The sequence below is a fragment of the Paenibacillus sp. IHB B 3415 genome (genome assembly GCF_000802655.2).
In the GTDB taxonomy this organism is placed as follows: Bacteria; Bacillota; Bacilli; order Paenibacillales; family Paenibacillaceae; genus Paenibacillus_AQ; species Paenibacillus_AQ phytohabitans.
In genome coordinates, this window is the sequence record NZ_JUEI01000054.1 from 1 (window position 1) to 57671 (window position 57671).

The window sequence follows — 57671 nt, forward strand, 5'->3', positions numbered from 1 at the left end:
GGGCCTTAGAGGCACGGATTGTTGTATTCTGTGCAAGATTTCCGCCAGATAGGCGCCTTAGCTGAGTGGATTGTTGTACGTTGTTCGTTGTACAGGTTTCGCATAAACTAAAATCGGCTCAGGGCGCGAGAGGACCCTGCGGCGGCGGCAATGCAATCGGGATAACACCGTGCAGCCCTGGGCAGATGATCAGACCAAAAACAGCGGCACTTCCCATTCACAACTGGGTGCGCCGCTGTTCTTACGCAGAAACGTACTGCTGTTATTCACAGCAGATTCTTCTTCAGCGCCTGATGAACCAGCCCGGCGAACAGGCTATTCGACCAAGCGAACCATGGCCGGGTATAGACCGAGGGATCATCGGCCAGAAACCCTTCATGCATATAGCCGGTTCCGGCATCCGTAGCTTCCAGCAGCGCGATCATCTCAAGCATCTCTGCATCTGTCGAGGCAGTCAAGCCCTGCATGGACAAGGACATGGGCCAGATGTAGCCCTCCGGCGTATGCGGACTGCCGATTCCCCGGGCAGCCGTTCCCTCATAATAGAAGGGATTATGCTTGCTGAGAATAAACCGCCGGGTATTGCGGTAAATTTCATCATCGCTGCTGGCATAGCCCAGGTACGGAATGGACAGCAGCCCCGGTGTTCCTGCGTCGTCCATCAGACTGTAATTGCCGTAGCCATCCGTCTCGTAGGCATAAATAACGCCAAACTCAGGATGACGGTATTTGCCGTACAGCTCAATTCCGTGCCTGATCTCTCCTTCAAGCTCAGCCATTTCAGCAGCCATCCTGCAGTCACGGAAGACTAAGCTTGCAATCTCCTGCATCTGGCCGAGCGAGACGGCAGCGAACATGTTGGACGGGATATGGTAGTGGAAATCACAGGCGTCATCACTGGGCCGGAAGCCCGACCAGATCATGCCGGTATAATTGACCGGCATGCCGCGTTCGCCGCTGCGCAGCGTATCATGGAAGGGACAATTGCTGCGGCTGAAGCTGTAGGCGGATTGCTCCTGATGATGCTGCTCGGTCTTCCACAGCTTCAAGATCCCCAGCAGCATTTCTTTGAAGCCCTCGTCAAATAGTTCTGCCTTCCCCGTCTCTTTCCAATAGGCATACGCCAGGCGGATCGTGAAGCATAAGGAGTCCAGCTCGAATTTGCGCTCCCAGACCCATGGAGACATCTCCGTCTCGTCTCCCGCATTCCAGTGCCAGTCATTGACCGCTTCATTGAAAGCATTCGCATACAGATCAATGCCGGCACAATGAACATGACGGCGGATCAGCCCGCTCACCATCCGCTGCAAATCCTGATCGTCTGCAAGGAGCGGAGTGTAATGCATCATCTGCTCCACCGAATCGCGCAGCCACATCGCCGGGATATCCCTGGTGATGACAAAGGTCGTTCCATCCTCCATTAGCTTCGTGGTCGTTTCCAGCGTGTTCGGGAAACAATTAAGAAATTGCTTCAAGAGTCTTGGACGGTGACTGAGCTTCTGTTCCGCTTCCTTCAGAACCGCCTGCACAGATTGCGGCAGCTTCAAAGCAGGCATTGTTATAGACGGCAATTTAAAAGAGTCCAAATTTACTGCACCCCGCTTTCACGGACGGTCAGGCTGCAGCTGACCGTAGAAGCCGAGTGTGAGCCTACCCGCACCATGAATTCGCCAGGCTCAACAATCCGCCGGAGATCCATGCCGACCAGCTCCAGATGCTCCCGGTTCAGCGGAAAAGTAACCGTCCTGCGCTCCCCGGGCTGAAGCCGGATTTTGCTGAAGCCTTTGAGCGCCAGCTCGGGGCGGGTGACCGAAGCCGCAAGATCTGACACATAGAGCTGGACAACTTCTGCCCCGGCAAGACTCCCCGCGTTGCTCACGTCAACATGCACCAGCGCTTCTTCATCCGGGCCGATAACTCCGGGTTCAATCCGCAGGCCGCTGTACTGAAACTCCGTATAGCTAAGCCCGAAGCCGAACGGATACTGCGGCGACAGATCGGACTCCAGATACCGCTTGCCCCGTGTCCTGCGCGAATTATAATTCAGCGGCAGCTGGCCGACATGCTTCGGCAGGGTCAGCGGCAGACGTCCGGACGGGTTCACTTCTCCGAACAGGATATCAGCAATGGCGTTTCCGCCCTCCTGTCCGGGATACCAGGCTTCCAGAATGGCATCGGCCTGCTCATCAATCCACGGCTCCGTGACCGGCCTGCCATTGATGTAGACGACAATCAGCGGCTTATCCAGCTTGCGGAGTTCCCGGGCAAGCTCCAGCTGGACACCGAGCAGATGGAGTGTAGAACGGTCTATGCCTTCCCCGCAGTCCATGTCACTCCAGACATGATCCGTTACGAGGGAGGCCCCGGTGCGCAAATCGATGGTTCCGCCGCCGAAATCGCGGGCGCTTGAACCGCCGATGACCAGCACGGTGGCATCCGCCTGCGCGGCAGCCTCCAGCGCACGCGGAAATCCCTCCCGCGAGCCGTCTTTAATCCGGCAGCCCGGTGCGTAGTGCACCCGCTCATAGCCGAGCTGATTGCGGATTCCTTCCAGCACAGTCACGATCTGCCCCTCCGGCTGGGGTGAGGTATAATCGCCCAGCTGGTTATAGGGCGAATGGGCGTTGGGCCCGATGACGGCAAGGCTGCCGATGTCCTTGCTGAGCGGCAGGGTCCGGCTGTTATTTTTCAGCAGAATGATTCCTTCCTCCGCTATCCGCCGGGCCAGCTGCTTATGTGCCTTACTGCCAATAACCTCCTTGGCCCGTGCGGGATCAGCGAATGGACGCTCGAACAAACCGAGCCGGAACTTCAGCGTAAGCACCCGGCTGACCGCCAGATCCAGCTCCGCTGCCGCTACAGCGTTCTGCTCAAGCGCCGGTGCCAGATGCCCCCGGAACATCCCGCCTGACATTTCCATATCCACTCCGGCCTTGACCGCCGCCGCTACCGCCTCTTCCCCGGTCGCAGCCGTATTGTGACCGCTTTGCAGCATTTCAATTGCGCCGCAGTCGGTGATCACAAGTCCGTCAAATCCCCACTCCTGCCGCAGCACTTCCTCCAGTAGGTAGCGGTTTGAGGTGCAGGGCACACCGTCGATTTCATTATAGGCAGGCATTATGGAAGAAGCTCCGGCCTCCACTGCTTTGCGGAACGGGTAGAGATCGGTCTCATGCAGCTCCCGCAGGCCCAGATGTGCCGGAGCTCCGTTGCGTCCGCCCTCCGGGCTGCCGTATCCGGTAAAATGCTTCAGTGTAGCCGCAATGCTGTCCGCTGAATCCAGCGACTGGCCCTGCAGTCCCTTCACTGCAGCAACGGCCAGTACACCAGCCAGGTACGGATCTTCACCGTAGGTCTCCTCGGTCCGTCCCCAGCGCGGATCGCGGACGACATCCAGCACCGGGGAATAGGTAACAGCTCCCCCCTGGCTGCGCGTTTCAACAGCAACCGCCCGGCACATCTCCTCATACAGCTCCGGGTTCCAGGCGCTGCCTACCACAAGAGGAACCGGGAACACCGTGGCCCCGACCGCCATGTGCCCATGCGAGCATTCCTCGCCGAACAGGATGGGAATACCCAGCCGGGTGTGCTCCAGCGCATACCGCTGGAGCACATTCAATGCCTCCGCCCCTTCTGCAGGAGACAGGCCATTCTCCAGCGTCACCCCAGTCCACGGATCGGCGCGGAGTGTCCCGTACAGCGAGCCGATCCCGCCCGCCTCCATCATCGACATGAATTCTTCCGTTATATCAACGGTGCCGTCCTCCCGCCTGAGATAGCTTTTCCACCCGAAGGGCTGGATCAGCTGCCCGATCTTCTCCTCAATTGTCATGCGGCTAAGGAGATCGGCTACACGCTTGTCAACCGGTAATGAAGCATTTTTGTAATCCATAGTGCAGACCTCTCCTTCCTCACAAATCACGCTATTCTCGTCGCCTAGCTTACCGGAACTGCCCGATGAATTTCACAGCTGCGGCGATATCGTCTTCAGGACGGTCGCCGACTTCTCTTTCCACGGTCAGATACCCCTTATAGCCGATATCCTGAAGGGCAGAGAAATAAGCAGGGAAATCAACGCTCCCTTCGCCCGGAGGAACCTCCCGGAAGCCTGCTCCGCTCTCGCCCATTACCGCAATCCGCTCATGATCCAGCACGCCATACACATCATACGGATCGACCTCGCGCAGTCTCACGCCGTCTTTGACATGAGTGTGCACAATATAGTCACGCAAAGTATACACTCCCTGGACGGGATCATCTCCGGTCACCATGACCATATTCGCCGGGTCAAAGTTTACAGACATTCCTTGGGTATCCAGCGAATCCAGGAAGGATTTCAATCTGGCCGCAGGCTCCGGCCCCGTCTCGATGGCGAAGTAGCCGCCGCGCGCGGAAGCATATACAGCCAGCTCATTGCAGGCCTCCTGCAGAATGGCATATTCCGGGTCACCGGGATCTTCCGGCACAATCCCTATATGCGTCGTAACGATGTGGCAGTCCAGATCAAGCGCAAGGTCGAGCGCTAGCTTCGACTTGCTGATTTTCCAGCCATTCTCCGCCGGATTCTTGAAACCCTGCCCGCCGTAATCCGCACACAGCGCTGACAGCTCAAGATTAAGCTCCGCCAGATAAGCCTTAATAGCCTTCCGGTCCTGTGCCGGCAGCTTGGCCGGGTCCATTTCGCCCTGGATCGCCCAGAGCTGTACACCTTCTGCGCCGATGTCTCTGGCGGTCCGCAGATTGCTGCGCAGATCCCGGCCGAAGCTATCGGCGATCACACCGATTTTATTGGACAAACCCATTATTGTTCACCCTTCCTCTATACCTGCATATATGTTATTGAAGATTCACTTCGATTTGCACCTGCTGCGGACGGTAGACTGCCAACAGGCGCCCCTCAAGATCAGCGGCGAACATCACCGTACGCTCCTGCTCCAATGTGAAGGTATACTCCGCACCGTGCTGCGGATCGCGCACAGTAATCCCGGCATCAGCACCGTATTCGGATACGAAGATGTACAGGCTGCCGCCCGCAAAAGCGAGCTTGCGCCCGTAAACGCCCGGCAGCTCTCCGCCTTGAAGCCAGTGCAGCTCCGGCTGTACTCCAGCCGTCTTGACCGCTGATGCGTATAGCGCCTGGATCGGCTCCCAGCGTTCATTCAGCTCCACGGGCAGCGGACAATACATGAACCTGCCTGCTCCAATGGCTACCTCCAGCACTCCCTGTTCCCCTCTGCATCCGGCAGGCCGTTCCACTGCCAGATTGCCGATTTTCTTCTGGCCAAAAGCTACAGGGAAACGCTCCTCTCCCAGCTTCAGCATTTCCTCGCGCAGGATATTGCCGTGCTCAAGCCTGCCAAGCTCTTCACGAAGACGATCCCCGGCCGGTCCCCAATGCTCATCCAGCCGCAGCGGCCCGCTCCATAGCACCGTACTTCCCTGCCGGGCTAGCTCCAGCAGTTGTCCGAAGGCTTCATCCGCGAAGTTATGCGCACTTGGCACAATAATCAGCTTGGCCGGATGGCGCTCCAGCGCCTCCAGATGATATTCGCCAATCCCGCGCGGGTGTACGTTCATTCCGAACGCCAATACCCGCACGGCCTGGGTCGTAGCCTCAAAGGCCAGCTTGCGGTTCGAGAAATCATTCGAGAACGGATAGACCACCGCAATCTCCTCCAGCTCCCGCGACTCGAACAGCCCGCCGATCTCCGCCATAAAGCTGCCGAAATCATAGGAGACATCCGCTTCCGGCTTCTGGGTTCCATCGGCACGCAGGGCACCGATATTAGACTCATTGGCGTTATTCATGAAGTAATTGGTGTTCCAGATCCACTGCACCGCACCTGCACCGCCTGTCGAGAAGGAATAGGCATATTTGCGTTCCAGGATGTTGCGCAGCTCCTCTTCCATGCGTTTGGCGATCCCGTCCGGACGCTGGACATGCATAATGCCGGTCTCCTGAATGAGATTCGGCTTATCGGGCGTCTTGGTGAAGATCCCGTCCCAGCCGAGGTGATCCATCTGCCACCAGGTATGAACTGTTGTATAATCCACAGTCTCTGCATAAAAGAACGGAGAAGGCCGCTGCGAGCAGATGCCCTCATCCTGGCCCACCGTCGCCAGATGCGACGGATCGGAGCGGCGGATGGCTCCAATCAGCTCTGAGGCCCAGCGGTTATGCATATCCATGCTGAACAGGGAAAAATCCGTCCAGCGCAGCCATTTCTTCGGCTGCACCACACTCTGGAAGTACGTGTCATTCGGGTCCGGCGCAACGGCAGCTTCGAACGAAGGCAACTGGCCGGGCGTCATATTCCAGCGCTCCTGGAGTGCAGCAATATCGTTGCCATATTTAACGCGCAGCCATTCGCTCCATGCCGCCTGCTCGAAACGGTCGCCAGCTGTGTACGGCCCTTCAAAAACGCGGCGCGGATGAAACAGCGAGGGCTCGTTGATCAGATCCCAGTGCACGTTGGTAGTCCCTTTCTGGCGGGAAACGATGGAGGCAATGAAGCGTTTCTGCGCCTCTACAGAGCGCGGGTCCAGATAAGGATTCTCTCCTTCCCACGCTTCCGGCGCGAAGGAGAAGAAGGTAAACGTTACTTCCAGCTCATGCCGCTTGGCGGTCAGCACAAAGGCATCCACCGCACGCATGATATCTTCGGCGGCATGTCCGTCCGCGAACATGACCATCCGGTAGCCGGTCCAGATCCCGGTGCGGATCAGATTAATTCCGGCACGCTTCATCTCGGCCATATCTGTCTCCCAGCGGTCCACATTCGGCAGCTGCAGAAATTTCCGTGAGACATCCGAGGTCATATAGGTCATGCCCACGATCGGGACCGGTTTGCCGCCCCGGCGGAAATAATCGCGGCCCGCGCTCAGCGGCTCCCCGCTCTGCAGAAGCGCCCGGTCCATCCCCCAGAAGGCCTGCGTAAGTACACGCCTCTCCCCGCGCGTGGATTCCGCAGTGCAGCTTACACGGTACAGACCCGGCTCAAGCCGCAGGGGAACCGGCAAACGCACAAACTGCAAATCCGGTGCGGCCGGTCCCGCGTTCAGCTCCGCCCGGGCCTCCCACAACACTTCATCCATTCCATCCTTACTCACTTCCAGCCTGAAATGCCACACAGTATCCGGCGCAGAAGTCCGCGACAACGACTGAAGCTGCAAGGTCAGCAGCGCCTGCTCCCCTGGCTCGTATGAGGCAAAACTGCTCTTCAGCCATATTTCTGTTACGCCCTGAGCAGTATATTCCGCGAGCTTGCGCAGCAGCTCCGGCCCGCCGGTGCTCCAGAAGAGTTCATCCAGCTCCTGATTGATCAGAATCCAGCGGCTTCCGGCATAGTCTCCCTTGTACAGCTCCAGCAGTACAACCGGAGCGGAACGCTCACGTCCCGTGCTGTCCGTCCCGGTCAGCAGCGGATAGATGAACATATCCATCGGGCCGCAGGCACCCATCTCCTCGGGGATATCGCTTGTTTTGGTGGGCTGCAGTGTAAGTCCCCACGTAGGCTTAACCGTGAACAGCGCCTCATCATTCTCAAGCAGCGGATATTCGGAGGAAGCTTTGAAGCGGACGACCGGAGCGGGGCTGACCGCCAGTGCATCATGAAGGTTCAACAGCTGGTGGTATGCAACCTGCGGGCGCTCTACCTTCCAGCCTTCTGCTCCTGCAGTTACAGGCTCGCGGAAAGGAATTCCGCCGGTATTCAGCAGCCCGCCGCCGCTGCGCAGGTAAGCATGGATATCGTTCCAGGCCGCTTTGGGAAAGTAGGGGCCATGCAGCTGAACCAGCGCATCCCAGCCGCCAGCCTGGAGGCGTTCTGCCAGTTCAGATGCATCCGCCACAGTTGCCCATTGATTCAGACCTTCAAGAATGCTGCGGGATGGCCTGTCACCCGAATAAGGAAATGTCTCGTCGTAAAATACCAGTATGTTCATGTCCATCCCCGTTTCTTGTTGTTGTGCAGAGTGCAGGTTGCTGGGCTCTACCCTATGCCTGCTCCCACAGTCGCCGGACATTCTCCATGGCCAGCTGTGTTCCAACTTTGCATTCTTCGCGTCCTTCAAACTCAATTGAGATAAAGCCGTCGTAACCGGAGTTCTTGACAGCCGATGTGATGGCCGCAAGCTCCAGATCGCCATGACCTGCAACAGCCCCCAGCAAATACCGCCCTGCTGCGCTGCGGAACCAGCCGCCGCCGGGATCGCGGTCCCCCGGGCGTATGTAGAAATCCTTGAAATGCACCATGGAAGCATAGGGGGCATTCTTCTGGACTGCCGCCAGCGGGTCTTCATCGACGACGACGAAATTGCCAATATCCAGCGTAGTACGGAAGTTTTCCCGGTCAACGGCATCCACCAGTCCAAGCACACGGTCGCTGGCCTGCAGGAAATAGCCATGGTTCTCGATGCTGGTGGTAATGCCGAAGCCCGCCGCGTAATCGGCTATCTCACGGCAGCCTTCAGTCAGCCGGGCGAACTGCTTCCTGTAATGCCGGATTGACGTATCCGGATGTGTAGCGGCATCATGCCGCAGCAGCTTCACGCCGAGCCGGACTGCCATGTCCACTTCCGTCTTCAGCCGGGCAATCTCGGCATGAAAGCTCTCTTCACTCTCTGTAATCAGATTGCCGCGCACGGCATAATTGGACAGCTCTATGCCGCATTCGGCCGCTTTGCTGCGGATTTGCTCAGCAAGACCATCCTGTTTATGCAGATCGTATCCGACCGGCACCAGCTCGACATGCTCCCCGCCTGCGGCTGCCGTCCATTCGATGACGTCCAGAACATCCATCTCACCGCTCTGAATCGCTTTATACAAACTGTAGGTGCTTACGCCAAGCTTCATTTTTTATCACTCCTAAAGTTTAGATAGCATTCGCTTAATGACATTGACTACGATAAATGATGACCGCAGCAAGTTTTCGATCGCGCTACCGCTCCTGCTCCTCCAGTTCTAATCCCGCTATCGATCTTACAATCCTGCAGAAAATACAACATTCCCCTCAAAATTCTGCTCTTATTCAAAGAATGTTGTATGAAAGGCAGCATTTATGCTCCTGCGAGCGGATATTGCAGAGGATTCCTGTATTTCATACAACAATTGTTACGAATCCCCAATTTCCCAAGAACTCAAGTTGCAGTACGTACAACATTATGGCCGGCCTGAGCCGTTAATCTTAACTTCCGGCTTCAGCTAAACGCTCTCCTCAATCACTCAAAAAACAATTTCCTTCCCCAGCTCCGCCGATTCGTAAATCCCGCACAGCATGCGCATGATCTCTACGCCGTCCGACACCGGACTTAGCGGCTCGCGGCGCTGCTGCACACATTCGACGAAATGATCGATCTCATTCTGAAAAGCAGTGTCCAGATGAAATCCGGGATGTGTTGTCTGCGGTGTAGTATTGAGAATCGTATTATTCTTCTCCGTGGTGAAGGACAGCACCGGATCAACCTCAACCCCGCCCTTGTCCCCATAGAGTTGAATGGTTGTCTTGTTCTCTTTGGCATGCAGAGTGAAGCTGGCGTCAAGCATCAGGGAAGCTCCGCCTTCGAAGCGGATCAGCGCATTAGCCATATCCTCCACTGAGCTTGCAGCAGCATCGTAATCCGCAGCCCGGTAGGCGGCCAAATGCTGCACATTCGACCGGTTGCCAAGCTGATAATAGGTGTTGGCAGAGACGGATTTCACCTTGGGCCGGCCCATCAGATACCAGCAGAGGTCCACAACATGAACGCCGATATCAATGACAGGCCCCCCGCCGGAACGCGATTTGTCCGCGAACCAGCCACCGGGATTTCCGATCCGCCGGATACTGGAGGCCCGCGCATAATAGAACGCTCCGAATTCACCAAGATCCGTAAACTGCTTGACGAGCTGAGCGTTGTTGTCATAACGCCGAACATAGCCGATTTGCAGAATCTGACCTGACCTGTTCACCGCCTCTTCTATCCGCAGTGCGGATTCCACCGTGGTGGTCAGCGGCTTCTCCAGCAGCACATCAATGCCGGCCTGAACAGCGGCAACGGCAATTTCCTCGTGCGTATTGTTCCAGGTGCAGATGCTGACCGCATTAATCCCCGCTTCCGCGAACATCTCCCGGTAACCGGTATAAATTTTGGCCGCACCATATTTGTCAGCGGTCAGCTTGGCCCGCGCCTCATTCAGATCGCATACTGCATGGATCTGTACATCCGGGTTATTGCGGTAGGCATTCAGGTGCAGCTCAGAAATGGTGCCTACTCCTACGATGCCGATTTTGATGATAGCCATGTCACATCCCATCCCTTCTATAATGGAGAACCAAATCGGCCAGTGCCGAAGCCGCGGAGACTACCTCCTGTACAAGGACCCATTCGTTATCCGTATGCGCCTGGCCGATATCCCCCGGTCCAAAAACAACCGACGGCACGGAGACACGCGCCAGCTTGCTGGCATCCGTCCCATAAGCGGCCCCATGTTCAAGCCGCCCTTCAGCATAACCGGCAACTGCCGATGCCAGCTGGAGCACCAGCGGATGACTGCCGGAGGTCTCCATCGCATAGTCGATAATAAACGGCTCCTGTACGGTAAACTGCAAACCCGGAACATTCTGCTTCAGCTCCTGCAGTTTATCCTTGAATCCCTGCCATACCTCCAGCGGCTCCTCGCCCGGAACCGTCCGCCGGTCGATGGTGATACGGCAGCTGCCCGGTATTGTATTCGGCGCAGCTCCGCCGGTGATCTCGCTGATGCAGTGCGTCGGCGCTCCGACCATTGTATGCTCCTGCAGAGCATACAATGGTGCCATCTCTTCCTTCAGATAGCGGATCACCTCGGCCATCTGTTCTATCGCATTGACGCCTTTGTCCGGTTCGGAGCTGTGGCCCGGCTTGCCGTGCACATCAATATAGAACCGCACGCAGCCCTTATGGGCGATTACCCGGTGGAGTCCGGTCGGTTCCCCGACAACCGCTCCGCAATAACTCAGCTCACCGGAGTCGATTGAGGCAGCAAGCCTGCTGACTCCGGTGTAGCGGTACTCCTCATCTACGATTGCAGCCACATGCACGCCCACCGGAAGCGGCAGGCCGCTGCGTTTCAGCGCAGCCATGGCGACCAGCATTGCAGCCAGCGAGCCTTTGGTATCGCAGGCGCCGCGCCCGTACAGCCTGCCGTCCATCACAGTTCCGGCGAACGGGTCAATGGTCATCCCGGTGGTCTGAACGGTATCCATATGCGCCTCCAGCAGCAGCACAGGGCCGGGATGCTCACCCGGCAGCATCCCTATAATGTTGCTGCGGCCCGGCTCTACAGGCTGCTCCAGGTAAGAAATTCCGTGCTCTGCCAGATACTGCTTCACATAATCTGCGACACTTGCCTCCCCACAGCCCCCTTCAAAGGCCGGATTGACACTTGGAATAGCCACCAGCTCCTGCAACACCCGGGTGACTTCTGCCGGGTCGATCTCCACCTGTCCCATAGATAAGCCAGCCTCCTTTTACGTACGGTTGTTTCTGTCATCTTTCATGCCCGGCAGACTGGCGATACCATTGCAGATTAAGGATTTCGCCAGTGCAGCAAGTTAGATTCTTGAATCCACTCTATATAGCATGGAGCTGTCCCTCCATCACGTATTACAGCCGCGGGCATTCACCGTAATCCATTCTGACCACCGGCCCTTACGAACACCTGCTACACGGTTATTGAGATTTGGAATGACACAGGAATGGTTCGGAATAATTTCGATCCGGTCCCCGATCTGAAACGGCTCCGAGAGCGGGTCAAACTGCAGGAAGCCATGCTCTTCATTCAGCGCAGCCAGCTTCACCTGCGGATGTCCGACAATAATGCCGAAGCCGTCGCGCCCGTGGGCTTTGTCACTAGTCAGGCTTTTGGTGCCCGCATCGATGGTTGCCAGCCCAGGCAAGGGTGTACTTACTACAGTGGCAATCACGCGCAGCGCGCAATCCTCCTCAGACGCAAGCCCCATCCCTACACCGGAAGCATCAAAAAACACATAGTTTCCCGCACGCACCTCCGTCACCCCATCCAGCTCCCGGCACATCAGGGCAGCGGGCGAAGATCCCGTGCTGATTACATCCACCGGCAGCCCAGCTTCCCTGAACATTGCTGCCGTATCCAGCATCAGCGCTGCTTCCTCACGGGTGGCTTCGATGAAAGTGGCCTCGCCGGTATTCTGGTATATCGTTCCGAAATAGCCCATCACCCCGGCGATCCGGATGCCCGGCAGCTCCTGGATGGCCCCAGCAAACTGCAAGGCATCCTCACCTGCCTGTCGGCCTCCCCGGTGCAGCCCGCCGTCGATCTCGATCAGCACCTCCACCGGCTTTCCGGTCCGCACGCCGACCTCCGACAGACCGGCGGCTCCGGCGATGCTGTCAACTGTGGTGATCATCCCGCACTTCATATGCAGCGCGGCGAACCGGTCCAGCTTATCCGCACCGATCAGCGGATAAGCGATCAGAATCGATTCCACGCCAGCAGCTGCAAACACTTCGGCCTCCGCCAGCTTGGCTGTCGTAATTCCGATGGCGCCAGCGGCCAGCTGCAGCTTAGCGATTGCAACTGATTTATGCGATTTGATATGCGGACGATGCTGGATTCCACAAGCTTTGAGCCGCCCTGCCATGCCGTCAATGTTGCGCTGCAGAATATCCATGTCAATGATTGCGGAAGGTGTCGGCAAGTCCCCATAGAGGCTCATGCTTCTGTTACCTCTACAATCAGCTCGATTTCCACCGGGGTATCAAAGGGCAGCTCATTGGCCGAGATCGCTGAGCGGGCATGTCTGCCTTTGTCACCCAGCACCTCTACGAGCAGATCCGACGCACCATTGATGACATACGGCTGCTCCACAAAGCCCGGAGCCGAATTGACAAAAGCCAGCATCTTCACCACCTGCTTAATCCGGTCCAGCTCTCCCAGATGCTCCTTGAGCACGGCCAGGAGATTAATTGCCACCTGCCGGGCGGCGGCATAGCCCTGCTCCACGGTCAGATCGGAGCCCACCTTGCCCGTCAGCATCAGTGTTCCGTTAATACGGCAGTCATTGCCCGAGGTATATACGACATTGCCCACCTGCTTGGCAGGTACATAGGTCGCTACAGCAGGAGGCACCTTGCCCAGTACAATTCCTTTCTCTTCGAGCAGCTTCTCAACATTTCCCATGCTTCTCGCTCCTTAGATTCAAATGTTGTTACTAATTGATTGTTAAGCTTCTATAATTAATGATGGCATGAATGCTTGCAGGCCCCAGCCCGGATCAGCTCCCCGGGACGTTCCCCGCTGCGCTTGCCGTGTGACAGGGTGCGCACACCGTTCACCCACACCTGCGAAATGCCTGACGGCGCCAGTGTCGGCGCCAGATAAGTCGCCCCGTCCGTAATCGTATCCGGGTCAAACATCACAATATCTGCATGGTAATCCGGCACAAGCAGACCGCGCTTGCCCAGCTTGAAGCGCTGTGCGGGGAAAGAGGTTACCTTCCGCACCGCCTGCTCCAGCGTAAGCCGCTTATCCTGCCGCACATATTTGGCGAATAAGCGCGGGAAGGTTCCGTAGGTGCGCGGATGCGGCTTACCGGTCACACAGCCCAGGCTGTCAGAGATAATGACCGAATGCTCCCAGGCTACCAGATGGTCCACATCTGCCTGAGACATATGAAAATATACAATCGACACTTTGCCGTCTTCCTGCTGCAGCAGATCCAGCGCACAGTCAATGGGATCGTCTCCCTGCTCCCGGCTGATCTCAAGAATATGCTTGCCTTCCAGCAGCTGTCCCGCAGCCGTAACAGCCGCAGAGACATAGATGCTCTGCCAGCCTGTTGAGGCCACAAGATTATCCCACTCCGTCTGCTCGTGGCGAAGCTCTTCCCTGATCCGCCCACGCTGTACCGGGTCACGCAGGCGCTCAAGCACAGCGGTTATGCCGCCTTCCAGCGCCCACGGCGGCAGCACGGTAGTCAGCGAGGTTGAGCCCGCTTCGTAGGGATATACATCGCAGGCGACATCAAGCCCTCTTGCCCGGGCATCCACAATCAGCTCCAGCACTTCGTTCACCTTACCCCAGTTGATCCTGCCTGCCGCCTTAACATGACAGACCTGCAGCGGAACTCCGCTGCGTTCGGCAATCCACAGCACCTCCTTGACGGAGGCGATCAGATTATTGCCTTCGCCGCGGATATGCGCCGCCAGCATTCCGTTATAGCGCGGCAGCACGGAGCAGAGCTCGGCAAGCTCCTCCTTGGAGGCATAGCTGCCGGGCGAGTACAACAGACCGATGGACATACCAATCGCCCCTGCTTTCATCCCCTCCTCCAGCAGCTCTTTCATGACGGCCATTTCCTGCCTGACCGCCGGGCGGTTGTCGAAGCCCATTGCGGCAATCCTCAGCGGTCCATGGGCCACATAAGTGGCCAGATTCTCAGCCGGCCGGGAAGACGCCAGAACCTCCATATATTCACCGGCAGTCCGCCAGGACCATGGCACATCCGAGGCGCCGATTACCGGTTCAACATAGGAGCGGAGCATATCCAGCCGGTCCGGATGAAAAGGGGCCGGAGCCAGCCCGCAGTTCCCTACAACCTCTGTTGTAACCCCCTGGCTCATCTTCACCTCGCTGAAGGGCTGCTCCAGAATCATCAGATCTGAATGGGTATGCCCGTCTATGAATCCCGGGGCGATCACCTGCCTTCCGGCTTCGATCACCTCGCGGGCTTCCGCGTCAATCATTCCTACAGCAGCAATCCGGCCGTCCCTCATGCCGACATCCCCGATGAACCACGGATTTCCGCTGCCATCGACAATTCTGCCGTTCTTAATCACTGTATCGAGCATCGCCGTCCTCCTCTCTGTTCCCGCTCACCCCACCTAGTTATCCGCGTTCGATGCCATCCGCGAAGACCGAAGTTCCGCGCTGGCTGCGTGCCCATTCCGCTACCCGGGAAGGATCACCTTCCCATAGGCGTTCCGGGCCCCACTGACTGGCTTCGGGCTTGCCTTCACATTCCACGCGGATCACCGGGAACAGGCGTGACGGCGCTTCGGCAGGCAGGCCTGTAATGAATAATTCTGCGTCCCGCTGCTCGAATTCCAGCTTCTGGCCGGTGGTCAGCAAGGTTACAGCTTTCACTTTGCTGGTCAAATCCGCCAGTCTCATTACGGGCCGTCCGTCCCAGAAGCGGATGATCAGATACAGGAAGTTCTCCCGCGTCGTCTGCCGCCCTCTGGTGATGAATTCCGTAATGGAGCCGCCGTCCGAGCCGTATATGGCCTCGCCGTGCACCTCCAGCCAGCGGCCGATATCCAGCGCCCGCTCCACAAATTCCGGCGGCAGTTCCCCATCTGCTGTCGGCCCGCAGTTCAGCAGCAGATTGCCGCCGTGTGCCCCGCCCTTCTCCGCACATTCGCAGAGCATATCCAGCAAATAATCAGCCGGACGCCAACGTTCCCCGAACACATGGCTCCAGAGCCGCCAGGTGGTCACCTGGCACGATTCCCACAGCCGTTTGCGGTCAGCTACAATGAGGTGCTCCGGGGTACCGAAGTCACCCAGTGTATCCGAGTCGCCCGCACCCACACCGCCATCCGCGCGGTATTCATCATGGGTGCTGGAATAGCCCAGCCGGTTGTTGACCAGAATGCCCGGCTGCAGCCTGCGCATTTCCTCCAGCAGCTCGACGCTCTGCAGCTCATCGGCATTCCTCGGCCACACGCCATCGAAGAAGAAGTGATCAATCTGGCCGTAATTGTTCAGCAGCTCCTTCACCTGGTTATGCAGGTAAGTCCGCACCTTCTCCCAGCCCTCCGGATCTTTGGCCGGACCATCGAAATAGGCCGGCAGCCGCCAGTCAATCCAGGAGTAGTACAGTCCGATCCGCAGCCCCGCCTTGCGGAAGGCATCCACATACTCGCGGACGAAGTCACGCTGCGGAGCCAGCTTCGCGCTGGAGTAATCCGTATAGGCGCTGTCCCACATGCAGTAGCCGTCATGATGCCGGGTTGTGAAGCAGGCATATTTGAACCCGGCCTTCACTGCGGTCGCTGCCCACAGCTCGGGATCGAAATGCTGCGGGTTCCAAGCAGCAGCCTGCTCAGCATATTCCCGCTGGTCCAGATGCTCCCGGAATAGGATCTGCTCCCCACGGCCGTGCTGCGCATAAGGGCCCCAGTGAATGAACATGCCGTAGCGGCTTTCAGTGAACCATTTCCAGTGGTCCGGTACAGTGAAATCTAGTGTCGTCATGAGCTTCCTCCTGTTGTTTCCTCTTATTTTGGGCGTGTTAAATCTACAGCTGCCCGGAATTCAGGCAGCTGCAGGTTGACGTATGGGGTTTTCTATATAGTTTGAACTTTAGCTTTACCGCTCCTACAGTTCCAAAATCCCCTCCACCAGCTCTCCTTTTTCTAAAGTTTTATAGTTCAATCTATATAGTCTTATTTGGCTGTAGCCGACTTGTACGTTTCGTAGGCCTCCTGATAGATTTCCAGATAACGGCTCAGGTTCATGCTGTCCAGCGTAGCCAGATATTGCTCCCACTCGGCATTGATATCGGCATCGCCGATAATGAAGCGGGCCATCATTTCATTGGTGTAGTCATAGATTGTTTTGGAGAGGTCGGCGATTTCCGCAGACTGGTCGACCGTGAAGTTGATCGGCGGCAGCACCGTTTCGACGTCTACCCGGTAAGGCTCGTATTTCTCCTTGGTCTCGTTATAGAGAATGCTGTCCAGCGGGTTCTCCGGGTTAGCTACGAGGCCGAGGCGCAGCGAGTTTGGACGGTAGGCGATCCCGGTCTGCGACCATTGCTTGTTCTGCGTGACCCCGAATTTGGACATATCCATATAGACAGCGGCTTCCCCGTTCAGGCCGATCTCATCAGCCGTTGCCCATCTCCAGTCCACATCCGGCTCGCCGATCGTGGAACGAAGTGTAATTTCCCGGTCATACAGCGCATCGGCGAAGCGGAAAGCCGCTTCCGGATTCTTGGCTTTATTGGTAATAACGAATTGTCCCGGTGCCACCTGATATGGATCATACTGTGTAACCTGTAAGCCATCAGGACCTTTGAGCGGAGCTACAGCCACATATTCGAGCCATCTGCCGCTTGATCCGTTCAGCTGGGTCAGCGCACTCTGGTTCGGACCGGAGGCGGCCCCGAGAATCGGCACATCCGGATTTTCACCCAATTGCACCAGCTGGGCGGCATCCCGTGTCAGTGCCTGCGGGTCCATCAGACCTTCGCTGTACAGCCGGTTAAGATAGGTAAGACCTTCCTTCCAGCCATCCTTGTTGAACGGTACATCCACCTTGCCTTCATCGTTCACATATATCCGGGTGAATGGTGCATAGGTGAAGGAATTCATCAGGAAGTTCTCGACGCTGGTCGTAAGCGTAGAACTCTGGTTCACCTGCGGTGCACCGGAGAAAGGAATCTCATCCGCGATGCCATTGCCGTTAGGGTCCTGGGTTTTGAAGGCTTTCAGCACTTCATAGAACTCTTCTGTCGTTGTCGGCATGTCCAGATTCAGCTTTTCCAGCCACGGCTCATAGATCCAGAGCTTCTGGCGCATCGAACAGTGGTAACACTCATTCGGTGCAGGAAGCGCGTAGATGTTACCATCCGCCGAGGTGATCGTCGACTCTACGAGCGGACTTTCCTCGAACATTTTTTTGGTATTCACACCGTATTTCTCAATATAGTCGTTCAGCGGGAGCAGCACGCCCTGCTCTCCATAAAGGGCCTGCTGCTCAGGCGTCACATTCATCGTCATAATGACATCCGGCAGATCACCGCTGGCCAGCGCCAGGTTCAGCTTCTCAGTAACCGTACTGGTCGGCACAATCTCCCACTCTACATGGATATTCGTTAACTCCTCAAAATATTTAGTGAACTCATTCGTATCGAAATCCTCGACGGACGGGTTGGCCCCGGTCATGACGCGCAGCGTGATTTTCTCATCGACAATCGGGAATTGTCCCGCCTCCGCAACAGTGGCCTCTACAGCTCCATTCCCCGCCGCTGCACCGCTGTTGCTATTATTACTGCTGCTGCATGCGCTCAGGATACTGCCCAGCATACTCACTCCAACAAGTAGTGTTACGACCGCCTTAAACTTCATCAATATAGTCCCCCTTATGATTATCCTTTGAGTGAACCTACCATAACGCCCTTAACCAAGTATTTCTGTACGAAGGGATAGAAGACCAGCAGCGGAAAAGATGAAATAACAATCAGTGAATACTTCAGCAGTGTCTTCATCGCCTCACGTTTGGCCGCATCCTGCGGGTCGCCGGACAGCATGCCGACATCGACATCATTTTTGACCAGGATATCCTTGAGCACCAGCTGAAGCGGGTAGTGATCTTGGCTTTTTAGATACAGCATGGCGTTGAAATACTGGTTCCAGTTCGCAGCGGCGTAATAGAGCGTAATAACCGCAAGGATCGGACCTGACAGCCGGACAACCACCTTCCAGACAAACTGGAAATCATTGCAGCCATCCAGCTGTGCCGCCTCCAGCAGCTCATGCGGAATCGACATTTGGAAATAGGTCCGGGCGATAATGACATTCCACACGCTCAGTGCACCGGGGATAATCATCGACCAGATGGTATCCAGCATGCTGAGATCCCGCACCAGCAGATAAGCCGGAATGAGTCCGCCCGTGAACATGGTAGTGAACATGAAGAGGAGCATGAAGCCATTTTTACCATAGAAATCTCTGCGGGACAGCGGATAGGCCGCCAGCACCGTCATAATTACATTGACCAGCGTACCGGTAACCGTATAAAGAATGGAATTGCCGAAGCCGACCCACACCTGCTTGTACTCAAAAACCGCCCTGTACCCGTCCAGACTCGGACGCACCGGCCATAGCCAGACCTCACCGGACACCACCGCCTGCGAATCACTGAATGAGGCGCTGATAATATACACAATCGGATACAGCACAACCAGGAACAGAAAGCTCATAAAAATAGTATTCAGGATCGTAAACAGCTTGTCGGCTACGGAATCATTGCGGAAAATCGTGTTCATGGTCGCCCCCCTTTACCACAAGCTGCCTTGCTTGGTTTTTTGCGCGATTTTGTTGACCGTCAGCAGCAGAATTAGATTGATAATCGATTTGAACAGTCCGATCGCCGTCGAATACGAATAGTTGGCAACCTGCGAAGTTAAGCCTACCTTGTACACATAAGTGTCGATAATCTCGGCAGCCTTCAGGTTAATCGGATTCTGCATCAGCAGCACCTTCTCAAAGCCGACATCGAGGATATGCCCCGTGTTCAGAATGAGCACGATGATGGCCATCGGCATAATGCCCGGCAGATCGATATGCCACATCCGGCGGAATTTCGTCGCCCCGTCCATCACCGCCGCTTCATGCAGCGAAGGATCAATACTGGCCAGTGCCGCGATAAAAATGATGCAGTTAAAGCCGACATGCTGCCACACATCCGACCAGACATAAATGGAGGAGAACATCGAAATCTCACCCATGAAGTTGATCGGCCCAATCCCGATGAACCCGAGCAGTTTGTTGATAATGCCGATCCGTGGGTCCAGCAGCTCCTTCACGATCCCGACCACCACTACAATGGAGATGAAATGCGGCGCATAAGTCACCATCTGTACGGCTTTGCGGAAACGGACATTACGGAGATAGTTCAGCCCCAGCGCCAGCAGGATCGGAATCGGGAACCCGGCAATCAGATTGTAAAAGCTGAGAACCAGCGTATTCTTCAGAATGCGCCAGAAGTCATAAGAATTGACGAACCGGCTGAAATGCTTCATGCCTACCCAATCACTGCCCCAGATGCCCTTTACTACGGAGAAATCCTTGAAGGCAATCTGTGCACCGTACATCGGCACGTATTTGAAGATAATCAGATAGAGGAAAGGCAGAGCCATCAGCGCGTACAATTGCCAGCTTTTGATCAGCTTTTTGACGAAGGGATTCTCGTTCAATTCAGTTCTCACCTCCTCTTATGCTTGACTTGGGCAAACACTTGCGATCATTCCTCAGGAGGCTTGTTCGTGTGTCTTCCGTGTAACCACAGCATAGGCCGGGAGAGCCGGGAACGTAAATTGTAAATCCGCCATTCCATCGCCTTTTGTTAAGAAATCTGCCTTTGCAGTTGCTGGTTTTGTGTGCATTTGAGTAGAATCGGGCGTTTTTTTACCATTTAGAGGGTGAAAATCAATATTAAAGAATTTAATCGAGTTAGGTTATGTGACATGCAAAACATGATATTGTGCGTGCTGCAACCCGCTTGGCAGGGGATTAGAGGCGGCGATCGGGAAAGCGGCGGTATAAACGTTATCGTGCAAATGGGCGGCATGAGGTGAAATCGCCTGCTTCAGCCATATTCAGGGGCATTTATGCCCCTCGTTCCGCCATTTCGCCCACTCCAGCCATATTCAGGGGCACTTATGCCCCTCATTCCGCCAACTCGCCCGCCTCAGTCACATTCAGGGGCATTTGTGCCCCTCATTCCGCCAACTTGCCCGCCTCAGCCACATTCAGGGGCACTTATGCCCCTCATTCCGCCCAACTCGCCCGCCTCAGTCACATTCAGGGGCATTTGTGCCCCTCATTTCGCCAACTCGCCCGATCCAGTCCGATTCAAAGGGATCTATCCCTCTCATCCTGCCAATTTCCCTGCTGCAGCCACATTTAGTGGGATTTATCCCTTTCATTTCGTCATTCCCCCCGCTCCAGCCGCATTTAGAGGGATTTATCCCTCTCATCCCGCCAATTTCCCCACTCCAGCCGCATTTAGTGGGATTTATCCCCCTCATTTCGCCCAACTCTCCCACTCCAGCCAGATTCAATGGGATTTATCCCTTTCATTCCACTACGCAGACGCTTCAATGAGCAGTAGAAGGCTCATTCGGCGCGGAACCTATATCTCCCTATACTAAAAAAAGGCCAGGAGCTCGTCCCAGCCTTCATATGAAATTGATGAATTTGAACCGCACCGTTATCCGGTTGCGAACTGTACTATCATCCTGCTCCGAACTGTACTCTCATCCCGCTGCGAACTACTCTATCATTTGGTTCCGAACTGCCCCCTTACCCGGTTGCGGATTCCCGGAAGGCGGTGGCGCTGAGTCCGCTGCCTCTTTTGAAGGCCCGGCAGAAGGTGTTCGTGGAATGATAGCCGACCTGCTCCGCGATGTCGCGGATTGGCAGCCCGGTGTTGGCCAGCAGCGCCTTGGCTTCAGTCATGCGGAGCTGCTCCAGATATTCGGAGAAGTTCGTTCCCGTCTGCTCCTTGAAGAACTGCGACATATACCCTTTAGAGATGTTCATATGCTCGGCTACAGCGTCCAGACTGAGATTGGCCTGCCCGAACTGCTCCTGAATGTAGACGAGAATGGAGTCAATCAGCTTGACATTGCGGCTCTTCTTGCGGTGATCAGCTTCTTCGCTCATGGAGAGGAAGATATCCGCCGCACTCCGGTAGACCTCGCGCAGATTCTCCGTAGCGTTCAGCTGCAGCAGCAGACTGCTTACCTCTTCCGGGTATTGCAGCATCAGCTGCTCCTGCAGCTTCACCAGACAGCTAATCATCTCGCAGCAAAAGAGCTGCTGCATCGCTAGTGGCAAATGCCGCTGCTGGAAATTCTCCTGATACAGTGAATCCAGCAGCAGCCGGAGCTCCCCGGATTCACCTGCCTTGGTATAATTGCTCAGCCGGTTCTCCACCTCGCCGGGGAAATAGAACAGGCTGTTCTCGCTTGGCAGGTCATAGAACCAGGCTGTCTGCACAATTTCCTCATAGGTAATCGACGACAGGGACTGGCGCGCCTCCTCATAAGAACCGGACACATCCAGCAGCGAAGTGCGGAAGCCGCCAATCGCGAAATACAGGCCTACAGCCAGCCGTTCTCCGATCTCCGCTGCGGTGCCCGCGATAGCCCCTTCGATCATCCGCCGGAACCGGATGCTGTCCCCGGCTGTATCCACGAACAGGATGGCTATTTTGTCTTCGGCGACATCATGCACATAGTAGCTTTCACCCAGCGCCAGCCGCAGCGCTTCCTTGATCAGCACTCTTTCGACGTCCAGCTTGCGCAGCGCATCGGCGTTAATCCCCCGGGTTCCCCCGCGGAAATGAAGAATGCCGACCGCATAGGATTCACCTGCTATCTCTATATGCTGATGCCGAAGCAGCGTGTAGATCTCGTTCTCATTCAGGAATTCCCCCTTCAGCAGCCGCTCATAGAAGCTCTCCCGCAGCAGCGGAGCCTGCCGCTCAATCTCATCCTGAAGTGCCGCATTGTTATCAATGAGGGTGGATAGGGAATTCTGGATGAAGCCGTACATATCCTTCGGCCGCCGGGGCTGTTTGCCGCTGGGCCGTTCTGTAAGCGTCGAGAGGATTCTAACCAGGGGTTTGCCGCTGCGGGTAGCGAACAGATAGGCTAGGAACAAGCCGACCAGCAGAAACGCCAGGACGACGATAATAGTAATTTTTTTGATCGACAGGACTTTGCCCAGAACCACATGAGGCGGCTGTGCCACCACGTAGGACCATTTATTATAAGAAGACTTGGTATAGGTCACCATCATATCGTTCGTCTTGCCCGAAGCCTCAATAATCCCGGAATCAGCCGGATACGCCGCAGGGTCCAGATCAGGAATCGTTCCATCCCCGGATAATGCGCTGACTACACGGCCTTCATTGTCGATAATCGAGACCCAGCCGCCATCGGACACATCAACCCCCGAGAGCAGCGACTTCAGCTTGCGGTTATCCACGAGTATGACCAGCGCCCCCTGAATGGAGCCCGGATAGCCAAGTGACTGCACATAGGTAAGCATGTCATAGGATTTGCCCTGATATTGCGTGGACCCAGAGGCCATAACCTCACGGTTGCGGTAGGTACTGAACAGATCACTCCGCCAGGTTTCATAATCGGTCCCGGTACTGGAGAGCACATAGTTGTAGAAAGCGGGTAGCTCATAAGTGGAATTGGAGGATAACGCCAAATTGCTGTTCTTAAAAATCAGATAGTAATCCAGCACGAAATTATTCGAGGTATTATAGCTGTACAGATTCTTCTGGGTTTCCAGAACCTTGTAGGTTCTTGTGCTGCTGAACGGATCACTGACACGGGCAAAGCTCAGCACCATCGGATCATTCAGAAGCTGCAGGGCAATCGTATTAATCTCGGATAACCGGATATCCATCGTCTCCTTGACCTGCTCCAGGAGCTGCATATTACTGCCGGTCACTTCATCCTTGACGACATCGTAGGTTAGCTTATAGAAGAGTCCCCCAAGGCATAAGGCAAAAACCATGAATGAAATATAAGGAATCATCAACCGCATGAACAGATGCTGCTGTTCCGGCCACTTCGCCAACCGCATGGCTGCTGCCCCTCCTTTCTCAACCCCCATTGATGTAAGATTACTTAACCTCAAGTGAAATTACTGTCGAAAAAAAAGACAAAACCAATTATTATGTCATTTATTATAACATTTCGATTCAATTTTAGGTATTACACTTTTTGTCTTTTGAAATAATACTCATGCTGTATCCGCAAAAAAAAACGCCGTCTCCCCCCAATTTTAGGTATTACACTTTTTGTCTTTTGAAATAATACTCATGCTGTATCCGCAAAAAAAAACGCCGTCTCCCTCGAACATAACGTTCAAGAAGAGACGGCGGTCATTAAATTGAGCATAATTGTTGACGTAATTTAACTTATTTCACATAACGGGCAGCAGCCTGAGTGAACCGCTCCAGCGCTTCGGCAAGAACGGAACGCGGACAGGCCAGATTGATACGCAGATGGCCTTGTCCTTCCGTTCCGAAGACAGAGCCTTCGTTAAAAGCCACCTTGGCCTCACGGTACATCAGGTTCTTAAGTCCGTCCGCATCCAGCCCCAGGGCCCGGCAATCGATCCACAGCAGATAGGTGGCTTCGGGTTTCATTGGCTTCACCTGTGGCAGATGCTCAGCGAGGTAACTGATGGCATACTCGGCATTGCCGCTGATATGCTGCACCAGCTCATCCAGCCATTCTCCGCCTTCATTATAAGCCGCCTCAACCGCCTCCGGCGTGAAGAATGCCGACATATGCAGGCTGAGTGCCTTGAGCTTATAGTCAAATTTACGCTTCAGCTCCGGGTTGGAGGTTACAATATACGAGGTTTGCAGGCCCGGCAGATTGAAGGTTTTGGTCGCTGCCAGCGTAGTCAGTGTAATATCCGACAGCTCCGGCGACAGAGACGCAAACGGGATATGCTTGTAGCCCGGCATTGCCATATCGCAATGGATCTCATCCGAGATTACCGTTACACCATACCGCAGGCACAGCTCACCAAGACGCAGCAGCTCTTCCCGCTCCCACACTCTGCCGCCAGGATTATGCGGACTGCACAGCAGCAGCAGCTTGGCGCCGCCGGCCATCAGCTCTTCAAGCTGGATATAATCCATAACATAATGGCCTTCTTCCAGCTTCAGCGGGTTGATCGCCACCTTGCGGTCATTCATCCGGATTACATCATAGAAAGGATAGTAGACCGGCGACTGCAGAATCACCTGATCTCCCGGCTGGCTGAACAGCTCTACGGACAGGCTGAGCGAGGTCACAATTCCCGGAGAATCGGTGATCCATTCCTTCTGAATCTCCCAGTCATGACGGCTGCGGTACCACCCGGCAATCGCCTCCTTGTAGGAGTCACTCGTCACACTATAGCCGTACACCCCTTCCTGTACACGGCGCAGAATCGCTTCCTTCACGGCAGGGGGACTCTCAAAGTCCATATCCGCGACCCAAAGCGGAAGAATCTCCTTGTCTCCGAACAGCTTCTCAGACTGGTCCCATTTGTATGAGCGGGTATTGTGGCGGTCAATGATACGGTTAAAATCATACTTCAACTAAAATCACCCCATCCTTTCTGCTTGTCCGTTTATTGTAACATGGAGAGAGCCTTACGGCATCCTGATTCAGTCTGGCGCTTCAGCTACCCTTATGCAGCCGCTCGAGTGACTGGCCCAGCCGGACCTCCTCCAGCGGCTTCAGTACATAATCCACAATGTCTTGGTCGAAGGCCCATAGGGCATGCTGTTTGCTCTCGGTGACAATCACAATTTGAATATCCGGCAGCTTCTTTTTTACCCGTTCGGCTACAACCATTCCCTGCTGGCCGGGCAGCTGAAGATCCAGAAACAGCACATCCGGCTGCAGCAGGACAATTTTGTCCACGACGTTCTCGGGATAGGCCGACATGCCAATTACATTCACTTTACCTGTATGCTGCAGCATGGAAGACAGCTTATAAAGATCCTTCTGGTTCATATCCAGCAGAAATGCCTTGATCACTCGGGTTCCTCCTCCTTCCGGACGGTGAATTACGCAGTCTATCGGTACTTGTTTTTAAAAAAAGTGCTGTCCCCCGTTTGCTCCAAACGTCAGAGGACAGCCATTGTTATTATTATTTTGCAGCCTTCATTGCTGTCAGAGCTGCTTCTGAAATGAACTCTACTTGAAGGATGCCGGCAGCAGGCTGCGCAGATCCTCCATATTTACAACCAGATGAATGTTGTTCATGGTCCGCAGCGAACCGGAGATAATTCCCGCAAGCTGGCCATGTGTATCCAGCAGCGGACCTCCTGACATCCCGCTTGCCACCTGGGCCGAAGTCAGAATCCGGCTTCTCCCATTGATCTCCGCAGCAGGCGTGTTGACAATCCCTTCGGTGATGATCGCTGTATTCTTAAGCGGATAGCCCAGTGCGAATACAGCTTCTCCATGCTTCAGGACGTCCTTACGCAGCGGAAGATAAGCATACGCATTGCCCTTCTGCTTCATAGCAGCAGGACTTGGCAATTCAAGAACAGCCACATCCTTAAGCTCATCGAATTTCGTGACTTTGATCGGACTGATAATACTACCATCCGCCATCACCCCTTCCATCCGCTCCGCGCCTTTGACCACGTGATACGCCGTTGCCGCTGTTCCGGCCGGAGACAGGATAATTCCTGTCCCCGTGGAACTTGCGGTGCCGTCACTTTTGAGTACCCGCAGATAGAACATGGCTTCATTCGCAATTCCGTAGCTCTGTTCAGCGTTATACACACTTGGTGTATCGGCGCTGGTAGTGCCTGAATAGAAGAGCACTGCCGAGATCAATGAGAAGATCAGGCTTACGGCAAGCAGTTTTGTTTTCATCCGCCAATCTCCTTCATAAAAGAATTACAAATTATTGCACAACCGACATGATGTCTTTGTAAGCCCAGTGTGTTGCCGGAAGATCCTTGAACCGCACAGCTGTTACAGTCAGCTTCTTCGTACCGGCAATCCGGTTGATCAGCACTACAGCCTGAGCACGGGTAATCGGTGATCCCGGTTTAAATGTGCCGTCAGGGAAGCCTTGTACATAACCTGCTTTGGACAGGGCATTCACATAATTCTCTGACCAGTGGCCCTTCAGATCCGACTGCTTCGTAACTCCGGTATCTGTAACATCCAGCTTCAGCACTGTAGTCATGATCTTGGAGAACTCGGCTCTCGTCAAGCCCTTCGTTCCGCCGAAGCCGCCGTCCGGATAACCTTCAATAATTCCTGCCGAAGCGAAGAATCCGGTCAAAGCCTCGTTACCTGCACTTACATCATTGAACAGGTTTCCTACATTCACGTCTTCCATATCCAGCAGCGGAGCAAGAGATTGGATCAGCTCATATCTGGTAATGGCTGCATTAGGCATAAACAACCCATTCGGATAAGCAGCAATGTACTTAATTTCTCCAGCATTGCTCTTCAGGCTGTACTTCGCATTCTCCACCACGTACTCAATGGTAGTGACAGTATCATCCTTATCTGTGATCACTTTGATCGTCATGGTCTTGGTAATCAACAGCTCACCGGTGTATTTCGTGCTGTTTACTGTCGGCGTGCTTCCGTCCGTTGTATAGTAGATCGTCTGCCCTTCTGGAGCTGTAAGCTTCAGCTTGCTGTTCTTGGCGATTTTGACTGGAGCTTCACTGTCTCCATTCACCGTCGATCCACCTGCAATAGCAGTAATCGCTGGGGTTGCTGGCTCAGGTGTTGGACTCGGAGCCGGAACAACAGGTCCAGGGCCCCCGGAGCCTGTACCAGGACCAGGGCCAGGGCCGGGATTAGGTACTACAAGCGTCCAGGTCCAGGTTGCAGCCGGACTGTATTCTTTGCCTGGAACAATAGTGATAGCTTTAACCGTCGAAGTGCTCTTAAGAACGATAGCTCCGTTGTACAGATTCGATGCTTCGGTCGGATTCGTACCGTCCAGTGTATAGTAGATACTTCCTCCCTGCTCGCCTGTTGCAAGTTCCACCTTCACTTCACTGGTGAAATTCTTATCCGCTGGCGTTGCAGTTGGTGCAGCTGCCGAGCCCGGGTATTGCAGTGCAGCCGCATTAATTGTAATGCTTCTGCTCTGTCCTCCGGCTGTTGCCTTCAGTACTGCACTGCCTCCCTGTTTCAAGCTTCCTGCAGCTCCGTTCACATCAGCCTTGGACGGATCTGCACTCCATACCAGAGCTCCGCTGCCGCTCAAGCTGAATCCCGAACCTACACGATTAATCAGATCCTGCGGGTTCAGTATTACAGCCGCAGAAGCAAGAGTTCCTTCGTCTGTTCCGTTAAAGGCCAGAAGTACCGGATAGAATGTGTTCTGTGCTGTCCAGATTCCGGCATCCAGACCAGCAGGTAGATTCTTGCTGGTCAGTTCTGTGCCAAGCAGCCCCATTGCACTGCTGCTGTTGCCAGCTACTGCTTGACCAGCCAGATTGTAGAACGCAATATTATTCTTCAGCATTTGTCTGTTGAACAAGGATTGGCTGATAGTTGCATGATCTGACTTCTGTCCGGCAATCCCTCCGAAGAAGGCCTGCAGCGGAAGGATTTTGCCTTTCACTCCAGCTTTCACTTCTCCGGTATTCAGGGAAGAAGTAATCGCTCCGCTCTCCGCCAGACCGGCGATACCGCCAGCCCATGCTGTAGACATTCCTTCTGCGTAAATAGCCCCGGCAGAATAGCTGTTCTTGATCTCTCCCGCGTTCAGACCGCTGATCCCTCCGGCTATAGCCTGGGCCGAAGCCACATGGATATCGCCATAGACAATCGCCTCGGTAATTGTTCCTTCCGCACTGTTCTCACCGGCTATTCCGCCGGTTGCCAGTGTGGCAGTAACATCAATATTGCCTTTGGACACTGCCTGGTGAATCACTCCGGCGTTGCGTCCGGCAATTCCGCCTTTACGGCCCTGTCCCGAAAGAGTAACTCCGTCATTAGTAGCCTTCTCAATGAGGCCTTGATTCACACCTGCAGCCCCGCCTGCCGTGGCACTGCCAGCTACAGAACCACTGACGTTAACCTTGCGGATTACTGCACCTGTGTGATTGATCCCTGCAGCAATACCTGAATTTACTGCGCCGGAAATATCCGCTCCGGTAAAGTTAATATTCAGAATCTGGCCATGGTTTTCTTTTATGAATCCGGCCGTCTGCTGCTCTGAGGTTTTCAGTGAAAGTCCGCTGATCGTATGGCCTTGACCGTCAAATACTCCCCTAAAGCTGTCGAAAGCGACCCAAGTGCTTCCGGCAAGATTAATATCCGCCCCAAGCAGGATGGTTGCCAGCTCCGGTTTGTCGTCAGCTGTTCTGTTGAACAGCTTGTAATAATTCAGGCCTGTCTCGTTATAGAACATGACTGCACCCGAGAGCTGCAGCGGAGTCTGAACCGTGATTGTTCCGTCTGTCAGTTCGTTCAGGAAGGAGGTATCATAATCCATAATCCATGTGCCTGAGCTGAGCGGATTAACCGCTGCTGAACTCACAGCGCCAGCTGCCGCACCTGCATTGTGGCCTACTGCCTTCAGTCCAGCCGTAAGCGTACCTGTCGTATACGACGAACCGGAAATTTTGCCGTCCCGGAAGTTATAGCCGACCAGTGCGCCTGTAGAGACGTTATTGCCTGCTACATGAACCGAAATCTCCGGAACATTGGCATAGACGCCTGTCAGAGTCCCGTCATTATAACCGGCAAAGCCACCGTTGTAAGAACGGGTTGAAGACTTCACTCCGACTGTAGAAATCTTGTTCTGCAATGCGTAAGAATTGCTGATGCTGCCGCTTCTCTCCACCGCTGCTGCGAAACCGCCGCTGCGTGTGTCGAAGCCGGTATTGCTGATGTCACCGGAAGCATAAGAGTCCGTAATCGAATAATGATCTACAGAACCCGCTAAGCCGCCGACATAAGAGCCTAATCTGCCGCTGACATTCAGCTTGCCTGCTGCATAGGATTTCTGAATTTGTCCTGCAAGCGTACCATTATCACCCAGAAGTCCGGCAAAACCGCCCGCATAGATGGTATTGTCCTGATTGGTATCGGTGATTTGTACCGGAATATCCGTATGGGTATGCGTAATTTTGATAGTATCCCCCATACCGATTACCCCGCCGGCATGTGTCGCCGGTACAGATTGACCCAGCGTTAACGCTGTGCCAACCGTCAGAGCTTGTCCAGATCCGGCGATCACCTTGCTGTAATGAATCTCGCCGCCTGATCCCCAGCCGACAAGTCCGCCGGCATTATATACTCTGCTGGTATCCGCATGCAGACCGGTCTTCACGATGGTATCTACAATGATACCGCTGCTGTAACCGGCAACTCCTCCTGCATTCACTGTGTTGCCGCCGGTTACATTCAGCTCGGAAGCAACCTCAGAACTATAGATTGAGGCATTGTCGTTCTTGCCTGCCACACCACCCACATAGAGGTCAGCACTATTGTCTGCTCCAGTGACCGTTATCTTGCCGCTTTGAACTTTGGCAATGTAAATACCGCTGTACAGCGGATAGGCTTTGCCGAAATCAAAGCCCTGGTCGATATCATCCGCAGAGACCGTTCCGGCAATCCCGCCGACTACTGCATCGCCGTTCTTCGCTGCAACCTGAAGATCAGGTGATGCATCTGCATGGTACAGGATAGAATTCACACTCTCTCCCAGGATACCTCCCGCAGTAATGGCTTCACCTGCAGCCTGCAGAGAAGCATTGAACCGGACATCATTGATCGCCGTATGGATAGCCGATCCGGCAATCCCCCCGATAACAGCCTTCAGGCTGTCACCTGTAGTAGACAGCTTCACGCCTTCAACTGCTGCATGTTCAATGTCAAAGCTGTTTCCTGGATCAATGGACCGGGCCAACATTCCGCCCAGCTTGCCTTCTTTAACGCCTACAACACCACCGGCAGTACCGTTGGCGGTCAACTGCACACCGCTTCCGAAGCCTGTCACTGTGACATTGCTGATGCTGTTTCCGGCATCCGATTGGCCGATGATGCCGCCGAGAGTCGACCCGAGTCCGCGTGCTTCAAGCGTTCCGTCAGCGAAGGTCAGCGTAATATCCTTCGCCTGGCCCGAGGTGAATTGGCCAATGAGTCCGCCGACAGTGGATTCCATTCCCGTAGCCGAAACCCGGTACCGCGAATTCACTTCATGCTCAAGACCTGTTACATCACCCGTCTGGACTCCGATAAGCCCGCCGACAATCGCATGGTCAGCAGCGCTGCCGGTGCTTCCGTCTATATCCTTAATGGTATAAGTCCCGGTTGTGAAATCTGCTGTATTCTCACCGATCAGTCCACCGGCAATGCCGTGGTCAGCAACCGTCTCAATCCGGCTTCCGCCGTCCAGCGTAAGGTGGAGTCCGGTAATACTGCCTGAGTTGCTGCCGATCATCCCCCCGACAATCCCGCCGCTGACCTTCACGCCGCCAAGCAGCTTAAGATCCACATTGTTCACTGTACCCAGGTTCATCCCGGCAAGGACTCCAGTGTACTGGTTGCCCGCAACAGAGAGCGGCTCCAGATTGATATTCTGAACGATCGCCTTCGTACCGATGACTCCGAACAATCCGGAATGAGTGTACACCGGCTGCAAGGTTAAGCCATCGATCAAGTGATTGTTTCCTTCGAAGGTTCCTTCAAAAGGATTGGCTTCCTTGTTGCCGATCGGAACCCACTGCTTGGACTGGATATGGATCGGATTCATGATCGTCACCGTTCTGTCCGTGAAGTCGAATTTGTCCGCTCCGGCAATTGTGCCGTTGACAATCGCTGCCAGACCGGCAAGCTCTGCTTCCGTAGTAATCTGGAAGTTGATAGCATCCTTATCCTTCATGTACCAGTTGATATTGGCATTGACATCATTGCCGATATCACCGCCGGTATTGGCTGCACGGTTTACTTCAGGATATTGGTATACTGCGTTAAGCGAGCCGTATTTCCATGCGCCTTCAAAGTCCCAGCCTGACAAGCCCGGGAAGACCGTTCTGTCCTTCAGCGTTTCCGAGAGGATCGTAGTCAGCCGCACATGCACATTCAGCCAGCGATGATTGCCCTCTGCGAAATCAGGCAGGTCAGAGTTGATGTTGAGCGCTTCATCTTTAATGTAATAAGACTTGTAGAGCAGCTCTTTGCTTGCATTGTCATAACGTCCGGCGAAGCCGCCGGCATAAGCGCCCGAACCAGCAGTAACTTCCGCCGCCGAGTATACATTGTTCACTTTACCGTTAGTTATTCTGCCGATGAAACCGCCAACGTAAGAATTGGCTTTGGCAGCTGCTACACTTTTGGCTACATAAGAGTTCTTGATGGTACCGCCGGAGTGTTCCCCGACCAGACCGCCAACATTCGTATATACGCCGTTTGCCGTAACCTTGGAGGAGGTATAAGATTGCTCCACCGTACCGGCTGTGTTTCTGCCGATCAGCCCACCCAGGTAGACCGAACCGCTTGCTGTTCCAGTTGCATTGCCTGTAACGTCGATATCTACATAAGAGCCGAGAACTGCTCCTGCATTCTCACCAGCCAAGCCGCCGGCCAGTGTGCCTACACCCTCAATGGTCAAGTTGGCATTGGAGTACGTATAATAGAGAGTTCCTGATGCCGTGTTCACCCCGGCCAAACCACCGATGATGGAAGAATTGCCTCTGGAGATTACTGTGATCTTATCAGTAATGCTGTTATTGGCAATCAGAGTGCGGTTCTCGCCGACCATCCCGCCCACGATTGAAGTAGGTGAAACAGCGGATACAGTACCGAGTGTGCGCGTATTCTGAATCGTACTAACCGCTGTGGCCGGATTCAATACGGGATCAATCGTCTGGGCATCATTCAAGCCCACAATCCCTCCGATATAAGATGAAACCGCTCCGGCATTAGCCTTCAGATTCAGAGCACTTATATAATTGTTCGCAATAATTCCTGAAGGATTACCGTGGTTGTACCCTGCAACCCCGCCTGCAGTAGCACGTGGTGCATTAATCGTCAGATTAACCGTTGTACCTACCAGACGGTCAAGCTTGGAGGCTTCATTGTAGCCGACAATACCGCCAATATAGGCATCTGTAGCGGCTGGCGCCACCAGAATCAACATATTTTCCAAATTCACTATTTTGCTGTCACTGTAGATAGCGCTGTTCTCAAGTGTACCCGCCAAGCCGCCGACAGACGGTTTAGCTGCCTGCGCTTGAATGAACGCCTGCGCGTCATCCGCCGCGTTCACCTCTGGATTAGTAATATCCGTAGTTTTCGCAGCCCCTACGACCGCTCCCGCTTTGGATTCCACTGCTGTCAGCGTAATCATCGGGTCATACCCGGGAACATTCAGCACAGCTGACTTCATTCCCGCCCGGTCAGCAGGAGCTGCCGGTCCTTCCGAATGTCCGGCAATCCCGCCGGCTTCAGCTCGTACACCATTCGCCTCAATAGACAGCTGGGTAACTGTAGCGTTAACCAGTTGACCGGTATTGAGACCGGTATTACCGCCAAGTACGTTATCCGCACCCGTTGAAGTGATAACTACATTCTCCGCATGATTGAACGGAGCTACTGCTGCCGAATGGTTCTCACCGAACATTCCGCCAGCTTTTACCGAAGCACCTGTAGCCTTGATTTCGGTACGGCTCGTGTGTCCGTTGAACTGGGCAGCCGAGTTATGCCCTGCGCCGCCGCCGAAGCTGACCTTGTCGGCCTTCAGTTCAACTTGTATATCCTGTACTTCCGCAGGTACGGCGACAGTGCCGATTACCGCATCCGCAGTAAGCTTACCGGCTGCGCCGCCGATGGTATATCCGCTTTTGCCGGCTTCATTCAGGAAGCTGATCCGGGCAGCCTTACCGCCAGTCAGAACCAGAGGCTTAGTGTTCACGCCTACAAGTCCGCCGAACGTGACGTTATCCTGGCCGTCTGCCGGAGCAGCCACCACAGCTTTCAGAATTAATGTGCTGTAGCTTGCCGAGGAAGCATCTCCGGCAGTGATGTTGTTCATTGTTCCTTGTGCGTTGCCGGCAATTCCGCCGGCAACCCCGCCTGCAGAAGTTACCTGCAGTGTTGCATATTTAACAGAAGAATCATTCAGGGTACCTTCCAGATAGCCGGCGATTCCGCCGATTGTGCCATCTGAAGTTATCGCCAGAAGATCGCTTGCGGTTTTGCCGGTTACTGATGATGTAATCGTTCCGCCGGCTTCATACCCTACGATACCGCCGGTGTATACATCCGCAGTACCTTTTACATTCAGTGCACCTGTGGAGGAGGCCTGGCCTATATTCCCGCCGGCATCATAACCGGCAATCCCGCCAGTATAAATTCCTGTTCCTCCGTTAACCGAGACAAGCGCTTTATTCTCAAACACCCCTGCTGCAGCGTTGCTGGTTACCAGTCCGCCTGCAGCATGTCCGACAAATCCGCCAGTAGATACATTTTGTGTACCTGTAGCTGTAATCGGCTGCGTGTTGATGTAAGCATGTGTCCAGGTGAATTTGCTGCCGGTGTATCCGGCAATTCCTCCTGTGTATACATTCTTGCCGCCATTATTCACTACCGGAGCGGTATTTACAAACGTAATCCCAACCTCCGGACTGACTACCGTCCCTGTCGCACCCACCAGTGCCCCGGCTGCCGAGCCTTCTGCCGCAGATGCATTAACCGTAACTGCACCCTTATTGGTAGTCATGTTAGAGAATACTACGGTATTGTCCACTTTACCGGCAATTCCGCCTGCCACAACCTGGTTTCCGCCAGCGATGGTGACAGAAGCATTATTGATGATCGGAGTATCTTCATCACTCAGACTAAGCGGTCCTGTAGTATGACCTGCAATCCCGCCTGCGGTGAGAACGGCACTGTCAGTACCTTGTGCGAGAATTGCTGCATTATTGACCACTTTTTTGATGATGATGCCTTTGGATGTGCCGTAGCCCAGGACCCCGCCGATATCAGCTGAACCTTGCGCCGTAATGGTTCCGTTGTTGATAGAGTTAGAGATCATGCCTTCGCCCATTCCGACAATTCCGCCCGTGAAGGAGCGGTACGGAGAAGCGTGAGTGCTGATGCTGATATTGTTGGTAATATCGAAAACGATGCTGCTGCCGCTCATTTTACCTACTGCGGAGCCTGCATATACATCATAGGTTACACCGGTGACAGTGATGGAGCCTGTGTCAAAGATCAGGCCGCCTACGGTACCGCCCTCCATGTTTCCTACCAATCCCTGGTATGAACGATTCTCTACTACATTCATCCCGGAAATTTTCTTCATCAACCCGCCTTCTGTGATCAATGTTCCCCGGAATGGATGCTCAGCCGTACCTATCGGCACCCACTGATAGTCAGAGAGATTCAAGTTGGCAGTAATTTCCAGGATCTTCCCTTGCAGGCCGTTACCCGTGCCTTCGTTGACCAGCTTGGCAACACCTGCAAGTTCCTTTGCATTGTTAATTTTGAAGGTATCATTAGTTGGTACATACCATGTGACATCCGCTTGGCTGTCCCAGGTCTGCGGATCAGCCTTGGCCATAATGCCTCCGGCAACTGCCGCCACGACAACCACTGCCAGCGCTATTAGATAACCTATAATTGATTTCCGCTTCAAAGCCATATTGACACCACCCGAATAGTATTGTGAATTCCCAGCAGAGTGTGCCCGCCCGCTTGCAAGCGGTACGGGCACATTCTTGTTATTGCTTGGCTGTAATCAATTGATCAAGTCTGATAGCAATGGCTGCCGCCTGTTCACGCGTAAGCGGACTGGACGGATTCACCTTGTTGCCTTCCCCAAGGATAATGCCGTTCTTGATGCTCAATGCTACTGCTTGTCTTGCCCATGCGGGAACTTTATCTTTATCGGTAAAACCAGCCAGAATCGCTGTTACTTCTGCATCGCTGATCTCACTCCCTGGGCTGACAAGGGTGAGCAGTCTGCCCAGCATCGTCATGGCTTCCATTCGTGTCAGCGTATCCTGAGGCGCATACTTGCCGCCTTCGAATCCGGTGACAATACCCAGCTGTGCAGCAATGGAGACGCTGCGGTTATACCAGCTGCTGCTGCCGACATCACTGAAGCCTGCAGAAGGTGCCTGTTTGTTCATCAGACCTGCGACGCGCAGCAGAATCGTTGGATACTCTGCTCGGGTCACTTTGCCGGTCGGATCAAAGGTATCTGCAGATTTGCCTAATACGAACAGCTTGGCGGAGGCAGCTGCAATACCGTCCTTGCCCCAGCCTGCAGGCATATCCTTGAAAGTCTTCTGATTGCGGATGAAGTAGAGGCTGCCTTCTCCGGTCAATTGCACATTCACTGCCGTACCGCTGCTGTCCAGCTTCCATGGCACAGTAGTCCAGTTACCGGCGGCATCCTTCAGCACAATTGCTGTAATTTCGTTTGCTGCAAGCGGCGAAGGAATGGCGATCTTGGCTGCAAGTGCCGGTGTCCAGCTGCCTACTGGCAGGTTAGCCGTTACCGTAATACCCTGTCCTGCGGCCATAAGCGTGAAGCCCTGCTGATCGGCTATTGTCTTCATGGCCTGCTGATCTGCAGTGCTGCTGCGGCCAATGCCCACCACAAGCTCACCATTCACAGCGGTAAGATTCTCAGGTTCAAGAACCAAACGACCCATAGGAACCTCGATAATCACTTTCTTCTTCGCTGCAACGGCCTGCTTGACAACATTCTGATCCACATGGATACTGAATGCTTTTGCAGCCGGATCTGCGGAACTAACCGTGAGATCGCTGCCCGCTGCGGCTTCTTTATCCGTAATCCGGATTACCGCTGTAAGCCCATTCCATTCAGTGACAACCGGCTGTCCGTTGACAGTTACTTGTGCGGCTGTATCTGGTGCTTGCTCTTCCACTGCGCCCGGTGTGGCAGCTCCACCACCACCGCCGCCGCCTGCTCCAGCACCGCTGCTGGACCATACAGTTGCTGTAACCTGACCCGCTGCCTTAACCAGCTTATCGGTAGATGTCCGCTTAGCGAGCACGATTACATCACCATAAGAAGCGCTGATTATGCCGTCCAGCGGAAGGAGCGGCCAAGAGCTGACATTATCATCGAAGGCCGGCAGCACGGCGCCGGAACGATAAACCTTATACGCAATCTGCTGTCCGGTCATATCCCCGGAGGAAGTAATTGTGATCTTGGTTCGGCTGCTGTCTGCATAAACATAAGAAGTGCTGGCTTGAATTGCACCAAGCTTCTCTGGTTTCGGTACGGCTACTGTTGCCGCAACCATGCCTTTGAGCGTTACACCCTCGGACACCTTATACTCTGCTTCAATTAAGCTGGAGCCTGTGGCAAGCGCCGTAACACTGCCGTCTGCCGACAAGGACACCGCATCGCCTACAGTAACTGTATAAGTCAGATTCTGCAGATCCTTACCGGTAATCGGCTGATCCTTGAATTTCGGCTTGCCGGTAATCTCGTCCTTGCCATCCGAGACTTTGAGATAAGCCTGAACTTTGTCCATTTCCCCCGGCTCCAGGTCCTTTTCCGCTCTTTTGAGAACCAGCGCTACAGGAACCTTGTAACCAGCGTTTGTAATATCCACAACCGCTGTATTCAGATTGCCTGCTTCATCTGCCGCCACAATATTAAGGGCTACAGACGGGTCAGCGGAGTTAATGGCCACTTCGCCGTTAAAGCTTCCCGTCAGCGGATCAACCGTGACAGGTGCAGAGACCTCAACCTCTTTATAGGTTCCGTCCTTCTGCTGTTCATTCACAACATATTTGACTGCCAGCAGGGTTCCGGTGGTTGTGGTCCCTGCTACACTTATCTTTCCGCTCTCTGTTCGTTCACCCGTTACCGGCTGATTAATATAGAGCACTGGAGCGATCGTATCTACAGTCATATACAGCATTGTGACCGAGATATCCTTGGTCGTCATGTTTCTGGCTCTCAGTTCAAGAGCAAACGGTCCGTCCGTCTGGAACTGGTCGAGATTCAGGACGCCTTGGCTTCCGCCCCCAGCCTTGTTCGTCAAAGCTACCGACCCGATGGACTTCTCAGCATTAAAGACCTCCACCGTCACATTGGACTGGTCTGAAGTGAGCGTCAGCTTCTGCTTCGTTTCACTGGTCAGCAGGTTAATGTAGTTTCCGGTATCCTGCACGGTACCAGATCCGCTTGCCACAGTAAGCTTCGGCAGGCTTGGAACCGGCAGCAGCTTCTTGCTGCTGTTCTGGTGCTCGGCATAGTGATAGTTCTGATTCTTGTCCGCATCTTCAGTTGGGACTGTTGCGGCAGTGACACCGACAACATACTCCGTTCCAACTTCCAGACCGGTATACTTCACCTTGGTCACATCCGTAACCGTTCCTTCAAGGCTGGTCGTATTCACTTCATCCGAAGTGGATAGGGCCTTCCAGCCTCCGATCAGAATTCCTTCATATTTACCAGTTGCTGCATTCCAGTAAGGCTGAAGATCTTCTTCGGTGAACAAAATTTCGCCAAATGGAGAATAAGACTCCAGCTTGCCGTTCACTTCTACCTGAGCATCAATTACGAAGCTATGCTCGTAAGCGCTATGTCCCGCTTTTGGGGCTCCCGGCTTGAAGGAGAGCGAGAACAGTCCGTTACCGGCAGGTACAACCAAGACGTCACTGACAACCTGCGGTGCAAGCGGATCAATGAGCTCGAATCGCTGCGGTGAAGTCTTTGTGCCGAAGGTTGCGCTGGATTTCAGCTCGGCCCGCAGATAATAATTGCCTTGTCTGAGCAGCCCGCGGATATCCTCGGGATTGCCCATCAGCGTTACATTCGTTACATCAATCACTTTACTGCCGCTGGTTATACCAGCACTGACAGAACCGCCGGCGCCAACAGGTACATCTTTGGCAATCAGCATCCCCGGATCTCCCGGTGAGAGCACCTCTTGCCCTTCCACGATAGTCTTTTCTGTTGTTACCGCATCTTCAGCCAGGTACAGATTCACTGTATCTCCTTCTGCTGCGTTGGCTACTTTCCAGGATGCCGTAAATTTATTGACATTCGAGCTATCCTTCGCGAGATTTACTTCGCTGAGCTGAGGCAGGGTTGGAACATTCATCAGCTTGGTTTCTACAGCCGAGACTGCAGTAAGCGTCCAGGTTCCGCCTTTCTTAGCTTCATTCTCAGGAATAATAATGTAAGCTCTGCGGATATCCACTTCATCATTAAGCTGTGATTTATCCGGTGATACATAGCTTGCAGGAATATATTGTGTAAAAGCATTGGCCTTAGGGTTAGGCTTGTCCGGATTGGCAAATGTTTCGAATACCACCGGATAATCATTGCCAGCAGCATCCTGCAGTTTAAATTGCGGCATATCCTTACTGCTGTATTCCATTTCAATAATCGCATTGCCGGTTGCAGCGCCCATTGGAATTTCATGAATTCTGCCGCCGTTCTTGACCGTAATGCCGCCTACGCCGACATTAACCGATCCGTTCTCAACAATTTTCACACCTTCTGCTACTTCACGGTAGATAATCTCCTGATTGTCTTCCTCAGAAGCCACGGCAGATGTGGCAAGGGTCTGCACACCTTCACCAATAATCATCAGGCGCGGTCCAAGATCGGGATCATCCACCACAAGCTGAATCATACCTTCCGGCAGCTGATCTGTTGAAGTACCGAACTCTATGCCTCCACTCCAGTAGTAGGTAATACCTAACGAAATGAAGAGAATGCCGATACTGCCCCATACCTTATCATTGTTGACCCCGAGGAACATGCTGGACAGCGGCATTCCGCCGACAACCGGAACATTGTTCGGAATCTGCACTTTCGATCCGATATACCCTTCAAAGTCAGTACGGTTCTTCTCCAGATTCTGTCCGACGAAGATTCCCGCCTTACCGATGATGATATCCCAGCCGCCGATATCCATGGCCGCTTCTACCCGCACGAACCATGGAGTCACCCATTGCGCTTCGAGCAGCGCTTTGGTAAGCATTGGAAGCCGGTCATCTTCCTCCGCTTCCGCATCTGCGGAGAAATCCAGCTTTCCTTCGATCTTGAGGCCAGTGCGCTTCACCGTCAGATCCACATCCCCGAAGAAGTACGCCGGGGCTATTCCGAACCGGAGGCCTACGCCTGCTTCAATGGTCAGCGGAAACGGATCCTGATCTGTTCCACCAGCGATGGTATCGGCCAACTCTCTTACAGCTCCACGTACTGCAGTCAGATAAGTCGCACCCGTAACAATGATACCTGGTGAAGGTAATTCTGCTCCGAAGGCGATTACATCCGGAAGGATCCGGCCGTCTTTTACCTTTTTGAGTGAGAATTCAATCTCCACACCCAGCATATTCTTCAGCTGTGCGGCGAATTGCAATCCATATTCATTGCCTACACCACCATCCTGCACGGCATGTTTAATTGTAACCTCACCACTAGGTGCATCTGGTCCTTCTTCTTCGTCCGCGTTCTTCTCTTTTTCCGGTCCGAACAAGCCCATCTCCTCGTTTAGATCGAAGCCGAGTGAAGCGTCTACGCCATAGAAGCCGGCGCTGTTGAATATTACATTCTTAATTTCTGCGCTTATTATCTTCAGGGACAATGAGCCGCCGAAGGAAATCCCGCTCTCTCTGAGGATGAAATCATTGAAGGAGAAGCCAAAGCCGTCAATAGCGAAGCTTGGTGCTCCAAACAGTGACTGTTTATTGAAGTACACATCCCCGATCATGACCTGGCGCAGCGGGTTCAGTCTGTCGCCCACGCCGCCAATGGCCCATTTCAGACTGCCGTTAAGACTGTCATCTTCCGGGTTGCCTTCATTGCCCTCTTCCTCTTCTTCCTCTTCTTCATCATCCTCCGGTGTTTCCACCTTGGACGGATTGTAATTCTCATCTCCAAGGGATTTGGAGAAGCCGTTGAAGAAATCAAGCGTCCATTCTCCCTTATGGAAGACAAAGCCGCTGCTAGCTACGCTTAGTGTTCCATCACCTTTAATGAACAAGGTATCCAGGAATGGGACATCATCCGGCAGGGAGTTCCCGAAGATGTCCAGCTTGCCGCGTACAAAAGCCAGGTCCTTGCCTGTATATGCTACGGCATCATTGATAATTGCCGGTTCAGTTTTGGTATCGACAATGACCTGTTCGTCCTTATTCGAGCCTACCTGCTTAATCATGCCTCGGATCGTAACTAGAATCTCACGATCGAATTCCGGTTCTTCCGCCTCCACTTCTTCCTTGAAGGCTTCAAAGTCTTCTTCCGTTGCAAACAATTTATAAGCATACATCGGAGTCTCGGCAAGCGCATCATCATCCATGAATTCACTGATATCAAATTCAGGATCTACCGCCTTGCTCGCTGCTCCGAACAATGCTTTGGTTTTTTTATAATCGGTAACAGCGGAATACAGGAAAGCCCCATCTTCAAACGACTCACCCGGGAACAGCGAATTCAGCTGATCCAGCAATTCACCCTCTACAGATGACCCGTTTGCCAGGCCGCTGATATCCACAGACTCCCTGTAAACGACCATTATGCCCGCTTCACGGATCCGCGTCTCATCATTATCTGTAACCAGGAAGGATTGCGGGGTAGTAATATCGTAAAGAGCAGCTACTTCCTCGTCGCCTCCGGCATCGCCTTTATAGTCGATCTCCACTGCGTATTCACCAAGCGGCAGCTCAGGTCCCAGTCCGGATTCCAGCACATTGCCGCCTTCATCCACCAGTTCCCCGCCGCGGTAAGTAATCCGCATGGCACCGGAGAAACCATCGTCTGTAGGCTGCATAACCACTGCATCCTGCACATTCACCTTGTACCGGCTTCCGGAGACCAGATCCTTGAGGTACAGGTCAAAGTTCGGTGCTGTGGTTGCATTGCCCGTATTATAGGCTTCAATGTTCGACAGATTCACAGTCAGATATTTCACATCTGAGCTATACAGCTCTGCCGGTGACAGAGCGTATGAATACGTAGCCGTTGCTTCGCCTACCGGCGGCAGCAGAATGAAGTTTGTACGGTTCGACTCATACTGGGCTTTGATGCCTTCATCCTCGATGCCCTCAATCTTGCCCTGCGTTTCCGGGCTTCTCGCGAAAATCATGTAATCCCGCGTTACCGGCCAAGGTCTGCCTTTAGCCTGAACACGGAAAGTCGCAGTGATGGCATCACCCGGCTTGTACTTCGGCTCTATTCCCATTGCAGCTTCCTCAGGAGAGGCTGACTTTTTGAATTCCAGCATTTTGCTGCGGTCATTCTCCAGGACAGGATTGCCACTTGCGTCCAGGACGTCTTTGCCACTCTCATCCTGCCTGACGAAGCTGAGACCGCTCTCCAGCGTCATCTCCACTTCGATCTTGGAGTGCTCCATATTGTAGGCCTGCAGATTCTCAACCTCGGCTGTGATCGTGAAGACTCCGCCCTCCACGTACTTCGACGGAACCGTCTCCCCTTGTTCCAGCGCAGCCGTAGCCAGCTGTTGAACCTGATCCACATAGCGGATCGAGAACACTTTATCCGGAGCGGTTATTTCTCCAAGCCCATAGACAGTCTCGAAGCTCTGGAAGCCTCCGGCAGCCAGCTTCTCCGGGTTCCAATAGAAGGCAACGGCGGAGTCCGCCGTGCCATAATCATTGGTGTCTCTAGTGAAGTCCAGGTTGGGATGCACTTCATAATCCCATTTCGTATTCGCCAGGCCGTTCCAGTGCCCGACAATCATTTCATCCACAATATTAATGTTCTGTTCGGCAAAGTTATTGAAGCCATAGGCAACGACATTGGTTGCCTGAGGATTAGTCAAATCCAGCTTGTCGCGCATTACCCAGTAAGAAGGAATCTTGAAGTATGCTCTGTCCTCTTCAGGGATTCCGGCATTATCCTCCGGATTATGCACCAGCTTCCGCTCTACCTGAAGCGGTGACTTGTAAGCTGTTCCAATCTGGAACTGCGGCCCGTCGTTTCCGCCGACCATCGTATCCAGCAGGATCCGGCTTCCGATCTGAACCTGCGCATTGCTCCGGTTATTCACTTCATAGCGGATGTTGACATTTCCGGAGTTTACAGCATCCTTGCTGTCGGTGTAGAGCATCAGAATCTGCTTAATCTCTACGCCTTTAATCTTCCAGATCATCTCCAGCTGCTTCGTGCCATTCGAATTCTCTACCACCTTGGGTGTAGTAGTCTCTGAATAATGACTGTTGTCAAACTTGTACTTATTCCCGTAAATATAATCGGTTCCGTCAATCCGGAACGTCGTGAACGACGTTTCCGGATCATCTCCCTGGAACAGCAAGTTTACGTTGTTGTCATTCTTGCGGATGGGCTGGCCATCCACGGTCCGAATCCCGTAGCGTCCGGTTTCATTATCCACAGTAACCTTAATAAAGTTATTCTCTACAACAGTTGTCTTTGTACTGCTGGCCGCCTCCACAAGCGCATGAAAGCTCTCGGAGGTGGACAGAAATACCATGATTATTGTGAGCATGAGCGCGGTAGCGCGTTTGAGCAGCTTCACCATGTATTCCCCCTGTTTATCTTTCATTTATTTCATGTTGCCAATAAAGAAGGTGGCAAACTCGCGGTCCCGCTCCTGTGTTCTCACGACAATGGTGTACCAGCCTGTTTTCGGGAAGGTGACTTTAAATTGACTGCTCACGAGTTCGTCATAAGTCAGCTTCTGCTTCACCAGCTTCAGCTGTCCTTCGCGGTACAAACCAGGGTAATACAGAATATCAAATGTTCCTGCCTGGTTGACCTTGTCTACTCCGGCTACCTTCATAATGTTGTAGCCTGATACCTTAAAGGTAAGTGTATTGGTATTGAACAGTGCAGACTCTCCGGAGGATGCCGAGATTAAGGTATCGTTACCGAAGATCAGCAGTCCGCCATCCTTCACGACCACCACATCCTGATAAACAACCGTCTCATTTCCTACCTGGTCAACCGCCGTATACGCTACATGCTGGCGTCCAAGCTTGCTGAGATCCAGCCCGCTGATCGATACCTTCACACCCGCTGCTTCCGATACATTATCGGAAACTGTGAAGCCGCCGAGATCTGCGCGGAAGTTAAAGTCTTTCTTGTTCTGGACAATACCTGCTGTTTCGTTATTCAGTGTCAGCTCAGGCGGTGTGTTATCAAGACCCGCTATTGTAACCGGAACCTTGTTCACATTGCCCAGAAGATCCGAGATGGCGACTACCGCGGACCCGCTGCTCTCAAAGGCACGTGAGTAGCTGAACGTTCCATCAGCTTTACTGATCTGATTCGAATAAGCTGCTCCGCCCTCAATAGGTCTTACTCCGAAGAACATTTTATTAGGTGCTGTGACGCTGCCGCTAATCGTAACCTTCACTTTACCCTTGGCATATTTCTGTCCGCCGATCGTAACAATCTGATCGGCCGGAACAGCTTTGCCTTCCGCATCTACAAAGGTGTAGGCAATCTTATCCGCTTCAGGCGGTGCGGAGAGAATATTCGTAACCTTCTCTTTAATGACCGTCGTATTGCCGTACTCATCTACAACTGTGAAGGAGGCTGTTCCATTCTCAGTCAGTGTAATACTCTTGGCCTGACTGAGAATGTTAATAGCTTTAGCCGAGGCATCTGCCTTCTCAACCGTTACTGTAGCGCCGGTGGAGAATAGCACATTGCCGTTATTGTCCTTCACGGTATTGAAGCTGCTGCTGCCGTTCAGGCCATATTGGTAGGAACGGACCACTTTCACCTTCGGAGCTTCCTTGTTAATGTTCTTAACCGTGGCTTCGACGGTATTTGTATTCCCGGCCGCGTCCTTAATCTCAAAGACGAAGGTACCATTTTCCTTGAAGGTGTAGGCATTTTTGCCGCCATTGTTCGTAATCGTTACCGGCTCAGAGGTACTCTGAAGATAGGCGACCACATTGCCATTCGTACTTACCATGTTCGAGTACTCAACCGTTCCTTCCGGCTTGGTTCCATCAATATTCTTCACGACCAGATACAATGTATCTGTACGGTCCGGATCACCGAGATCGGTCAGATCGAAGCTATAGTAACCATTCTCATAGATCTTGAATGCATTCCCGGTCCGCACAGGCACCGAAGGGTTAATCTTCGAAGGCATCACGCGGATACCCGGCGGAAGCGTGATCTCAATATCTGCACCAACCGTGGCATTTACCGGACTGTTAACACTGAGCGTTGCAAGCGCATAGACGGGCTGTTCGGTTGTAGAAGCGCCCTCGATATCAAGCTTGGCCGCTTCACTGATCAACCCGCCCGGTGTTCTGTACTTGACCCACACCTGTAGCTGCGTCGGATCACCAGTCGGAACCTTCACGGCTACGAAGTTGGTATAAGGCTTCCAGTTGATCCAGCTCGCACCGTTATCAGGTGATACCGAATATTCATAACCCGTTTTGTCCTCTGTCTCGAGGCTCAGCTTCACAATCGCTGTGTAGCCATCCTTCGCATCACCGGACAGATAGATGAGAGAAGAATCTGCTTCAGCCGGTGGCGTATCCGATTTTGAAGAGGCTGAAACTTTGAAGGTCCCCGTGCTTGCCGTTACAGAGCTGTTTCCTGCCCCGTCAACCGCGAGTACATAGATTTTGTAATCAGCAAGTTCTCCTGCCTTCAACGTTTTGTCGTCAATAGACACCGATCCGCCTGCAGGGACGTTCAGCCAGTCTGCAGAGGACTCTGTAGGCACTATTGCACCTGCATCTTGTTTTACCCATTGATATTTGCTGACAAGTCCTGTTTTGCTATAGAATTCTGACACGTTTACCCGCGTCTTCTGTTCCGGAAGCGGATAAGCAATAGCGTTAGGGCTTAAGGTAACCACCGGTGCTTCATTGTCAAAATAATAAGCTTTCGAATAGTAATACGTTCTGTCGCTGTGCTTCACCATAAGATGAATGTATTGCGTTCCGTTCAATTCAGAATTAGCCGGAATGACATAGCTGTAGGTGGCTTCACTTACAGAAGCATTAAGTCCCATCGCTGCCAGCTTGGTATCCGTGTTATCTTCTGTTGCCTCCGCTGCGGTATCTGCTGCCGGTTCAGTGGCACCTGCTGAAGCAGCAGGTGTAGCTTCCGGCTCGGCACCGCTCTCTGGTGCCGGAGTTTCTTCAGCCGCCAGTGGGGTCAGTTCAGGCTGAACCGGTCCTTCGGACAAGAGCTTAAGGATAGCCACCGGTCCGATGTTTGCCGTAACTTCCGGTTCTGCCGGAGCATTCGGCTCTGCTGGAGCTTCAGGCTGAGTAGTCTCTTCCCTGCTGTCTAAGGAATTTTCCAATGACAAAGGTTGTATCAGCTCCGTACTTGCTTCAAGGCCTGTATATTCATTGTCGGACTCAGGATGAATGGAGCTGCTGCTGATGGCATAGCCCACATAATCCGGGGTCACTCCGCTGATCTGGAACATAACATCATGACTCCGAACGTAGTCAGGATTAGCTTCCGGTGTGAACTGCGTCGGAATCGTAGCCTCTGAACTTACAACAACCGCCTTTTCCTGCGGTGTCTTGACCGTTTCGTTGCCCGCATTATCGAGTGCCTTCAGATAGAGCCAGTAAGCGCCATCCTCATCAATATCCTCATAGGTAGACCGGGTTACAGTAGTCCCGGAGTATGATGTATCGGCCCATTTGATGTCCTGCGGTGAATCCCCGTCCTTCACCCATTGATACTGCACGCTCTTGACTCCGCTATGCGGGTCCTTCACAAGAGCTTGCACAGTGGTGGTGTCCTCGGCGGCCATTGTAATGACAGGTCCCTGGTTGTCCAGCTTCAGGATACCTACTTCATGGGTCCAGTTGGAATCATCCTGTTTGAAATCGTCAGCTTTCCAGACACTCAGGTCGCCGTATTGTCCAACAGCGGCCAGTGCCTGATTGTCAGCATAGAAGATTTTATCTGCCTTCGAACCCGGTGCTTCTGCAATCCAGGCATCATACTGCGCCTGATGGCTCGCCACATAAGCCTTTTTCTTCTCATACTGCATCAGCTCTCTGGCTGAATCCCAGGTCATATCAGCAGTCCAGGTATGCAGGTACCATTCCCCGCTGTTTCCTTCCTCGAACGCTTCAGGCGGAGGAGAGAGCAGGTTGGTCTTGTTATTCACTACCGACAGCTGTACATTCTGGAATTCTCCGGGATACAGCTCTTCCGACGGCTGTTTGGCAGAGAGCGCGTAACGCTTGAGTGCCGCGTTATTGTCTCCGGATACAGAAGCAAACGGATCCGCTTTATCCTGACTCCACCAGTAGTAGACAAGCCCAACGGATGGCGATGCTTCCGCACTCATATTCGAAGGCCGGTAGATTCCGCGGCTCGGCCGCTCTGCACCACGGTCTGCTTCAGTCGGATCAAGGTGAGGTACTTTAATCGAAGGATCATTGGCATCGATCGTTACCTTACCTTTTTTCGAATAGGCCGTATCACTCGCGCCGCCTGCCTCGAACCGGTACCCGATAATCGGCATCGTATTGTCGATGAACAGGTTCGCCCAGTCAATCTTAGAGTTGGCGAGCGACAAGTCACTGCCGTAAGGATCAATTTTCTCTTCATGTATTCCATCAAAGTTAGCAGGCTGAATCATCAGGTTGCCTGCGTAATCCTGGATAACATCCGTATCCATATTGATAGGCAAGCTGCCGCCCTTGGCATCATTAGATACGGCAACGGCCTTGAGCAACGGTGTTTCCACGGTTAGTCCGTCAGGCACTGTCATGCGGAAGGTCCAATTTCTTGTATTCTTGCCTGCAACATAATAGGCTTTCATTCCGTTATTGAAAAGAATAAAGGTTTTCTTCTCATCCCAGCCGGTTTTGGCAATTGCCTCTTCCGTCATCTGCAGGGTGAAGTCAATAACATCTCCCTTATTCAGCGTCACACCGGTCAGAATCTCCGGTTGAATGCCGTTAGCGGTCTTGGAATACTTCGGACGCACCGCATCCACGATGACGCGGAAGCCGCCCCGATCGAAATCAAACGGGTTCCCGCTTTTATTGTTCAGCCAGGCATTGCTGCCGCTGCTCGGTACAGTGTTGAGATTTACAACTGCTTTATTCCCTGCCGCATCACTGAGCACGGCTTCTTTCAATTTATTATCCAGCGACAGATCCATCGGTGCTCCACCGGTGGTTCCCCCGGTAATTAGCGGTTTCAGGGGAAGATTGCCGCTGTTATGAAAAGGAACTCCGGTATATCTATAGGATATTTTCTTCTGGTATGAATCCAGGTTGTTCTCATTAAAGCTTGTATTCTGCAGATACTGCTGTTGTCCGGCTGCCGGAAGTCCGGTGTCCGGATCATTAATGAACAGCTTGTGCCGCAGGAAATAATCCGAGTTTGCCTTCACCACCGAAGTCGGTCTAACCGGCTCGCTGAAATTGTAGCTGAGTGTGATGTTCTCATCTCTTTTGACATACAGCTCTTTCTGATTAATATTCTCGTTCAACCGTTCAGCACCGTTGCCGGTAAAGGTATAGTTGTCAATCACCGGACGCTTAAGGTCCTGGAACTTGAGATAGAAGCCGCGTACCCCTGCTGCTTCACCGTCGTCATCCCCTTCTCCATATACCCATACTTTAATTTTGGAGGTAGGTGTAATACGGGCTGTAGCCGTTTTGTTATATTTCTGACTACTGCCAGTTCTTTCTTTGATAATATCCCTTCCGTCGATGGTCACCGTAATTGCCGAATGACGTGTCCACAGGAACCCGGAGTGACGCCGCAGAACCGCAAAACCTGTAATCATCTCTGCTTGTCCGCTCTCCGCCATGGCCTTCAATAACGGATTTTTGGCTACGTCAACCTCGAACGTGACCGTTGCTTCATTATCATCGAGACCGGCATAAATATCACCGGTTGCCCAATCCATTCTGGCATCTTTGTCTGTTTCAGTCTGGGCGAAGCCTTCTTCCAGATTGTTGTAAAAGTTACCAAAGGCGTTCTCTGCAGGGTAGCTCAGATTCCCCACATGCGCTCCGTTCTTAAACGTTACCTCAAAATCATCACCCGCAGCTTCTGCCAAGCCGCTCCATGAACTGGGCATTAGCGTCAGTAATATACTGAGAATCAAACTTAGCGAGGTATATTTCTTCAATTTCCTGCTCATTAACAATGTGATGCTCCCCCTTATTCGTTCATCATTTCCTGTCCGGCGTGTAGCAAGATTCGCTACAGCTTCTATTAGCTCCCTTAGCCCCCGCATTCTCCTTTCGCTTGCCATCCCGCGGACCAAAAACAATTAAATTCTAATTACTGCAATTATCATATCTGCGATCCATTCTATCAGGCCGCTCTAAACAAACTCTTAACAATTCTCGACAAAAGTCGTTTCAAATGGTCCTGAATAGGGTAATTGTCCCGAAAATATGAAAAAAGTCGCGTTTTATTCAAAAAAAATGTCTAAAAACACAAAAAAAGCAGCACCCAGATGAACTGGTGCCGCTTCTTAACATCCCTATATCTTATCGATCTCACAAACCATCCGCTAAAATAAAATCCTTACTTCCCTACCGGAGCCCGGCCAATTGCCGCGCCTACCTTATGCAGGATATTCGCCATGGAGGCAGCATCCTTCACATCATATTCGTCAATGTTCAGTCGCAGCACCGGGCAAGCGCTGAACTCGTTAATCCACTGGGAATACCGGCCATGCATATGCTCCCAGTAGGAGACATCCGTCTGAATCTCCATCTCGCGCCCGCGCTCATTGATCCGGGTCAGAATCGAAGGCAGGCTGCCTTCAATGTAGATCAGCACGTCAGGATGCGGGAAATACGGAGTCATCACCATCGCCTCGTACAGGCTGGTGTAAGTTTCATAGTCGGTTTTTGACATCGTGCCCTGATCGGCATGCATTTTGGCAAAAATCCCTGTGTCCTCGTAAATTGAACGGTCCTGCACGAACCCTCCGCCCAGCTCGAACATCTTCTTCTGCTCCTTGAAGCGCTCTGCGAGGAAATAGATCTGCAGGTGGAAGCTCCACCGCTCAAAGTCATGGTAGAACTTCTCCAGATACGGATTATGATCTACCTGCTCAAGTGACGTCTGAAACTGCAGGCGTTCCGCCAGAGCTGCGGTCAGGGTCGATTTGCCGACGCCCACCGTGCCGGCTACCGTGATAATTGCATTGTCCGGGATGTTGTATGAGTTCATTTCATAAGCTCCTTTAATTGTTCCGCGATTGCGGCGAAGTCTTCCGGGTTCTCTACAAAGTCGACCTTGTTGCCATCGATGGTAATAATGACTGTAGAGGGTTCGCGGCGGGCCAGTGAAGCCATCGCATCGTCATAATCCTCGATCAGCTGCTGCAGATAAGCAGGCGCAATGATCTCTTCGAACGTACGGGCACGTTTGGCAATTCTGGCCAGCAGCGTATCCAGATCGGCACGAATGTAGAAGATGATATCCGGCTTCGGAAAATCATCAGTCAGGATATGATAGATCTCCCGGTATTTGTCCCGTTTCGATCCCTTCAATGTCCGTTCCCCGAAGATCAGATTCTTATAAATATGATAATCCGAAATGACCGGCTTACCTTTATCTATGTACTGGGTCGTAGTGTCTTCAAGCTGCTTAAACCGGTTGCAGAGAAAAAACATCTCCAGTTGGAAGCTCCAGTCGTCCATATTCTGATAGAACTTGTCCAGAAACGGATTTTCATCCACGATTTCTTTAATGACCGGAAGCTGCATTTCGCTGGCGAGCATCGTGGCGAGGGTTGTTTTACCGGCTCCAATTGGACCCTCCACGGCTATAAAAGGTGCATGTTTCATTAACGCTGATTTCCTCCTCAAATACGGACAATGCCGGGTACAGCTTATTAAATATCGGTGCACAAATCAAATTCCACAAAAAACAGACTAAATCATTGTAACACAGGAGGGCCGGCTATGAACGGTTAATTTTCAAAGAAACTTTCCGCCCTCATACAGCGTCTATATGGAAGGAAATATATTCTTTTATTTACCTATATCAGTAAAAATAACATTGAGGGTAGAGGGTGCTTTTATGAAAAAAAGAAATCTGCTTGTGAGCTTGATCATGGGTCTGACCGCGGTTCTGAGCATTGGTAATCCTGAGACGGGCTCAGCTGCAAGTGCTTCCGGGGTCGCCTCTTATGGAGCCAATTATCTGATTAAGGATGATGGTTCCCTCTGGGTCTGGGGCGACACCAAATCTGTCCCTACACAGGTTCAGGGGTTAAGTGATGTACAAGCTTCCTTTCCCCTGTGGAACAGCGCGCTGGTTACGGCCAGGGACGGCTCTGTCTGGAACTGGGAGACCAACGCCCGGACGATGGAAATAGAAGTTACTCCGATCGCTGAATTAACGAATATGACGGACTTCTTAAGCCTGGAGAGCCGCCGAGTAGCAATCACCGGAGAAGGCAAGGTGCTTATTGCTGTGACGACACCTGACGGTGCGGAGACGACTTCTTTTTCACCAGTCCCCGGTATAGATCAAGTTGCTGCTGTCTCCGGATACAGCGAGAGTAACGGGCAAAGCTATTGGCGGCGTTTCCTGTTCTTGAAGACGGACGGTACGGTATGGACCACCTTTGACGAATTTGCCACCCTCACGCCTGTAGCTAGTCTGACGGACATCACCCAGCTTGAACAGAATTACGCTCTCCGCAAGGACGGCAGTGTCTGGACGTGGCCTATCCAGAATTCTTATCAACCGGAGACTCTTGGCGATGCTACTAAGCTTACAGCCACCCGCATGCCCGCCTTATCCAGCGTAAGTATTCTGCGCAACAACGGACGTACCCGGCTCGCCATTGACGGGCAATCCCGTTTATGGTTCTGGGGCTCAACGGTCACAGGATACTCCGATGGAACTACTTATGCGGATCAACCCGTTCCCGTCCTTTTCTCAGGAATCAGCAAGGTGACCGATGCTTACATCGTCGAACACTCTATTGTTGCGCTGACCTCAGACGGCAAGGTATATGCGGCTTCTACTGAGACGACCCGGATGTCTCCGGACGCTCCGTTCACTCTGCTCACTTCCGATGTTCAGTCCATGAAGGGCGGCGGAAGACATATTATTATGCAAAAGAAAGACGGCACCCTCTGGGGCTGGGGTGTGAACAAGAATGCTCAGCTCGGATATGGCACCTATGAGTTCAGCTATAAAAACCCTGTCCCGATGCAAAAACCGGTCTCCGTCACCCTGAACGGCGAATCTGTCGCCTTCACGAACGGGGTAATTACCCGGAACGGGCAGAATTTCATTCCGCTGCGCTCGTTGTTCAGCAAGATGGGGGCCACCGTCGGTTATTCTATGGATAAGATAGCTACCATTACCGGCACCGGGAAAGACAAATCGCCATTGACCATTGTGATTAATACCGTGAGCGGAGCCACAACAGTAAATGGTAAAAGCATTACACTGCTTACTCCGCCTTTTGTAGTCAACGGTGCCGTCTATCTGCCGCTGCGCTTCATCAGCGAACAGCTTGGGGCCACGGTTGAATGGCTGCCGCAGGAGAGCAGAATTGCAATAAGTCTGAAATAGGGGGAGCAGCAGTCTATGCAAGAAAACGAATGGTATGTTTATCACATTGTAACCCGGAACAAAATGAATCTGGGGCAGATCATCAATTTTGACCAAAACCAAAAAAACACCTTATATCACTTCTTTTTCGAGAAGGAACAGATGAACTCCAAAGGTGAAGACTTTATGCAAATTTTGCACGGTCACTATACAAATGACGGCATAAGCATGGATAAAGAGAATGCAGATGTGGCACTTAGATATATGGGGCAGACTATCCGGGCGATTCGAGAGGTAATCGTTGAAATGGTTAGAATGCAGGAATATCCTGAATATCCTTCACGGTTGTCATGCTTATACGCTGCGAAGAGCTATGAAGACGCTCTGAAATGGAAAGAAATCTTCGTATCTCATCATCGAAAAGTATTGCAGATCGTAAAACTTCGCGTGAACGGGAATATCTTTGAAGGTGATGGTACTCTTTTGCCAAAAGAGGATGGCCTCCCTTTCTCCCGCAAAATCGAACAAGCCCGGGAATATTGGAAAGGCAATACCCATAACCAACTTCCTGAGCTGTTGATTAACGGTATAATCGAAGTCGCAGAAATTATTGATGAATTCTAATGTTGTATAATGGTAGTTAAATAAAACAGCGACAGTCCAGGACTTCATTCTTAAGTCCTTTGCTGTCGCTGTTTCAGTTTCTAGGTAAGCCTATTACTCATTTATTTGCTGACACCACTCAGCCGGCCCGGCCCGCTGTACAGGTAAGCTTAATTTCAGATTGTGCTTACCCGACCGGCCCGCCAAACCGCGAAGCCCTAGCCGCACATGCATTTGCCAGCCGGCTCCGCAGCGAAGTCAGCCAATCCGGCTCATTCTCTCCCTGCTCCGCTGCGGATCTCAAGATCCGTGCATAGCCATACAGATCGGCGAACCGTCTGCATGCTGCCATGGAGGGTCCGTCCTGCGGCAGCGGGCGGCGGCTGACATAACCGCTCATGAAGATCCGCTTCTTGTGCTCATATTCCTCCGGCGCTGCCTCTCCCTCCAGGCTATCCAGTGCCTGTTCAATATCCATAGCATACCAGTGGTACATCGCATCATCGAAATCAATGGCGTTGATGGTATCCGAGGCCTCGTCATAGAACACATTGTCGAGCTCAAAGTCATAATGGATCAGCCCGTAATTCTCAGGCGTGACAGGTTGTCCGGCAAAATATTCTTCCAGCAACCTTGCCTCGGCCACAGCCGCTTCTTCCCCGGGAAACTCAGCCAACACGGACAGAATCCATTCCAGCACAGCTTTGTGCGTCCATCTGCCAGGCTGTACAGGCGTGTATTCATTGGACAATTGATGAAGCTGGCCCAGCGCTTCACCATATTTATATACGATATGATCATTAAGCTCTGTGCTCCCCAGTTGCACCCCAGCTACCCGCTTAAATACGGAAGCGTAGTATGGCCCCCATGGGGTCTCGGCTTCAATAAGCTCCGATCCTGTACGCGATGTTACTGCTTCAAGCACACCATACCCGTGCTCACGCAGGTAAGCGATGAACTCAAGCTCTGCCAGTATATTGTCCTTCTGCTTCTCAGCTACTGGCGCGAACCGCAGCAATTGGCTATGCCCTGCATTCTCAAACGGATACACCGCATTGGAAGAGATCCGGTAATACTGGAACAGATGCAGCGACTCCGGATCATGTTCCCAATTCCCCAGCAGCATCGCCGCCAGTTCCTCATTCTTGTGCAGATATTGTAATTTCAGCATGCATAGCAGCTCCCTATAGGTTAGTCAACAGAGGAAGACGCAGCATTAACTTGAATCACCATTCTTGGGCTCGCAGTCTTCAGCTTTCTGTCTCTATCCTCTGTCCTTTATCTTTACTCATTGTTCTTCTCTGTTCCTTCTTCTGTCTTCCGCTTCTCTCACCGCAACTGCAGCAGCTACCCGTTCGTATAACCCGGCCGATCTTAATCATGCCGCTCACTCCCTTCACGTTCAAATCATTCTCTGTTCAATGCTACGCCAGATGCAGATTATGGGCAATGTAACAAACTTTTTTAAGTATGTTTTACAAGTAAATCTCGCCGAAAAAAAGCCAGAACACTTCACATCAGAAGTGTCCTTTCTCCCGCAGCAAAAACTCACTTTAGGAGTTATTAGGTTTTTTGCTCCTTTGCTTCTTTTGATTCTTCTATTTCTTGTGATTCTTGTGATTCTTCACTCTCTTCGCTTCCTTCGCTTCCTTTTGGAGCTCAACGGAGCTAAATTGTTGTACTTTTTACAAGATTTGCGTCCATTTGGCGGTCGCATTCACGAATTGTTGTACTTTTTACAAGATTTTAAGCTGATCAGCCGATCTGAGCTTTAAAATGTTGTATTTTGTGCAAGTTTGGAGCTCAACGGAGCTAAATTGTTGTACTTTTTACAAGATTTGCGTCCATTTGGCGGTCGCATTCACGAATTGTTGTACTTTTTACAAGATTTTAAGCTGATCAGCCGATCTGAGCTTTAAAATGTTGTATTTTGTGCAAGATTTCCCTTATTCAGCCGATCCGCGCCACGAATTGTTGTATTTTATGCAAGATTTTCGCCCATTTGGCGGCTGCATACACAAATTGTTGTACTTTTTACAAGATTTGCGTCCATTTGGCGGTCGCATTCACGAATTGTTGTACTTTTTACAAGATTTTAAGCTGATCAGCCGATCCGAGCTTCAAAATGTTGTATTTTGTGCAAGATTTCCCTTATTTAGCCGATCCGCGCCGCGAATTGTATTTGGCGGCTGCATACACAAATTGTTGTACTTTTTACAAGATTTGCGTCCATTTGGCGGTCGCATTCACGAATTGTTGTACTTTTTACAAGATTTTAAGCTGATCAGCCGATCCGAGCTTCAAAATGTTGTATTTTGTGCAAGATTTCCCTTATTTAGCCGATCCGCGCCGCGAATTGTTGTATTTTATGCAACATTTCCGGCAGGTCGGCGGATTAGGGGCAGCAGGTAGTGGTGGGCTGTAAGTAGTAGGTTGTACGCTGGGTTGTATGATGTGGTTTGAGCTGGGTTGTACGCTGACCTTTATCGTGGGCTGTATGGTGGGTCGTATGGTGCGTTGTATGGTGAGCAGTATGGCGTGTTGTACGCTGACCTGTATCGTGGGTCGTATGGTGGTTGTATGGTGAGTAGTATGATGTGTTGTATGGTGAGCAGTATCGCGTGTTGCACGCTAACCTTTATCGTGGGTCGTATGTTGAGTAGTATAGTGTGTTGTATGGTGAGCAGTATGGCGTGTTGTACGCTGACTTTCATCGTAGGTTGTATGGTGGGCTGTATGCTGGGTTGTATGGTGTGTTGTATGGCGTTTGTATGGTGAGCAGCATGTTGGCTGTAAGTAGTATGGGAGCGGTTGATGGGCTGGCAGCGAGTAATGAACAATAGGCAGCAGGTGGTGAGCAGTCAGGCGCAATGGGCAATACGCAGTGTGCAAACAGTAAGCAGCAACCAGCAGACAGCAGCCTCACTACAGCTGGCACCTGAGCCTCCCACCCCCCAAACCGCAAAAAAGCGCCCCATCAGCCGCAGCTGATGGAGCGCTTCTATACTTACTTAAGACAAACGGCCGCTAAAATCGCTATATTCAAACTCGCGGATGACCTTGATGCCTTCTTCCTCATTATAGGAAGCGATGGCCGGCAGGTTCACGCCGTTAAACATGTGATTCTTCACCATGGAATAATGCGCCATGTCGAGGAAGATGAGCTTATCGCCGTATTTCAGCGGCTCCGGGAAGGAATAATCCCCGATAACATCGCCTGCCAGGCAGGTCATGCCGCCGAGTCTGTAGGTATGGGCGAATTCGCCCGGCATTCCGGCACCGATGATGCCCGGACGGTACGGCATCGCCAGCACATCCGGCATATGGCATTCGGCCGAGGTATCGAGAATCGCGATATCCATACCGTTATGCATCGTGTCGAGTACAGTCGCAACCAGGTAACCGGTGTTAAGGGCAATCGCTTCGCCCGGCTCCAGGTAAATCTCCACGCCATAAGTTTCCTTCATATGCAGAATGCACTTGATCAGCGTCTCCAGGTCATAGTCGGGACGGGTAATATGATGCCCGCCGCCGAAGTTCAGCCATTTCATGCCATGCAGATACTGGCCGAACTTCTCTTCCACAACCTTAAGCGTACGCTCCAGCGTGTCCGAATTCTGTTCGCACATCGTATGGAAATGCAGTCCGTCGATGCCGTCCAGCTCTTCCGGCCGGAAGTTCGGCAGAGTTACGCCCATGCGGGAGTAATTGTAGCAAGGATCATACAGCGGGACTTCAATCTCGGAGTACTCCGGATTGACGCGGATGCCGCAGCTGATCTTCTTCGGTGCGTTCTGCACCCGTTCCTTGAATCGGCTCCATTGGTCAAACGAGTTGAACACAATGTGGTCGGTGTAACCGAGCAGCTCATCGAACTCGCGGTCTACATAGGCCGGCGCATACACATGGACCTCTTTGCCCATTTCCTCGAAGCCCAGGCGGGCTTCGAACAGGGAGCTGGAGGTTACGCCATGCAGGTATTTGCCCACCAGCGGGTACATGGAATGCATCGAGAAGCCTTTTTGTGCGAGAAGAATCTTCGCTCCGCTCTGCTCCTGCACGTAGTTCAGAGTTTCCAGGTTCTTCGTCAGCAGACGCTCGTCCACTAGATAGGCAGGGGACGGCAGCGTGCTGATATCAATATCTATATCTTTATCCTTCATGACTTAAGCCCTAATCCAGCAGCGTCGGCGAGAAATCTTCTTGCCAAGGCAGCCCGTGTTTGTTGAGTGCATCCATGAACGGATCCGGATCGAATTCTTCGATGTTGTGTACGCCCGGTTTGTTCCAGATGCCTTTGATAATCATCATAGCCCCGATCATTGCAGGAACGCCGGTAGTGTAGGAAATGGCCTGGGAGCCAACCTCTCTGTAGCACTCTTCGTGATCGCAGACATTGTAGACATAATAAGTTTTTGGCTGGCCGTCTTTGGTACCTTGAATGATACAGCCGATGTTCGTTTTACCTTTAGTTCTTGGTCCCAGGGAAGCCGGGTCAGGCAGAATGGCCTTCAGGAACTGCAAAGGAATGATCTCTTTACCTTCATAATTGATCGGTTCAATCGAGGTCATGCCGACATTCTCAAGCACCTTCAAGTGAGTCAGGTAGTTCTGCGAGAAGGTCATCCAGAAGCGGATTTTTTTCACGCCAGGGATATTAACAGCCAGGGATTCCAGCTCTTCATGGTACAAAAGATAGATATCCTTCGGACCGATCTCCGGGAGATCGTAGACTTTTTTCTCGGACAGCGGTGCTGTTTCAATCCACTCGCCATTCTCGAAGTAACGTCCGTTCGCTGTAATTTCGCGGATATTGATTTCAGGATTGAAGTTGGTCGCAAACGGATAACCATGGTCACCGGCATTTGCATCCACAATATCAATCGTATGAATTTCGTCAAAATAATGCTTCTGTGCATACGCCGTAAATACACCGGTTACGCCTGGGTCAAAACCGCTGCCGAGCAGCGCCGTAATTCCGGCCTTCTCGAATCTTTCCTTGTACGCCCACTGCCAGGAATATTCGAATTTCGCGGTATCCTGCGGTTCATAGTTAGCTGTATCTACATAATGCACTCCGGTAGCCAGGCAGGCATCCATGATCGTCAGATCCTGGTATGGGAGAGCGACATTAATCACGACATCCGGCTGGAAGCTCTTGATCAGTTCAATGACTTCTTCCGTGTTGTCAGCATCAAGCTTGGCCGTAGAAATCTTCGTCAGGCCCCCGTCCAGTTTCTCCTTCAGAGCATCGCATTTTGACACCG

The 57671-nt window shown here is 52.7% G+C and carries 29 protein-coding genes (1 of these 29 running past the window's edge); 3 read left to right on the forward strand and 26 right to left on the reverse strand.

The features are described 5' to 3' along the window. Nucleotides 1-266: 266 nt before the first annotated feature. The 23 genes from QW71_RS22185 to QW71_RS22300 form a co-directional block, all read right to left on the reverse strand. Complete coding sequence (locus QW71_RS22185) at nucleotides 267-1586, reverse strand: glycoside hydrolase family 125 protein (protein ID WP_039303907.1); 1320 nt, start codon at nucleotides 1584-1586, stop codon at nucleotides 267-269. A gap of 2 nt (nucleotides 1587-1588) precedes the next feature. Continuing rightward, on the reverse strand, nucleotides 1589-3892 hold the full coding sequence (locus QW71_RS22190; protein ID WP_039303908.1) for a glycoside hydrolase family 3 N-terminal domain-containing protein: 2304 nt from the start codon (nucleotides 3890-3892) through the stop codon (nucleotides 1589-1591). A 49-nt stretch (nucleotides 3893-3941) separates the two neighbouring features. Then, on the reverse strand, nucleotides 3942-4802 hold the full coding sequence (locus tag QW71_RS22195; protein ID WP_200905961.1) for a sugar phosphate isomerase/epimerase: 861 nt from the start codon (nucleotides 4800-4802) through the stop codon (nucleotides 3942-3944). 34 nt (nucleotides 4803-4836) lie between these two features. Then, on the reverse strand, nucleotides 4837-7944 hold the full coding sequence (locus QW71_RS22200; protein ID WP_083442672.1) for a beta-galactosidase: 3108 nt from the start codon (nucleotides 7942-7944) through the stop codon (nucleotides 4837-4839). Between the two features lie 52 nt (nucleotides 7945-7996). Then, complete coding sequence (locus QW71_RS22205; RefSeq protein ID WP_039303915.1) at nucleotides 7997-8854, reverse strand: sugar phosphate isomerase/epimerase; 858 nt, start codon at nucleotides 8852-8854, stop codon at nucleotides 7997-7999. A 369-nt stretch (nucleotides 8855-9223) separates the two neighbouring features. Then, a complete protein-coding gene (locus QW71_RS22210) occupies nucleotides 9224-10282 on the reverse strand; it encodes a Gfo/Idh/MocA family protein (protein WP_039303917.1) in 1059 nt (352 codons plus the stop codon). Between the two features lies 1 nt (nucleotide 10283). Then, nucleotides 10284-11471, reverse strand: a complete 1188-nt coding sequence (locus tag QW71_RS22215) for a M20 family metallopeptidase (RefSeq protein ID WP_039303918.1) — start codon at nucleotides 11469-11471, stop codon at nucleotides 10284-10286. Nucleotides 11472-11618: 147 nt separating this feature from the next. Beyond that, nucleotides 11619-12716 (reverse strand): alanine racemase, encoded by a 1098-nt coding sequence (locus tag QW71_RS22220; protein WP_039303919.1) that lies wholly within the window; start codon nucleotides 12714-12716, stop codon nucleotides 11619-11621. Further along, nucleotides 12713-13180 (reverse strand): RidA family protein, encoded by a 468-nt coding sequence (locus tag QW71_RS22225; RefSeq protein WP_039303920.1) that lies wholly within the window; start codon nucleotides 13178-13180, stop codon nucleotides 12713-12715. The genes QW71_RS22220 and QW71_RS22225 overlap by 4 nt, the downstream gene beginning before the upstream one ends. Nucleotides 13181-13236: 56 nt before the next feature. Further along, a complete protein-coding gene (locus tag QW71_RS22230) occupies nucleotides 13237-14850 on the reverse strand; it encodes an amidohydrolase family protein (protein WP_039303921.1) in 1614 nt (537 codons plus the stop codon). A gap of 37 nt (nucleotides 14851-14887) precedes the next feature. Then, a complete protein-coding gene (locus tag QW71_RS22235; RefSeq protein WP_039303923.1) occupies nucleotides 14888-16258 on the reverse strand; it encodes an alpha-L-fucosidase in 1371 nt (456 codons plus the stop codon). Nucleotides 16259-16449: 191 nt separating this feature from the next. Next, nucleotides 16450-18135 carry an ABC transporter substrate-binding protein gene (locus tag QW71_RS22240; RefSeq protein ID WP_039303925.1) on the reverse strand — a complete coding sequence of 562 codons (1686 nt, stop codon included), beginning with the start codon at nucleotides 18133-18135 and terminating at the stop codon, nucleotides 16450-16452. A gap of 20 nt (nucleotides 18136-18155) precedes the next feature. Further along, nucleotides 18156-19055: a carbohydrate ABC transporter permease gene (locus tag QW71_RS22245; protein ID WP_039303927.1), complete on the reverse strand. Its 900-nt coding sequence runs from the start codon at nucleotides 19053-19055 to the stop codon at nucleotides 18156-18158. A 12-nt stretch (nucleotides 19056-19067) separates the two neighbouring features. Next, complete coding sequence (locus QW71_RS22250; RefSeq protein ID WP_306766058.1) at nucleotides 19068-19985, reverse strand: sugar ABC transporter permease; 918 nt, start codon at nucleotides 19983-19985, stop codon at nucleotides 19068-19070. Between the two features lie 1108 nt (nucleotides 19986-21093). Further along, nucleotides 21094-23397, reverse strand: coding sequence for a helix-turn-helix domain-containing protein (locus tag QW71_RS22260; protein WP_039303929.1), 2304 nt, complete (start codon nucleotides 23395-23397; stop codon nucleotides 21094-21096). A gap of 337 nt (nucleotides 23398-23734) precedes the next feature. Beyond that, entirely contained in the window at nucleotides 23735-24913 is a 1179-nt protein-coding gene (locus tag QW71_RS22265; RefSeq protein WP_039303930.1) for a MalY/PatB family protein, read from the reverse strand. A gap of 82 nt (nucleotides 24914-24995) precedes the next feature. After that, nucleotides 24996-25358, reverse strand: a complete 363-nt coding sequence (locus QW71_RS22270; protein WP_042211858.1) for a LytTR family DNA-binding domain-containing protein — start codon at nucleotides 25356-25358, stop codon at nucleotides 24996-24998. A 159-nt stretch (nucleotides 25359-25517) separates the two neighbouring features. Next, a complete protein-coding gene (locus tag QW71_RS22275; RefSeq protein WP_039303936.1) occupies nucleotides 25518-26207 on the reverse strand; it encodes a serine protease in 690 nt (229 codons plus the stop codon). A 31-nt stretch (nucleotides 26208-26238) separates the two neighbouring features. Next, nucleotides 26239-34962 carry a chitobiase/beta-hexosaminidase C-terminal domain-containing protein gene (locus tag QW71_RS22280; RefSeq protein ID WP_039303939.1) on the reverse strand — a complete coding sequence of 2908 codons (8724 nt, stop codon included), beginning with the start codon at nucleotides 34960-34962 and terminating at the stop codon, nucleotides 26239-26241. A 79-nt stretch (nucleotides 34963-35041) separates the two neighbouring features. After that, nucleotides 35042-42820 carry an S-layer homology domain-containing protein gene (locus QW71_RS22285; RefSeq protein WP_039303941.1) on the reverse strand — a complete coding sequence of 2593 codons (7779 nt, stop codon included), beginning with the start codon at nucleotides 42818-42820 and terminating at the stop codon, nucleotides 35042-35044. 24 nt (nucleotides 42821-42844) lie between these two features. Beyond that, nucleotides 42845-48409 carry a hypothetical protein gene (locus QW71_RS38160; protein WP_052770133.1) on the reverse strand — a complete coding sequence of 1855 codons (5565 nt, stop codon included), beginning with the start codon at nucleotides 48407-48409 and terminating at the stop codon, nucleotides 42845-42847. Between the two features lie 392 nt (nucleotides 48410-48801). After that, complete coding sequence (locus tag QW71_RS22295) at nucleotides 48802-49455, reverse strand: deoxynucleoside kinase (protein ID WP_039303943.1); 654 nt, start codon at nucleotides 49453-49455, stop codon at nucleotides 48802-48804. Then, nucleotides 49452-50075 carry a deoxynucleoside kinase gene (locus tag QW71_RS22300; RefSeq protein WP_039303946.1) on the reverse strand — a complete coding sequence of 208 codons (624 nt, stop codon included), beginning with the start codon at nucleotides 50073-50075 and terminating at the stop codon, nucleotides 49452-49454. Before QW71_RS22300 ends, QW71_RS22295 begins: the two co-directional genes overlap by 4 nt. Before the next feature lie 235 nt (nucleotides 50076-50310). Between QW71_RS22300 and QW71_RS22305 the strand changes: the two genes are divergently transcribed. Then, the gene (locus tag QW71_RS22305; protein WP_039303950.1) at nucleotides 50311-51822 is read left to right on the forward strand and encodes a stalk domain-containing protein; all 1512 of its coding nucleotides are present in this window, start codon (nucleotides 50311-50313) and stop codon (nucleotides 51820-51822) included. A gap of 15 nt (nucleotides 51823-51837) precedes the next feature. Further along, complete coding sequence (locus QW71_RS22310; RefSeq protein WP_039303953.1) at nucleotides 51838-52425, forward strand: DUF2441 domain-containing protein; 588 nt, start codon at nucleotides 51838-51840, stop codon at nucleotides 52423-52425. A 166-nt stretch (nucleotides 52426-52591) separates the two neighbouring features. Here the strand turns inward: QW71_RS22310 and QW71_RS22315 are convergent, their stop codons facing one another. Further along, complete coding sequence (locus tag QW71_RS22315; RefSeq protein WP_039303956.1) at nucleotides 52592-53575, reverse strand: phosphotransferase enzyme family protein; 984 nt, start codon at nucleotides 53573-53575, stop codon at nucleotides 52592-52594. Nucleotides 53576-53639: 64 nt separating this feature from the next. Here QW71_RS22315 and QW71_RS39955 point away from each other — a divergent pair, with 64 nt between their 5' ends. Next, a complete protein-coding gene (locus tag QW71_RS39955) occupies nucleotides 53640-54179 on the forward strand; it encodes a hypothetical protein (protein WP_152679830.1) in 540 nt (179 codons plus the stop codon). Nucleotides 54180-55415: 1236 nt separating this feature from the next. Here the strand turns inward: QW71_RS39955 and nspC are convergent. Both nspC and QW71_RS22330 read right to left on the reverse strand, forming a co-directional pair. Further along, entirely contained in the window at nucleotides 55416-56552 is a 1137-nt protein-coding gene (nspC, locus tag QW71_RS22325) for a carboxynorspermidine decarboxylase (RefSeq protein WP_039304012.1), read from the reverse strand. Between the two features lie 25 nt (nucleotides 56553-56577). Continuing rightward, on the reverse strand, nucleotides 56578-57671 hold the 3' portion of the coding sequence (locus QW71_RS22330) for a saccharopine dehydrogenase family protein (RefSeq protein ID WP_036702452.1). It continues 106 nt past the right edge of the window; the window shows 1094 of its 1200 coding nt (coding positions 107-1200); its start codon lies beyond the right edge, outside the window — the gene reads right to left on this strand; its stop codon occupies nucleotides 56578-56580.

Excerpts from the sequence above, each read along its gene's own strand:
- QW71_RS22190 (WP_039303908.1), bottom strand. The coding sequence starts at position 3,892 with ATGGATTACAAAAATGCTTCATTACCGGTTGACAAGCGTGTAGCCGAT.
- QW71_RS22195 (WP_200905961.1), bottom strand. The coding sequence starts at position 4,802 with ATGGGTTTGTCCAATAAAATCGGTGTGATCGCCGATAGCTTCGGCCGG.
- QW71_RS22200 (WP_083442672.1), bottom strand. The coding sequence starts at position 7,944 with ATGAACATACTGGTATTTTACGACGAGACATTTCCTTATTCGGGTGAC.
- QW71_RS22205 (WP_039303915.1), bottom strand. The coding sequence starts at position 8,854 with ATGAAGCTTGGCGTAAGCACCTACAGTTTGTATAAAGCGATTCAGAGC.
- QW71_RS22210 (WP_039303917.1), bottom strand. The coding sequence starts at position 10,282 with ATGGCTATCATCAAAATCGGCATCGTAGGAGTAGGCACCATTTCTGAG.
- QW71_RS22215 (WP_039303918.1), bottom strand. The coding sequence starts at position 11,471 with ATGGGACAGGTGGAGATCGACCCGGCAGAAGTCACCCGGGTGTTGCAG.
- QW71_RS22220 (WP_039303919.1), bottom strand. The coding sequence starts at position 12,716 with ATGAGCCTCTATGGGGACTTGCCGACACCTTCCGCAATCATTGACATG.
- QW71_RS22225 (WP_039303920.1), bottom strand. The coding sequence starts at position 13,180 with ATGGGAAATGTTGAGAAGCTGCTCGAAGAGAAAGGAATTGTACTGGGC.
- QW71_RS22230 (WP_039303921.1), bottom strand. The coding sequence starts at position 14,850 with ATGCTCGATACAGTGATTAAGAACGGCAGAATTGTCGATGGCAGCGGA.
- QW71_RS22235 (WP_039303923.1), bottom strand. The coding sequence starts at position 16,258 with ATGACGACACTAGATTTCACTGTACCGGACCACTGGAAATGGTTCACT.
- QW71_RS22240 (WP_039303925.1), bottom strand. The coding sequence starts at position 18,135 with ATGAAGTTTAAGGCGGTCGTAACACTACTTGTTGGAGTGAGTATGCTG.
- QW71_RS22245 (WP_039303927.1), bottom strand. The coding sequence starts at position 19,055 with ATGAACACGATTTTCCGCAATGATTCCGTAGCCGACAAGCTGTTTACG.
- QW71_RS22260 (WP_039303929.1), bottom strand. The coding sequence starts at position 23,397 with ATGCGGTTGGCGAAGTGGCCGGAACAGCAGCATCTGTTCATGCGGTTG.
- QW71_RS22275 (WP_039303936.1), bottom strand. The coding sequence starts at position 26,207 with ATGAAAACAAAACTGCTTGCCGTAAGCCTGATCTTCTCATTGATCTCG.
- QW71_RS22280 (WP_039303939.1), bottom strand. The coding sequence starts at position 34,962 with ATGGCTTTGAAGCGGAAATCAATTATAGGTTATCTAATAGCGCTGGCA.
- QW71_RS22285 (WP_039303941.1), bottom strand. The coding sequence starts at position 42,820 with ATGGTGAAGCTGCTCAAACGCGCTACCGCGCTCATGCTCACAATAATC.
- QW71_RS38160 (WP_052770133.1), bottom strand. The coding sequence starts at position 48,409 with ATGAGCAGGAAATTGAAGAAATATACCTCGCTAAGTTTGATTCTCAGT.
- QW71_RS22295 (WP_039303943.1), bottom strand. The coding sequence starts at position 49,455 with ATGAACTCATACAACATCCCGGACAATGCAATTATCACGGTAGCCGGC.
- QW71_RS22300 (WP_039303946.1), bottom strand. The coding sequence starts at position 50,075 with ATGAAACATGCACCTTTTATAGCCGTGGAGGGTCCAATTGGAGCCGGT.
- QW71_RS22305 (WP_039303950.1), top strand. The coding sequence starts at position 50,311 with ATGAAAAAAAGAAATCTGCTTGTGAGCTTGATCATGGGTCTGACCGCG.
- QW71_RS22310 (WP_039303953.1), top strand. The coding sequence starts at position 51,838 with ATGCAAGAAAACGAATGGTATGTTTATCACATTGTAACCCGGAACAAA.
- QW71_RS22315 (WP_039303956.1), bottom strand. The coding sequence starts at position 53,575 with ATGCTGAAATTACAATATCTGCACAAGAATGAGGAACTGGCGGCGATG.